Source organism: Providencia sp. (assembly GCF_003533305.1).
Taxonomy (GTDB): Bacteria; Pseudomonadota; Gammaproteobacteria; order Enterobacterales; family Enterobacteriaceae; genus Providencia.
Map to the genome: position 1 here is coordinate 226804 of NZ_DOEH01000010.1, position 57671 is coordinate 284474.

Genomic DNA, 57671 nt, shown 5'->3' on the forward strand with positions numbered 1-57671 from the left:
ACCAACTGAGCTATTCCCGCAAACAATTTTTTGTTTTATCGCCCCAACAAAGTAATAAAAACTTCATTGGTACGGGGTGCGCATTATACGAAATATTAAGATACTAGCAAGCCCCACAGCGCAAATTTTTCATTTTTTTGTTTGTTTGCTGACAAATTAAACATAATGATGATTTTATCATCGCTGATTGTAATCTTTTGATTTCAATCAATTAACATTGTTTACTTTTATGAACTCAATAAAAATTAGGGCCTAAAAATACACTTAAAGTAAATAATCGCTATTTTTCTTGAACCCAATCTTCAATTCTTAACCCCTCAACACGTTCAAACTCTCGAGTATTATTAGTCACAACAATAAGTCCTTTACTCCTTGCATGAGCTGCAATGTGTAAATCATTTTCCCCAATTCTTTTCCCTTGTTTCTCGAGGCTTGCTCTTATGTCACCATAATGGAAAGCAGCCAGCTCATCGTAAGGCAAGACCGTCAATCTAGAAACAAAATCATTAACAGTGGCAAGATTCTTCGTTGGATTCATGCTTTTCTCTGCCCCAAAAACTAATTCTGCAAGTGTAATAGCTGAAATAGCTAATTGACTAGCATGCTGATTAAATTTAGGGAGCAGTGACGAAGGACGACGTTTTATTGTAAAAATAATGATGTTTGTATCAAGTAAAAACTTAATCATCAAAAGATTCTCTGTGAGTTGGAACCTGCTCAACCCGTGATGATAAAAAATCATCGGTTATATCGGATTCAAATAAAAAGAAGCTATCCCAAGTATTTTGAACGGGAGTAATAATTCGCTCTTTACCCTTAGCCCTCACGATGACCTCTTTCACATCATCAGGAAAGCGTAATTCCGCAGGCAAGCGAACATTTTGAGTACGATTATTCATAAAAACTTTACTATGTAGAATCATCATATCTCTCCTAAACCAATGCTATATAGCTTAAGTATATAGCATCTATTTTATTGTTTCAACATTGTACAAATAGATTAATTATTCGCCATACTAATAACCAGTTTTATCCAAACAAAATTGGCTACCCGACGGCAGCCAATATTATTGTCATTCTGTGATTTAATGATGACTTAACACCCTAATAACCAGGCATTTTAAGTGAAAAACAGATCACTTATTTGATGAAGGTCTCACGGTAATAAGCCAACTCCGCAACCGACTCACGAATATCATCCAGCGCTTGATGCGTATTCTTTTTGGAAAATCCCGCTAAGATTTCGGGCTTCCAGCGACGTGCTAGCTCTTTCAATGTACTGACATCAAGGTATCGATAGTGGAAATAACTTTCTAACTCCGGCATGTAGTTGAACAGGAAACGACGATCTTGCCCTACACTGTTACCACAAATCGGTGATGCACCTTTAGGTACCCATTTTTCGAGAAATTCAATCGTCGCCAGTTCTGCTTCACGGTCGTGGATAATACTCTTACGAACACGCTCAACTAAGCCGCTCCCCGTATGGGTATTCACATTCCATTCATCCATTAAAGCTAGCTGTTCATCGGTTTGATGAACAGCAATCACAGGGCCTTCAGCTAAGATATTAAGTTGGCTATCGGTGACTATAGTGGCAATTTCAATAATACGATCGCGGATAGGATCAAGGCCGGTCATTTCTAAATCGATCCAAATTAAATTATTCTCATTCTTTTGCATGATATACCCTAACTGCATTCTATGAAGTTAAGGTATGATACCACCGTTCACACTTCGAGTTACAGGTGTGTTGCCTTCTCGTTATTCACCGAATTTTAGCGGGCAACCTATTAATATGTGCTGAATTACAAGTGTGTTACCTTAGTTTAAGGCGCCAGATTTAATTTAACGCGTCAAATTATTTACCCAATATATTCAAATCAGCGAACCACAGCCAAGAGTACAAGAGAGGTCAGGTGGCTAAACAAAAACTTTCGAAAGGCCAGCAACGCCGCGTTCAAGAAAATCATCAAAAAAGACTCAGAAAACCAAAAACGATTGAAATTGATGATAACCAACTCGGTGAAGCTCAAGAAGGCTTAGTGATTAGCCGTTTTGGGCAACATGCGGACATCGAAGCCAGTGATGGCACAATTCAACGCTGTAACTTGCGTAGAACTATTTCATCGCTAGTGACTGGTGATAAAGTCGTTTGGCGCCCAGCGCTAAACACACAAAGTGATATTAAAGTTAATGGTGTTGTGGAAGCTGTTCACGAACGGCATTCAGTACTAACTCGCCCTGATTATTATGATGGTTTGAAACCTATTGCAGCAAATATTGACCATATTGTCGTTGTTTCGGCGATTTTACCTGAACTTTCACTAAACATTATCGACCGTTATCTTGTCGCTTGTGAAACCACCGGTATCAAAGCCATTATTGTGCTCAATAAAATAGACTTGTTAGATGAAGAGAATCGCGGATGGGTGAGTGATCTCATGACGATTTATAGCGATATTGGCTATCAAGTTATCGAGGTATCCAGTCACACCAATGAAGGAATGGAAGTACTTACTAACGCCTTAGAAGGTAAAGTTTCAGTATTTGTGGGTCAATCCGGGGTAGGGAAATCCAGTTTACTCAATACGTTGTTGCCTCATAATGAAACCATACTCGTCAATGATGTTTCCGGCAATTCAGGGCTGGGGCAGCATACAACAACCGCCTCGAGACTGTATCACTTCCCACAAGGTGGCGATGTAATTGACTCACCCGGCGTACGTGAATTCGGTCTTTGGCACCTAACAACGGAACAAGTGACCAAAGGATTTGTCGAATTTAAAGACTATCTCGGTGGCTGTAAATTCCGTGACTGTAAACATTTAGATGACCCAGGCTGCTTATTACGCCAAGCCACCGATGAAGGCAAAATTGCTGAATCACGCTTTGAGAACTACCATCGCATATTAGAAAGTATGGAACAGGTTAAGCCACGTGGCAATTTCACGGGTAAAGAGAAATAACCCAAGTCAGCCTTACTTTAAGTTAGTGTGCACTTACATTCATTTATCAATTGATAAATAAAAAAACACTCTAAATCATCTGAGTGATTAAAATAAACAGCTCTTAATAGTTTGAATTATAAATAAGTAAGCAAATGTCCTAAATAATTCGAATTATAGGTAGCCGGCAAACGAAGATATCCTGAGGAGCATACATTAGTATGTGACTTAGGGAGCTGAGCGTAGCCAACACCCCTATAATTCGAAGTATGACGGACATGATGTATGTGACTCAGGGAGCTGAGCATAGCCAACACCCCTATAATTTGAAGTATGACGGACATGAAAAAAGTAAAGATTCTTCAGGTTATTGAAACAAACTATATCAAAGGTACAATAGCCGCTTTTCGCTAACTTGCCTTTAAAAATCAGAGGTTAACGTGCTAGATAATATTAAAATCCGTTTGCAATATATACTTCCTAAACAAGGACTTACTAAATTCGCAGGCTGGTTTGCTGATAAAAATGCCGGTTTTGTTACTCAGTGGGCAATCAAACTGTTTGCTAAAGCCTATAAAGTTAACATGAACGAAGCACAAAAAAGTGAGTTAACCGCTTATGCCACTTTTAATGATTTTTTTGTACGCGCTTTAAGAGATGATGCTCGTCCTATTGTGGCGCTAGACAATCAACTCGCACAGCCTGCTGATGGTGCTGTTAGCCAATTAGGTCCAATCAATGATGACCTAATTTTTCAAGCAAAAGGCCATAATTACACTATTGAAGCTTTACTGGCAGGTCAGTATCAATTAGCGGAAAAATTCCGTGGTGGCGACTTTATCACAACTTATCTTTCACCGAGTGACTATCACCGCGTACATATGCCTTGTGATGGTTTATTAACAGAGATGATTTATGTGCCTGGGGATTTATTTTCAGTTAACCCATTAACTGCCGCCAATGTTCCTAACTTATTTGCCCGTAACGAACGCCTCATCTGTGTGTTTGAAACACCAATAGGTTCAATGATTCAAATATTAGTCGGTGCGACTATTGTAGGCAGTATTGAGACTGTTTGGAGCGGCTGTGTTAATACGCAACGCGAAGGCGTAATCAAACGTTGGACATATCCAACCGCGCATTCAGAAGGTGCAGTTTTTCTGAAAAAAGGTGACGAAATGGGACGCTTTAAATTAGGCTCAACCGTTATTAACTTATTTGAACCTAATACCATCAGTTTCAATTCATCACTGATCCCAGGCTATGCAACCCGAATGGGTGAGTTACTTGCAGTGTCTGTGAATGATGAAAAACAAACTGACGAGTCCACCGGATCATAATCATTTATTCTGTTACTTGAAGGAGCTCCTCACTGTGCGTTTGATTTTCAGTTTTTTTCTTAGTCTGTTAATCGTATTCTCATCCGTTGCGGCGCCAATTGCCTCGCAGGATGAGACACAGATAAAGCAGGAGCTCAAACAGCTTGAATCAAGTAAAAATCCAAAAGATGCAGAAATTGCACAAGCATTACAAGGTGCGCTAAATTGGATTGGTGAAGCTAATGAGGCTGATGCTAAAGCTAAATCCTATCAGGATGCGATTGATAATTTCCCTAAAATTATTAAAACGCTCAGACAAAATTTGCTCAACGAAAGTGATGTACCCGCCTCTATTCCTGCCGGTATTACGCTAAGTGAGCTCGAACAACGTATTATACAGCTTAGTAGCCAGCTTCTTGACCAAGGACGCCTCACTCAACAAGAGCAGGATAAAGGACGAGAAATCAGTGAATCACTCAATTTGTTGCCACAGCAGCTTTCAGAGTCGAGGCGCCAATTAACAGATGCAACAACGCGTTTTCAATCCCTCAATACTCCCTCGACTCCGCTAGCAGAGGCACAGTATACTTTAGCTCAAGCCGAAGTAAGTGCTCGCAAATCCATCGTCAATGAATTAGAAATGGCGCAGTTATCAGCCAATAATCGTCAAGAAATTTCACGAATGACGTTGGAGCTGTATAAAAAGCGTTATCAGCGACTTGAGCTTGAATTACAAAATTTACGTGACTATCAGAATTCACAGCGTCAACAAAAAGCGGTATTAGCCTTAGAACATACCGAAATGCTCGCTGAGCAAGGCGAATTAACGCCGTATTTAAAAGAACAAATCGACATTAACCGTAAAATGTCGCAAGAATTGACTGATCAAGCGCAGCGCATGAGCGCCATCACCACCAGCCAATCTGAAATATCCAATAGCATCCGAGATGCACGCCAAGCACTCACCACTATCCGAGAACAAGCTCAGTGGATAAGTAGCTCAAGTACCTTGGGTGAAGCCTTGCGCTCACAGCTTTCCCGTTTACCTGATATGCCAAAAAGTCAGCAGCTTGACCGTGAGATGGCGGATTTACGGGTGCAGCGTTTAAATTATGAAGATATGCTTGAGCGCTTAACTAAGTTGGATGTCTCTGCGCTAGAAAGTGAAAACGCGCTTAGTCAGGCACAGATTCAGGTCTTTAAATCACTCATAAAAACACGCAAAGAATTATTGTCATCACTTATCTCAGGCTTTGATACTGAGATGCTTGAACTAACTAAACTCAATGTCGCAACGGGTCAATTAACCGATGCATTAAAAGAAGTTAAAGATGCGTCAAATCGCTATCTTTTCTGGGTAGCTGATGTCCCACCGGTTAGTATTCAATACCCTGTATTATTAGTCACAGATATTACCCAACTACTTTCATTAGACACTTTGTCTCAGTTAGTTGGTGCACTTAAAGTCATGGTAACAACCCAAGATTCGTTTCTATATCTGTTAGGGTCGATTATTTTAGTGATTTTTAGTGTCAGTACCCGTAAACATTATCAAGCGTTTCTAGACCGTTCTAGCCTACGTATTGGTAAAGTCACGCAAGATCGTTTTTATCTCACAATCCGCACCATTTTTTGGTCAATCATAGTGGCATTGCCGTTACCGATGATGTGGTCTGCCATCGGTTATGGGCTACAAAGTGCTTGGCAATTCCCTATGGCAGCCGCGATTGGTTATGGTGTTAGTGCCACCACTCCAGTATTGTGGCTATTTATGATCAGTGAGACTTTCTCTCGCCCGACAGGTTTATTTATTGCTCACTTTGGTTGGGACAAAGACGCGGTCAAACGCGCTATGCGTCACTACCGTTTAGCTATTTTTGTTATCGTCCCATTAGTGATGGCACTGATTACCTTTGAACACTATAGCGAAAGAGAATTTGCCGCAACAATTGGCCGCTTCTGCTTTTTACTACTGTGTGTCGCGTTAAGCTTAATCACCAACAATCTACGACGCTCACAAATTCCGCTTTACCTTGATAGGCACGGATCAGGGGAAAATATCGTTAATAAAGCGCTATGGTTAATGATATTTCTTGCGCCAGTCGTAGCTGCATTTTTCTCAGTATTGGGCTATTTCTCAACCTCTCAAGCCCTGCTTGCTCGACTAGAAACCTCTGTCGCTATCTGGTTTGTAATACTGATTATTTATCATACTATTCGTCGCTGGATGTCAATGCAGCGCCGTAAACTTGCTTTCGAGCGTGCAAAACAGCGTCGTGCCGAAATGTTAGCCCAACGAGCAAAAGGGGAAGATGACAGCCAACACCCTAATGCTAGTAACGAAAGTAATATTGATATCGAAGAACAACTCATTGACCTTGATGCGATTAGCACTCAGTCAGTAGGTCTAGTTCGCTCAATTTTGACGATGATTGCATTGGTTTCGCTGATTTGGCTGTGGTCTGAACTGCATACCGCATTCTCATTCCTTGAAAACATTCGTCTGTGGGATGTAACCTCCACAATCAATGGTGTAGACACCATCCAAGCAATCACCATGGGATCAATTTTCATTGCCATATTGGCGATTATCGTAACAGCTCAACTGGTACGAAATCTCCCTGCGCTACTTGAGCTCGCGGTGTTACAACATTTAGATTTAACGCCAGGTACGGGCTACGCCATCAGTACCTTGACCAAATATACTATTACCATCATTGGTACTATTGTTGGCTTTTCAATGCTCGGGATTGATTGGTCAAAATTACAATGGTTAGTCGCCGCAATGGGGGTTGGGTTAGGTTTCGGGTTACAAGAAATCTTTGCTAATATTATCTCAGGTTTAATGATTTTGTTTGAAAAGCCTATTCGTATTGGCGACACCGTTACCATTCGTAATTTAACCGGTAATATCACTAAGATTAATACTCGTGCGACAACGCTAACAGACTGGGATAGAAAAGAAATTATCGTTCCAAATAAAGCGTTTATTACTGAGCAGTTTATTAACTGGTCACTATCAGACACTATCACTCGTATCGTCATGACAATTCCAGCACCTGCCGACACCAATAGTGAGCTCGTCACCAATACTATATTAAGAGCCGCAGAGCGCTCGACAATGATTTTAGAAACACCAAACCCCGAGGTTTATCTTGTTGATTTACAACAAGGTATTCAGATTTTCGAATTACGTATCTATGCCGCTGAAATGGGACATCGTATGCCTGCACGTCATGAAGTGCACCAAAATATCTTGGCAGCCTTCGCAGAACAAGGCATCCCGTTACCATTCCCACCGTTCCAAGCTCGAGTGGATGTCCGCGATAATACGCTACAAAGTGCGACTGGACGTAACCCAGCACGTAAATCTGGAGAACTCTAATACTTGTAGGGACTAAGTACCTTTAGTCCCTCGTTTTTCTTTCAAGGCCATGGCATGACCCAAACTTCAAGTTCGCAAGATGAGTCAATTAAGCTTAAAGTAGCGCAAATAGAGCGCATTGGCTCTATTCTCTTTTTTTTGATCCCATTAGTTATCTTATTAATTGTTGGAAAAACATTTGCGTTTAATACCTTGTATCTATGGCAAGGTTTTAGCTTATTGTATCTTGTCGTGTATCGCTTATTGTTGAGAAAGCTTTCGTCTAAAGAAATGCAGTTAAAGGTACGTCGAGGATGGGGATATAATCGTTTCTACCGATTTTGCTGGGGCTATTTGGTGTTATCAATCATTATTATGGTGGGATACCAAACGATATCCCACTAACGAGTTACTTAGCTTTGTGTGAAACCATAGGTTTTAATATAATTATCCGCTAATTGCTTCGCTTGCTGTAATTCTTCTTCATCGAGCTGTGCGGCGATTTTGTCTTGCAGCTTATGACTTTCTTTATTACCACTATAAACCGCCGTCGCGAGCCATGCATACGCCTGGCGAAGGCTTTTACTCACACCTTTACCTTCTGAATACATAACACCAAGCCTGTCTTGTGATTTAGCATCACGCTGCTTGGCGGCTTTTCTAAACCAAAATACCGCTTTTTCGTGGTCAACATCCACGCCACTACCCACAGAATACATTTGTCCAATGTTAAACTGGGCGATAACATTTCCACCTTGAGCCGCTTTTCTGAACCAAAAAGCCGCTTTTTTTACATCTTGAGCCACACCCAGACCTTGGGCATACATCATCGCCATATTAGTTTCTGCGCGAGTATCCCCCTTTTGGGCCGCTTGTTCATACCACAGCATGGCTTTATCATAATCACGGCGCACACCGAAACCATTCACATACATTGTACCTAACCTGAACTGAGCATCTGAATTCCCCTGATCCCCAGCTTTAATAAACCATTGTGCTGCCATACTAGAGTCTTGAGAAACACCACTACCTTTAAAATAAAGTTCACCAAGCAAGAATTGCGCTGCAGAATCACCATTTTCGGCTGACTGCTTAATTTGTTCTATTGTCGGTTGTTTCGCTGATCCAGAGGTTGCTGGTATTGCGGCAGGTGTAGCAAGTAATACAGAACTAAAACAAACAGATCCCAACAAAAGCGCTAACGCAATTTTCTTCATCCTAAAAAACCCTCAACAGTACAATATACCCACGAACAACTCCCTAATATTCAGTATTATCGGCCAATCCTGAATATCATCTAGCTTAAACTTGCTTTGCAATATAAAGAATAGGAAAAATGACTTTATTACTGTTAATTGCACTTTATTTGCATAAACTGAATTTTATTTTCATTAACCAGACTTTCATTGCCGACATTGATTTGTTGAACCAACAAAAAAGCCAGATAGTTATTTAAATTCTATCTGGCTCTGTCAGAAAAGCATTCAAATAACGATTATGATTTAATCAAATATTCATTTCTTAAATAACGAGCGACCGCATCATCCTCATTTGAACCAATAATTTCCATCTGAGGTAACGAATCTTTTAGTAATTGATGCGCATTTTGCATAATGCAGCCTTTACCTGCCATTGCTAGCATCTCTTTATCATTCATGCCATCACCAAAAGCGATACAATCATTGGTCATATAACCATGAAGCTCAGCAACTTGTTTTAAGGCTTCACCTTTAGAAACCGCCCCCGCCATCACTTCAAGACAATTACGTAAAGAGAAAGTCACATTGACTTTATCTTGCCAACGTTTCTGGATACGTTGCTGCAAATCAACCAGCATCTCATGATCTTCACTGGTGTAGTAAACTTTGCACACTTCAGCGGTTGGAAAGTTATGTCTATCAAATAACTGATAATTAAACACTGACTCTTTAAAAAACTCTTTTTGTTCAGGGCTTTCTCGATTGATAAACCAAACATCCCCATGATAGTAATTGGTAATAAGCTCAGGATTATCAAACTCCATCAAGCAAAGTTCATGGGCAATTTGTGGCTCAACATTATGTTCAAAAACTAAATTTCCGTTGGCATCATGAATTCGAGCACCATTCGAGGTGATCATGTAAGCATCTATGCCTAATCCGTCTCGGATCTGGCCAACATCAATATGATGACGTCCAGTCGCAAACACAAAACGGACACCTTGGGTTGTCACTAATTGTTTTAGCGTTTCTTTCGTATAAGGCGTTAAATCGTGATTGGGGGATAAAAGGGTACCGTCCAAATCGGAAGCAACAACAGGATATTTCATACTTTTTCCTAGCTAATACTGTTCAAAAAAATCACAAATTGCATTCAAAGCCATCGCTCTCAATGCATCGACTTCAAACAGGATTTCATGGTGAGCCCCTTCAATTATGAGGGGTAATTTTTCTTCTCTTCCTGTTTGCGCTTTTTGCCGACTTTGACAAAAAGCCTGTAGCTCTCGATTACTAACCACTTTTTCTTCACTGGCTTCTAACACCATCAGTGGTACATCTATCTCTCCCGCTTTCGCAATAAGCTCATCGCTAATCACAAAACTTTCTCGTAACCAGTGGTATGTAGGGCCACCGAGACGTAATTCGGGGTAATCTGCATAATAACGCAGGTAACGACGATAACGCTCTTGACTATGTGTAAGCACGTTAATCAAATAAGGTAAAGGCTGCCATTTACCTGTCGAAGCCGCATAGTCATTGCGTACACTTTGGCGAGATTCTGCTCTATCAACGATAAAACTGGCTAACCAACGTGGCATTGGTAAATTAATGCCGATCATCGGCGCACACAGTGCTGCCGCATCAAAAGTCACGCTATCGCGCAATAAATATCCAGCAAGGATCGCGCTGCCCATCGAATGGCCAAGGGCATAACATTTAGGATAATGCCTACATTTTACTTCTAATTCAATAAACTGAGCAAAGTCATCAATATAATCGGTAAATTTTTCAACATGACCTTTTTGAGGATCTGAAAGCATACGCCCTGAGCGCCCTTGACCACGATGGTCGAGGATAAAAACATCAAAACCCAAATGGTAAAAATCATAGGCTATTTCAGGATATTTAACATAACTTTCACTACGGCCGGGAGAAATTACAATGGCTTTATTGTGTTTAGAACGAATAAAACGAACATAGTGAATAGGGATATCATCGACACCGAGGAATGTCGCTTCTTCACGAAGCTGCCAAAAATCTAAAAGCGGGCCGTTGGTAAAGGCAGAAAATTGAGATTCTCGGTTTAACCAACTTGCTTTTAGGCTTTTTGGGGTCATCAAGTCTATCCTTTATTTATTCATCATAGCCTTCAAGATGATCTCGGATAAGAGCCATAAAAGCCTCACCGAAACGCTCTAATTTTCGTTCACCCACTCCATTAATTAGTAACAATTCAACGGATGTTGTTGGGCAATGCTCAGACATCTCAATTAATGTTGCATCATTAAAAACAACAAATGGCGGCATATTACTTTCATCAGCAATCGATTTACGCAATTTACGTAGCTTAGCAAAAAGTTTCTTATCATAATTGCCACGGTAAACTTTGCTCTGTTGATTACGACTTTTCGTCACAAGCACACGAGGAACAGCAAGTTGCAACGGTAGCTCGCCTCGTAATATTGGCCTTGCCGCTTCAGTAAGCTGTAAGGCAGAAAAATGGGTAATATTTTGGGAAATCATTCCCATATGGATAAGCTGACGGATCACACTCACCCAATGCTCATTACTTTGCTCTTTCCCAATACCATAGACAGGGAGCTTATCGTGAGCAAAATCACGGATACGCTGATTATTTGCGCCTCGTAAGATTTCGACAATATAACCAATACCAAAGCGCTGGCCGACACGATAAATACAAGAAAGTGCCTTTTGAGCATCAACTAACCCATCATACTGTTTCGGTGGGTCTAAACAAATATCGCAGTTACCACATGGTTGCTGTCGATTTTCACCAAAATAGTTCAGTAATACCAGACGGCGGCAAGTTTGTGCTTCCGCAAATGCGGCGATAGCATTGAGTTTATGACGTTCAATATCTTGCTGCATTCCAGCAGGTTTTTCTTCTAAACAGCGACGAAGCCATGCCATATCCGCAGGGTCATAGAACAAAATAGCTTCTGCTTCCACACCATCACGCCCTGCTCGCCCCGTTTCTTGATAATACGCTTCGATATTACGAGGAATATCAAAATGCGCCACAAAACGTACATTAGACTTGTTAATGCCCATACCAAAAGCAACAGTTGCGACGACAATTTGCAGATTATCTTTTAAAAAAGCATCTTGTACCCACTCGCGCTGCTGACTATCTAATCCTGCATGATAAGCCCCAACACTTAAACCGCGTTTTTGTAGTCGCTCTGCGGTTTCTTCAACCTTGCTCCGGCTATTGCAATAAACAATACCAGATTTACCTTTCTGGGCTTTAATAAAAAACCACAATTGGTCTAATGGCTTATATTTCTCAACGAGAGTGTAACGAATATTTGGCCGATCAAAACTACTGACGTGCACTAACGGGTCTTGCAATGCTAATAGACGAATAATATCGGCACGAGTGGTTTCATCTGCTGTCGCGGTTAGCGCCATCACAGGTACGTTAGGTAAAGATTGTCGCAATTGACCTAATGAACGATATTCAGGACGAAAATCATGTCCCCACTGAGAGATGCAGTGCGCCTCATCAACCGCCAATAAAGTGATATTCCAATTAGTTAACTGACTTAAAAAATAGTCCGTCAATAATCGTTCAGGAGCAACATACAGAAGCTTTATCTCCCCTTGCCCACACAACTCCATAATTTGGCGCTGTTCTTGTGAAGTTTGCGAGGAATTCAAACACGCAGCATTCACACCATGCAATCGTAATTGATCGACTTGATCTTTCATTAATGAAATAAGTGGCGAAACAACTAAAGTTACACCATCTTTGACCAACGCAGGCACTTGGTAACAGAGGGATTTTCCTCCACCGGTTGGCATTAAAACCAAACAATCACGGTTATCAATAATCGCTCCAATGACAGCATCTTGCCCTGGACGAAACGACTGGTAGCCGAAAGTACTATTAAGCACATTTTCAGCCAATGATAATTGGTCAATGATACAAGCGGTGGACACAAGCTTCCTTAATATCTAAAGCAAATAGCTGCCTATTTAGAGCAGCTAAGTCTTGGCTAGCAAACCTTACAACCTATCAAGATACTATCTTGAAACGCAGGAGATGTCTGCTAGCAAATAAAATTTGCGGCGGGTTACAGCATGTCGTTTAACATGACTCCAATACCGAAACGTGTCTGACGGTAGTTATAGTCTATCATCGACTCGCCATATCCACTAAATAGCTGAGTATATAATCTGACGTGTTGACTAATTGGATAGCTCCAGCCTAATTCAGCGCCACCATAACCACTATTCCAATTATAACGTCCGGTAGCAGTTACCACACTGTCACCCAGTGCATAACCCACTTTTAAACGGTAATACCCCATATACTTGGTGATATCGCGATTATCATCGCTACCTTCACTTTCATGAATCCGATACCAAGGTTTAAGGTCGACTTGCCAATTACCATTTTGCGCCATAGCGCGTGCATACACACGGTTCCAACTGCGTGACGTCGGATCAGAGCGTCCGTTCGATTCATGGTTGAAACCTGTTTCAAATTCACGCACTGTCCAGCCACCTAACTGATAGTCGGTTAGCCAGCCAACAAAAATCTGAGGTTCGTAGTTGGTTTCACGAAAAGGTGAAGACTCTTTCTTATTACTGAGTTGCCACCAAGAGCGTTGAGTATAAGATACGGCTAAAATAGAATCATCCCCTGCAATCCCAGCCCAAAGCGGGAAAGCAAGACTCAATTGAAATTTCACTTCATCATTTAGCGCGTCATGAGCCCAGTCATAGCTTGAGATAGCCTTTTTATTCATTGAAGAAGTGTAGGTATAAATAATGTAATTTGACTCATAAGGATATAGCACAAAAGGATTATCATAATTTTGAAGTAGCCCAGAAATAATACTACCTCGAATCGGCGAATTATCCGTTACATCCTGTTTTGGTTGCACATCCGTATTTTCAGTAGCAAACAGTGATACAGACCAAAAACTGAGCACAGCACTCAATAACATCGGTAAAGCACGCATCAGTCATTCCTATATTTAACAATGTCAAAAAAACTTTGTCTTATTTTACACACAAAACTCAATAGCTGTTGAAAGATTATTCATTTGTTTGTTAGAGACACCGATCAAACATAATGATAACTTATAATTCACATATTTTTAAAAGGATGAAGATGATGAATGATCGTACTTACACTTTTGAAGAAGCCAGTGAGCTCATGAGTAATGCTTTTATCTATAAAATGCCTTTCAATCAATTATTAGGGATAAAACTGGCTAATATGAGTGACGATTTTGTGCAATTAACCGTTGAAAATCGCCCTGAATTAATCGGTAATTTTACTCAAAATATTCTTCATGGTGGTGTCATTGCCTCAATACTTGATGTCGCCGGTGGCATGGTATGCATCAACCGTATGCTTCAACGTATTAACCCATTAGTTCATCAAGAAATTGTCGATAAAATGTCTCGTATGGGCACCATTGACCTACGTGTTGATTACTTACGCCCCGGGCGCGGTGAAATATTTACCGCCAGTGCCAGTCTTTTGCGTGATGGCAATAAAATCGCCGTAACCCGATGTGAATTACATAACGAGCGCAACCAACACATTGCAACTGCCACCGCGACCTACCTTATTGGATAATATATATCTGTAAAAAATTAGTTACCTAGTAAACTAATAACTTGTAAAAAAACCTGAGCAATGTCACATTAGAGCAAGTCCAGATCGAGCCAATAAATGAGTCGGCTCGATATCTAAAATTCGATTTTCCTTAGTCATTAATTCAATTTCAGAGCCAACAATGAGCCAGCAAAATACTACCAAAGGCGTATTATGTGCCTTGGGCGCCTATTTTATTTGGGGTGTCGCGCCTATTTATTTTAAAACGATTAAAGAAGTCCCCGCAGAAGAGATCCTGACTCACCGTATTATCTGGTCATTTTTCTTTATGCTCATTCTATTAACTGCAACTCGGCATTGGAGCTATATGCGCCAAGTGCTAAAACACCCTAAAAAAATATTAATATTAGGCGTAACGGCGGTCACGATTGCATCAAATTGGCTCATTTATATTTGGGCCGTTAATAACGGCCATATGCTACAAGCCAGTCTTGGTTATTTTATTAACCCGCTCATTAACGTGTTATTCGGTATGCTATTTTTGCAAGAACGCTTTCGCCGAATGCAATGGATAGCGGTTGGACTTGCATTGACAGGCGTTTTAATCCAATTATGGCAGTTTGGCTCAGTGCCTGTCATTGGTTTAAGCCTTGCGGTTACCTTCGCAACTTATGGTCTCTTACGTAAAAAATTAGGTGTTGATGCACAAATAGGGATGACATTTGAAACCCTATGGTTGTTGCCTGTTGGCGTTATTTTCTTACTCTTTTTTGCTGATAGCCCGACAAGTAATATGGCCATGAATGATTGGCATCTAAATGTACTCCTTATTGCGGCAGGTGTTATCACCACCATTCCTTTATTACTATTTACTGAGGCTGCAAACCATTTACGCTTATCCACGCTTGGCTTTTTCCAATATATGGGCCCCAGTATTATGTTCTTACTTGCGGTCTTTATGTATGATGAAGTCATGACACCAGAACTACTTATCACCTTTGGTTTTATTTGGGTTGCATTAATTTTATTTACATTAGATGCATTATATACTCAACAAAAACTTAGAAAAAAAACAAATACTATCGCTTAATATCAGAATTAACACCTGATTAAGTGGCTTTAACCAAAACACTGATTATTATTGCCAATTGACAATATAGTCAGTGTTCCATTTTATGAGACCAAATTAATAAATTTATTTTATATAAATAATATAAATGACTTAATATTTAATTTCTGTTTAGTTTTATTTAAACAAAACTCATCAAGAAAATAGCTTAATTAAATTGAATATTTCTTACTATATTCACTAACAACTTATTTCACCATTCACCTCAAACAAAAAAATCGTTTAAAATACAATAAAATCAATATGTTACATTAAATTAAAATACTTGATTTTCTTTGTAAAATCATTATGATTAAACTTATCTTAAATCCTCATCAATTATCTCACACCTGTATAAATCAACTCTTTGAAATAAAAGAGGATATTTATTTTCTTTAATTAATGATTGCTTAATCGGGAGTTGATAACTATATTGTACGCCGCTTGTATTCACCCCAGCGGATAGTGATGGTCCGATTCATTACTGACGTTTCATTAAAGTGCGCACGATGACATTTTTATTATGTCCTGGTGCGAGGTTTTCTGAAATTGAATACAGCCGGTTCTAAAATTTAATACAATCATGTAGCGTTAAGACTCAAATAATTCGAAAATACAACTAGGCGGCGAGCAAGAGAGTCGCTAGGAGCATACAAAAGTATGTGACTAGTGCGAGCGAGCAAAGCCAACAACGTTGTAGTTCGAAGTATGACGAGTATGGCTGCATTTTAGGTTCATTTTTTCTGTATCTTCAGAAAGAGTGACGTTGTGAAGGGCTTTTGGGAAGGGCTTCAAAATGCAACAGAATACCGTTCATATGAAACGTGTACTGACCACACCTGCGTTAGTATTTTTCGGGCTCGCTTATATGGTGCCGCTCGGAATTTTTACCACCTATGGCCAAGTCACAGTATTAAGTGAAGGGCACCTGCCTATCGCTTATTTAATTACACTTGCTGCCGTCTTTTTTACTGCCATGAGCTATTGCCGCATGACCAGCGCACTCCCTCTTTCAGGGTCTGCTTACTCATATGTGCAAAAAACATTTGGCGGCACACTCGGATTTTTAGTGGGTTGGGCACAACTGCTCGATTACTTATTCCTGCCTATTATCAACTACATCGCTATCGGAATCTTCGTTCACGAAGCCTTTCCTGATATTCCCATGTATGTGATTATTTGCAGCACCATTACACTTGTCAGCATTATGAATATTTTGGGTATTAAATTAGTATCCTCAATGAATATGTTGATCATAATGATGCAATTTGTGTTTATTGCTGTCTTTTTATATCTGAGCTTTAAAACCTCATTTGTATTAGACACCCAGGCGCTACTCGCCCCAGTTACCGTGATGGCAGACCAAGTACCCGGCTTATTTGCTGGTGCTGCTGTATTATGTTTAGCTTTCTTAGGCTTTGATGCCATTTCAACCATGGCAGAAGAAACTAAAGATGCACGCCGTGCTCTGCCAAAAGCAATTTTATATACTGTCTTTATTGCTGGAACTTTGTTTGTGACCATTTCTTATGGCGCACACCTCATTTATCCGGTGTGGCAAGATTTCATTCCAAATACAGATGTAGCCAGCCTTGCCGTAATGAAGCAAGTTGGTGGCGCGATGATGGCATCTAGCTTTATTACCGCCTATGTAATTGGTGTATTTGCCTCTGCCATGACATCACAAGCTAGTATTGTACGTATTTTCTATGCAATGGGCCGCGAAGGTGTATTACCACGTTCAGTGTTTGCATATTTGCATCCGAAATTAAATACCCCAGTGTATTCAATCATTTTTGTAGCAATTGCTTCACTACTTTCGCTCGTTTTATCTCTGAGCATGGTGGCATCAATGATAAGTTTCGGGGCGCTAATCGCGTTTACTTTCGTAAACTTATCGGTGATTAAACATTTTTATATTGATCGTAAAGCACCTCTCGATAATACAAAAATTTTAACCTGCCTTATCATGCCATCCATTGGTGTTATTTTAACCCTTTGGCTGTGGACAAGCCTTGATGCAGAAGCCTTCAAAGTTGGATTATGGTGGCTAGCAGCAGGTGCAGTTTATCTCACTCTGTTAACCCATGGCTTTACTCGTCGTCCTCCTGCTATTTCTGACGATGAAACCGATATGATTATTAATTAATCATACTTGAGACAAAATATAATAGACAATAACGGGGGAGCTTAGCCTTCCCCGTTGTTTTTTTTAGAACAGGCTCCTCCCAAAGAGCCCCCTGATACAGACGGTTTACCATGAATAACAAAATTGCTGATGTCATTTATTTCAACGGTTATATCTATACCGCAGACAATCAAAATAGCGTTGTTGACGCAATCGCCTTGCAAGATGGCTATATCCTTGCAACAGGGACTTCTGGTGAATTACACCAATATGTAGGACCAGAAACAGAAAGTATCGATTTAGATGGCAAAATGATGATGCCTGGCATTATTGATGGCCACATGCACCCATTTTGGGGCGGCGTTCAACTATTCGGTTGTCATCTAAATTATGAGTCATTATCGATTGAACAAATCCTACAACGTGTGCAAGATCACCTCGATAAAGACCCTCGTACCAGCGAAAATGATTGGTTAAAAGTTACCGCATGGTTACGTCAAGGCATGTTACCTGCGGGTATTGATATGTATCGTGAAGACATGGATACCTTGAAAACCGATCGCCCTGTGGTCCTCTTTTCAAATGACTGCCACACTTTATTAGCTAATAGCCGCGCATTAGCACTTTTAGGTATCACTAAAGAAACACCTGAACCGCCCGATGGTAAAATAGGTAAATACGAAAATGGCGAACTTAACGGTATTTTAGAAGATGCACCTGCGATGCGTGCTGCTGATAGTATTGCAACTATTCGTGATGATCAAACTGTTGAAGTCGCAGAGTTAGTTCAAAAGGTATTAAACCAACAAGGTGTCACTATGGTGATGGATGCTCGAGTTTCTGAGCAGCAACTTGATGCGTTTGCACAGCTACAGCAGCGTGGAGACCTCACTATCCGTTTCCAAGCTGCCCGTGAAATTACCCCCGATGAAACACCCGATGTCGCCTCAGTTGCAGCAGCTGTCGATAACGCCGTTGCTTTCGCTAAAAAATGGCATCAAGCAGACTGGACACCGGAACCTGGCATTGGCTTGCGTAATATCAAAATGTTTGTCGATGGCGTGATGCAATATCCAACAATGACAGCCTCTTTATTACAGCCTTATCGCATTAATAAAGGCACAGATATTGCTCCAAATTGGGTCGAAACAGATAATTACGGCGACTTATATTTCACTGCTGAAATTCTTGATGAACTGATGGAAAAAATTGCAGCCGCAGGCTATGACCCTCACTTACATACTGTAGGTGAAGGCGCAGTATCTATCGTTTTAGATGCAATTGAAAAAATGCGCATCGCACATCCAGAAAAAGATATTCGCCCTGGACTCGCTCACAACGAACTGGTTGATGCTAAAGATTATGCACGATTTGCACGTCTGAAAACCATTGCATGCCTTTCGTTCCAATGGGCTGCACCTACGCCAGAACTCGCCGCTTTTGAGCGCAATATGTTAGGTGAAGAACGCTTTGAGCAATTAGAACCAATTGCTAAATTTGTCGATGCGGGAGCTGTAGTCGCTTTTGGTAGCGACTGGCCTATTGATGACTTTGATGAATGGTATGATTTAAAAGTCGCAGCAACACGTCGTGGACGTGACATTGATGGTCAAAAAGCACCAAGGTTAGATAACGATCGTGATTTAACAGTGACGGAAGTTTTACGCTCGGCTACTATTGATTCTGCTTTTGCACAGCATCGTGAAGAAGTACTTGGATCATTAGAAGTAGGTAAATTTGCCGATATGATAGTACTTGATCGCAATGTATTTGAAATTCCTGCTGACGACATCGAAAATGTAAAAGTCTTGCGCACTATTATTGGTGGAAAAACGGTTCATATCGCATAATTTTATATAATTACTATTTAATTTGATGAAGGCATAGCCAAAATGCCTTCATCATTCATTATCAGCTACATCCTTATTCTAGCTAACTCCCCACCTGTATTTCCAATCCCCATCAACAAAAACTGAAATAAAGTCCCCATAAGTTTCTGATAACGATTCACTGTTATTCATGACAATATCCATATTGATTTAAATAATTATTTTTTGAATTAACAGACCATAAAATAATATTATAATTACCCTCTTATAACTAATTTAATTTTGATATGTTAGTGTCATTATTATTCATACTAAAATAATATTTTTTAAACTAACTTAATTGCATTCATAAAGTCACTAAAATACCATCTAGCATTTTTTATTTAAAATACCGCTTGCAAAGCAAAAAACATCTCGCTATCATCCGCTGCGTTTTCAATTCAAACATTAACTGCAAGGAGGTACATCATGACAACAACTAATCAAACTCTTTGCGGGCACACCCAGAAATAGTCACTCTCGTTAGTTATACTATCTCCCTATTTTTGCCCGCTCTACCCTCAATAGTTTAATTTGCTATCGATGGCAAGCTCTAGCATCTCTATCAACATAGATTCACTATGTGACTCGAGGCTATTGCGTAACCAATCTCTGTGCAATTTAAAATATGGCGAGGTATTCATCTTATTTTTTAATTAGATATGAGCAAATTAATATGGGCAATAGCCTTCATTATGTGAGCGAACACATCAGTTATATCGCAACAGAATCAACATGGATTGAAAGTAAAGCAATCCAACAATTACAAACAACCGCAAATCTACCCGATATGGTTTCAGTGGTTGGAATGCCAGATCTTCACCCAGGACGTGGCTACCCAATCGGGGCAGCATTTTTCTCTAGCTCGCGCTTTTATCCCGCGTTAGTCGGTAATGACATTGGCTGTGGCATGAGTTTATTTCAAACGGATATTAAAAAATCTAAATTAAATTTAGATAAATTAGAGAAGCAACTCACTGAAATGGCTGACCATGCGCCATTGTCTTGGCTAAATGAATATGTTCCTGAGCACATGAAATATCACGATTTTATGGCATCACTCAGCTCTATCGGTGGAGGGAATCATTTTGCAGAATTTCAGGTTATTGATGAAATAGTCGACTCTGAATTATTTGCACAAAGTGGTTTAAATAAGCAGCAGCTATTACTGTTGGTGCACAGTGGCTCCCGAGGTTTGGGGCAATCAATTTTGCGTCAACATGTTGAGCAACATAACCATAGTGGCCTTGATGAGCAATCTAATGAGGCAAAACACTATCTTCAAGCGCATCAAGATGCGTTATATTTTGCAGAATTAAACAGACAGCTAATTGGTTTACGTATGTTACAACAAGTAAAAGCAACAGGTGAACTAAGTTTAGATATCAATCATAACTCGGTAGAATCTTGCTGCATTAATGGTATCAATGGCTGGCTTCATCGCAAAGGCGCAACACCATCAGATCGTGGATTTGTCATTATCCCAGGTTCTCGAGGTGACTACAGTTACCTAGTCTCGCCAAAAACCAGTGAAGTTAGTCTCAATTCATTGGCTCATGGTGCAGGACGCAAGTGGATGCGAACCGAATGTAAAGGCCGACTTTCTCATCGTTATACGCCTTTGCAATTGTCACGAACTACACTAGGTAGCCGTGTTATTTGTGCCAACAAGCAATTAATTTATGAAGAAGCCCCTCAATCTTATAAATCAATAGTAACAGTGATTGATAGCATGATTGATATTGGCATTATTCAAGTAATTGCACGCCTCAAGCCTATTGTAACCTATAAAACCAGTGGAGATTGCTAATGACATTATTACAATTTTCATCCGCGCAAGGGCCTGAAGAATGCTGTATTGCGGTAGAGAAAGCACTTGCTTGCTTTTTGCATGATGCAAAGCTTAGCCAAGTAAATGTAGATATCCTTGAATCATTTCCATCAAAGCACGGTTTAAAATCCGCTTTGGTTTCATTAAATGGCTCTCAAGCCGAAGCACTAACACAATTATGGTGCGGTACAGTTCAATGGCAATGCCAAAGCCCATTGCGCCCGCGCCATAAACGTAAAAATTGGTTCATGACAGTCATGCGCTTTTCGCCAGTTATAGGCATTGAGGAAAGTGAAATTGAATTTGAGTTTATTAAGGCGCAAGGCCCCGGAGGACAGCATGTGAATAAAACCTGTTCAGCCGTAAGAGCAAAACATATCGCAACAGGTGTTAGCGTCAAAGTACAATCCGAACGCAGTCAACATGCCAATAAAAAATTAGCTCGTCAGCTGATTCAGTGGAAATTAAATGAGCATCAATCTCAACAGCTGAGTACATTAGATAAAGAACGTCACAGTTCTCATTATCAGATTGAAAGAGGAAATGCAGTGATTGTGTTTTCAGGTAGTCAATTTAAGCGGTTAATCTAATTATAACGCCACCTTCGCTAAGAGGGTGGCCTATTTATATTTAGAGGTTGATATATTTAAAGATTAATATGATTTAAATGATGTCATACAAACTGCTGGCGAATAGTTTGATATTGGCGTTTTGAAACTATAATCGACATCCATAACTGAATTATTTCTATCTAATACAAATGCATTCATATTTTGTATTAAGTTAGCATCATTAGAACCTATTGATACGCTTTCACCAACTTCCTTCTTACTCAACTTATTAAGTGCATCCATAATTTCATTACTACGTTCAGTAACATTAACATAATTCTGCATTGGGTCACGTCTAATAAAATCAAATCCCTTCACTGTATAACTCCTTTTATTAAAAAATTACATGCAGATGAAAATAAACATTAAAATAAATATATTAAAATATCAATTTCAAATAGATAAATTAACTTTAATTTAAGATTGACTACATTTTATAATAAATTGTAGTTATATAAAAAATATAATTGATATATAAATATTAAAACTTTCATCTTGGCCTGCCTCTTTACAGAGGCGGCTTACATTGATAAGCGTTAGAGCAAACTTTCAGTTAAAAACCAACCAGCTATACTTTCACGCTTTTTTTGGGTAGGTAAGACTTCATGAGGAAAATCTTCTGACATGAAAAAAATCATTCGTCCACAAAATGGCTCAAGTTTTAGTAACTCATTATCGGCAGAATCATACATCACCAATTCGCCACCATCTCCGCTCTGCCATGACTCATTCATATACAGCACAGTTGTGATTTTACGTCGTCCTTTTCCTTTATAATTATCAATATGCTTTTTATAAAATGCACCATTAGGATAACAACAAAAATGCGTTTCAAAATCACGTAACCCTAAATAAAGCTCACAATTTAGTGCCTGTCTAATGCTATCCATTTGAGCCATATAACTTGCGATAGGATCGCCCATCTCAGGCTCTAACCAAACAGTTAAGTCACCTCGAATACTTTTATTGTCCTGTAGTGAATCAAGATGACCAATACGGGCATCCTGTAATTTATTTGGAATACAGTTTTTGATAACTTGAATTTGTGAAGGGTTCAAGAAATCATCCCACACATACCAACCAGATGTGGAAAGTGAATCAATGAGACTATTAATTGACATGATAAATACAAGGAAGGTGGTTCGGTGTAATTTTATACTTTAAAATAGCAAAAAGTTAAAATTAAAAACTTGAATCTTGATGATTCATCCGTCGTATCAAAGTCAATCACTAAAAAGATAGTCAGGTTAATCATAGGGTAAGCAATCAATAATTATTTATCATCACCGAAAATCACGATTAACAAATAAAAATAGTGCTGATTTTACGACCATGAAGGTACTCAAAAAATTGAGCACCTCATTTTTAGCCATTAATTGAGATTGAATGATGTTAGCAAAATGCTGTTCTTCCTAAACCACCACATCCACATTTCCCCATACCATGAGACTTAATGGGTATCTCAACTAAATTTTCAATAACGGAGCTGCCTTCTCGCTCAAGTTGGAAAGCTGCCATTTGCTCACTAAGTGTTTGCGAACTCGCTATCTGAGATACTGGCTGGAGCTTAGCTTCTTTGTGCTCTTTATCTATCTGGCTTGTTAATTCTACTATTCTTATTAAATTTTGCTTGATCCAATGGTTTTGGTTATTAATATTAATAATATTATCTTTTACTGAATCAGGCATTTCATTTTTTGTTTCATGCGAAATCTTTGAGATTGAATTTATTATTTTTAAATTTTCATTTATTTTAAAATCATACTCAGAATTTAGCTCTATATTTTCAATAACATTGCTTTCTTTAATTCCAACTATTTTACTCATGGAATCGAATACTCTTTGGAATTTTACTTTATGACTCAAAACATCCCTTAACTTACCCTTTAGTTCTTTAACTAATTCTTTTGAAGATGAACCATCATTTACATACCCTTTTCCTTTCAATAGCTTAATTTCATTCCTTATTGAATCCTCCGCACTTTTTACTTTTTTCAGCCTCTTTTCTATTGAAAGGCGCAGTTTTTTTATTTCATTATATTTTGAATCAATTTTAATATTCATATATTATATTCCTTAGTGTATTTATTATAAAAAACATTTTACAACTAACGAAAATGGTACATGAGTTAACAAGCAATAACTAATTTAGTATTCATATATTACAATGAATATAAATTCAATCTCATTATTATAAATAAAATACATTAATTAAAAAATAACTATTTCTCGGGTGATTTATAATAAATATCACTATAATAATTATTAGTGATATTTATTATTGATGGTATAAAATTTATATACTCTCTAATCTCGCATATGAAGCCACCAGCCACTTAATACCTTGCCCTTGAAAAGCAATTTGTAGACGGCAATGCTCTCCACTACCTTCAAGGTTCACAATAGTGCCTTCACCAAATTTAGGGTGCATAACACGTTGACCTAATGCATACCCTGAATCATTTTGGCTTATTGCGGTGCCAAGACGCTGATGATTCACCGGACGCGAAACCGTTGCTCGTAAACGTACCTCTTCGACACACTCAACAGGCAATTCACCAATAAAACGTGATGGACGGTGATAAACCTCTTTGCCATATAAACGACGGCTTTCTGCATAGGTAATGGTTAATTTTACCATAGCACGAGTAATACCCACGTAAGCTAAGCGGCGCTCTTCTTCAAGTCGTCCACTTTCATCCATCGACATTTGGCTTGGAAACATGCCCTCTTCCATGCCCACAATGAACACAACCGGAAACTCCAAACCTTTTGCTGAGTGCAACGTCATCAATTGTACTGCATCTTGGTTAACATCTGCTTGGCTTTCACCGGACTCTAAAGCTGCATGAGATAAAAAGGCCTGCAATGGCATTAAATCTAAATCTTCATCTTGATAGCTAAAGTCGCGAGTTGCGTTAACGAGTTCTTCCAAGTTTTCAATACGCGCCTGCGCTTTTTCACCTTTTTCTTGTTCGTACATCGCACGCAGACCTGAGTCGTTAATCACTCTATCGGCTTGCACATGCAACGGCATATCTTGAGTTTCCTTGGCTAATGCATCGATAAGCTCTAAAAAACGCTCAATGGCGGCGGCGGCACGCCCACCAAAGACTTGTTCCCGTAGTAAGTACTCACAACTTTCCCATAAAGTCAGTTGCTGGCTACGGGCGGTTTGGCGAACAGTGTCTAATGTACGATCGCCAATACCCCGGGTCGGAGTATTAACCACTCGTTCAAAAGAGGCATCATCATTGCGATTTGCAATAAGCCGTAAATAAGAGAGCGCATCTTTAATTTCTTGTCGTTCAAAGAAACGTTGACCACCATAAATACGATAAGGCATCGCACTTTGTATTAAGGCTTCTTCTAATACACGAGATTGAGCATTACTACGATACAACATGGCGCAATCTTTTAAGGCACCACCATTTTCATGCCATTGTTTGATGCGACCCACGACATAGCGGGCTTCATCTAATTCATTAAATGCACAATAAAGAGAGATTGGCTCGCCATCACTGCCGTCGGTCCATAAGTTTTTACCCAAGCGGTCGCTGTTATTAGCAATCAACGCATTGGCAGCTTTGAGGATATTATTAGTTGAGCGATAATTTTGCTCAAGGCGAATAGTTTCAGCCCCCGGAAAATCATTTAAAAAGCGCTGAATATTTTCTACCTGAGCCCCGCGCCAACCATAAATTGACTGATCATCATCACCAACAATAATCACTTTGCCGGTATCACCCGCAAGTACACGGATCCACGCATATTGAATACTGTTAGTATCTTGAAACTCATCCACTAAGATATTGGTAAAGCGTTCACGATAATGCTGCAAAACATGAGGTTTATTTAGCCATAATTCGTGGGCTCGCAATAATAACTCTGCGAAATCCACCAGCCCAGCGCGGTCACAAGCTTCTTGATAGGCTTGATAAACTTTCTGCCAAGTCGCCTCTATAGGATTACCGTAACTTTCAATATGTTGAGGACGTAATCCTTCATCTTTTTTACCGTTGATGTACCACATACCTTGACGTGGCGGCCATTGTTTCTCATCGAGATTTAACGCTTTTAATAAACGGCGAATTAAACGGTATTGGTCATCACTGTCTAAAATTTGGAAATCTTGTGGCAGGCCGGCATCCATATAATGTTGACGCAATAAACGGTGCGCCAAGCCATGGAATGTACCAATCCACATACCGCCTTCACTGGTACCAATCAATTGCGTTATACGATGGCGCATTTCTGCCGCCGCTTTATTGGTAAAGGTCACTGCCATAATGGAATATGGAGACGCATTCTCAACCGACATTAGCCAAGCAATTCGATGTACCAGCACGCGCGTTTTACCGCTACCCGCCCCTGCGAGTACCAGTAAATTGGTGCGCGGTGCGGCAACCGCTTCGCGCTGTTTGTCATTAAGACCTTCGAGCAAATAAGAGACGTCCATAGTTACCATCAGAGCTGAAATACAAGAAATAAAACAGTGGCAATTACCACTGTGTTTTTATACAGAGAATTGATTATACCAGTGACAAGAGAGAAGCCAACTGCGAAATTTCAATATGGGGTAATAAACGAACATCTTTCTCTTTCATCAGTGTTTTATTACCGGTATTAATCCAACAAGCCTGCATCCCACTTTTAATCGCGCCTTCAACATCCGTTATCAAGTTATCACCTACATGCAAAATAGCCTGCGGTTCGATATCGAGGCGTTGAGCTGCAAGTCGATACATATCACAAAAAGGTTTTGAACGGCCATCAGGACCCGCTTTTAGTACGAATTGGAAGTAATCGCCAAGTCCGCACGCTTCTGGCTGTGCATTACCGTTAGTTATTGCCACTAACGGCACTTTTTTTGCCAATAATGCCAAGGTTTCATGGGTAGATTCAGGGATCGTGATTTGGTTACGCCAGTAAGTGAAATGCGCCATGATGTCATCGGCACCTTTTAGCGCCTCATCTTTGTTATAACCATAATGGCAAAACATCATTTTGGCTGATAACCAACGCCAGCGAGTGATATCGTGACACACTTCAGGATCTTGCTCTGCAACAATATGACGAAATGTATACAAGTCGCTGTTATCAAAATGATTAAACCGAGCGTCGTATTCACGAACAAAACGTAATACTTCCTCTTCCGTTTTATCGATAACAGGATGGTTGTCGTAAAGCGTGTCATCCAAATCAAACGTAATCGCCTTAATTGGCGACAGTGGTCGGTAAAAATGCATTAAGATTTCTCCCTTTTTGCTCTTGGATGAGCCACATCATAAACGCTTGCTAGGTGCTGAAAATCAAGATGCGTATAGATTTGCGTTGTTGAAAGGTTTGCATGGCCTAAAAGCTCTTGCACCCCACGCAAATTACCACTTGATTCAAGGATATGTGTCGCAAAAGAGTGGCGTAATTTATGTGGGTTAATATGGCTGTTGATGCCTTGCTTGATCCCCCACTGCTCAAAACGTTTTTGTACATTTCGATTTGAAATTCGTTTACCACTTTGTGTTGAAATAAAAACAGCCCCATCTTCAGGTTCATACAGCTCACGCATTTCTAGCCAACGCTTAAGCCAACTAACAGCTGTTTTTCCAACTGGAATTTTTCGCTCTTTACTGCCTTTTCCCATCACCCATATCTCACCTAAATCAAGGTCAAGGTGACGAACATCAAGGCCAACAAGTTCAGATAAACGTAAACCTGCGCCATACATCACTTCCAACATCGTTCTATCACGCACAACTAGCGGATCGCCACTGTCTATATTAAGTAGTTGAGAAACCTCATCAACATCTAAGTTTTTAGGCAGTCGTTTTTTACCTTTCGGTGCTTGAATACTTTTAATTGGATTCGCGGGCAATTCACCTTGCTGCACCATCCAATCACAAAAACTTCTCAATGCAGATAAGCGTAAAGCCATACTCGCCGCTTGCAATCCCATTCGGCGGCTTTTTACCACGATATTACGCCCAATCGCCGTATCCAATTGCTGCCACTGGGTAATTTTTAATTCTGTCAGGATCTGCTCAACGACACTGAGCTGGCGACGATAATTAGTTATCGTCACGGGACTGAGTCTACGCTCAACTCGTAAATAACGAAGGAATGCGTCAACATGAAGAGTCAGCCCTTCTGGCTGAGGAGCTAGAGGCGTTCTATCCATCGGCATAATAACCTCGGTAGAATTTGGGCAACTTTTTCCAGCATGACGGTTCCCATACCATGCTGATAATGTTCACGATCACGGCTCGTAAAGATCACCATGCCAGATTCGCCATGATGACCAAATAAAGAAATGGCGACTGAGCCAATGTTGAGACCATCAGGGAGAAGTAATCGAAGTTCAGACCCATTTAAGCCACCAAGATAATTCATCCGATCGCCAAATCGTTGAATTCGGACGGGCTCAAAGGCGCGACGAGCAATCACTAATTGATGTGCATCTAAAGGAGCAGATAAACGCCAGCAGTCACTAAACAACCGAACAGATGCACCTGAAAGGCCTAATTTTTTTGCCCAGCGATTTAAAGATAATAACATCCCTTGCAGGCTATTAGCGGATGATAGCTCAATTACTAAAAACAACAGTTCATCAAAGAGTTGTACGTTCTCATGAGCCTGCTCAACCATAAAGCGGATATCTTGTTCAAGTGCTTTGATTTTCAAACGCTGACGACTCATGACCAGCTCAGGAAGCGAAATCGCATCTTGTACTACATGTGGAACCTTGATGTGCTCAACAATTTGAGCATTACGGATAAAAAAATACGGATTTTCCTTTAAATATTGCACCACATCATGCTCATCTAGTTGATGAACACTCTCAGGTACTATCTCAGTCTTATCCATTATTACCCTCTTTATTTCACCAAGATTAAATTTGGATCACTCCATCATAAACATGTGTTGCAGGCCCCGTCATATATAACGGAGTTCCTGGGCCATCCCAACTAATATTCAAGGAGCCACCGGGTAAATCGACGCGAACACGGCTTGATAACAGACCTTGGGTTATTCCGACAGCAACAGCTGCACAGGCACCACTACCACAGGCTTGAGTTTCAGCAGCGCCACGTTCATAAACACGCAAGCGAATATGTTCAGCGCTAACAATTTCCATAAAACCAATATTAGCACGCTCAGGAAACCGTTCATGACTTTCTAATGCAGGACCTAAAATATCAACTTCAGCAGTGTGAATACTTTCAACTTGTATGACGCAGTGAGGGTTACCCATCGAGACCACACCGCACAACACTGTACGTTCTTGGGCTCTAATAATATAGGTTTTTTCCGCTTTTACCGCGCGAAATGGGACTTTCTGTGGTTCAAAATCAGGCTCTCCCATATTCACACAGACATCATCATTTTCATTAACCGTTAACGTCATTCGGCCTGATTGAGTACTGACTTTAATTTTTTGCTTATTAGTCAGTCCCTTTAGGCGAACAAAACGCGCAAAACAGCGAGCCCCATTTCCACATTGAGAGACTTCACTCCCATCGGAATTAAAAATACGATAATGAAAATCTAAGTCTGGATCATAAGGGGCTTCCACCAACAGGAGTTGATCGAATCCGATCCCGGTATGTCTATTTGCAAGACGGCAGATAAGCTCAGGAGAAAAGTATACGTTTTGAGTAACGCCATCCACCACCATGAAGTCATTACCTAGACCATGCATTTTAGAAAACTGCATTTCGCGTTCCATAATCGTAACTTATGGTTTAGTTGCAGCTTGAGCAGGCTCATCAATTGAGCTGCTTTTGGCTTTAGGTTGTACGTCTGGGGTCTGCGCAGGAGCAGCTTGTTCTTCCGGAGGAAAATAAAGAGGCCCTTTTAGGCCACAACCAGAAAGCGTGAACAAAATAATAAACGCACCGAGCCCAAATAAACTTTTTTTCATTATATTTCGCCTGTCATACTGACTTTTAATAACTCATATTTTTACACATTAGCAGGTGTGACGGTTCAAATCACGCCCGTTTATCAAACATATCCAAATTATATACGCATCACACACTAAATTGCATAAAAGTCATCAATAAGCGGCCCTAGAAATCAGAGTAAAGACGCCATTTAAGTCATTTATTCCTATCAATATACATATTGCTTAAAGTATGATCCATTTTATACGTTAACTCATTCAAGTTAGAAGTATTTTTCGCTTCATTAGGCTAAATTTAATCTGACAATAGTGATTAATTACTCTAAATTAACCCCATGGCGTATTCGACTCTATAATTTCTAATACTAGAGTTTTAACCAAAATTGGCGAGCAAATAGGAATTTAACCGTGAATGACAGTGAATTTCATCAACGAGCAGAACAACTGCTGAGCACTATAGAAGAACACTTAGATAATTATGATGGCGACGCTGATATTGACTGCGAGCTTAATGGTGGAGTGATGACCTTGAGTTTTGAAGATGGCACTAAAATCATCATCAACAAACAAGAAGCTTTTCATCAAATTTGGCTTGCGACGAAACAAGGCGGTTATCATTATAGTTATCAAGATGGGGAATGGCTTTGTGACCGTTCAGGCAAGAAATTTACCGAGATGCTAGCCGATGCGATTGCATTTCAAAGTAAAGAACCGTTTTCGTTCTAGCAAACAAGACAGCGGTTATTAGCCTTCATCGCTGTCTCTCTTTTTTAAATTAATAATAATTAGCTTGAGGATGTCTGGGTTGGTCTACATAAGGCTCACGGTTTAACACATCATCTTCAGCCGAAAATGGCCAAGTTACCCCAGTAAAAGCAACAACTTGATTTTTACCATCCTGCTGCACAATTTGGTAAAACTGAGGCAAGTTAAAATTAATAAAGTTTGCACCGTAAGTAAAGCGGTCATGGGATGAGGAATAGAACTTACTGACATCACGAACTAAATCTTCTTTAGACCCTTCACAATGTGAATAGATCTCAACGCGATTGGCTTCATCTAATACATAGATATTAAAACCACTGTTATCTGCGGTATTTTCAAAGAAAAACTGCACAATTCCTTCGCTCGCATAACCATCGACTACCGCAGGTAAATGATTTTCACTTTTGGCTTTAAGCTTCACAGGCCAACCATGCAGCTTGTTATGGGAAATCGCGCCATAAAACTCAACCGCATTTTCTAGTTTCTGAACGGATACATTGAGGCGCTCAAAAAATAATCCCCACGTTTGACCTGCAATACGTAAAGCTTTAAAACGGCCGGGATCATGACTATTACTCGATAAACGTAGCTCAACACACTCTGAGATAAGCTGTTGAACCCGTGTACGGATCAATCCGCGTAAGTGTTCACTATAACAAAAAACCTCAACCGCTTCAGGAGGCGACGCATCTTGGTGCATCTTACCTAGAATAGTTTTTAATGCCTCTAACATACACTGCTCGCCACTAAAATGCAGTGTTCTTACCTCATTCCACGAGTTGCGATAAAGTAAGTCGATACTACCAATAAGGCACTGTTGAGATTCACCAAAACTAAAAATATCTAACTTTCTAAAGTCAACATGAACCACTTGTTCTGAATATACTTGAGTGGGATCTTTTTCTAAGTTAACAATAATCGCTAAATGGCGAATTTCACATGGGCTATACAATGCTTTAGGCGTCGGAGCTGGCAGCCTGATAGGAAAGTGGCTAGAAACATCATGCATAAGCTCAAGCAATTTAAGCTCATCACACTGAGATTGCCCATTATGCATATAAACATGAGTTGTTTCGGTTAGTAAGCCATTAAAATATGCCCATGCCACTAATTTATTCAAATAGCGGTTATATTCAAGCGGTTGATGACCAATAATAGTGTCAATATTTGGCGCTTGATTATAAAGGTACCAACCACTGCGATTCGCACGGCCTGCTGGCACATAAATAAATGTCAGATGACTTTCACTCAGATCAGGCGAAATTTGTGGATTCACCAAAGTGACTTTACCCGGCAAAGCTTCAAAGGCAGCATATAACTTACGAGTTAATACGCCAATATCTTGAGGGCTCGCACTAACACTTAAATTATTACGACGAGCAAAGCGAATTAAATTTCGGTAACTCTGCATCATCGTATCAAGTAATTCATTGTGGGCTTCGCGAACTCGCTCAATTTTCCATTGATTTCGCTCATCGAGTACCGCCAAACGTTCTGCTCCCCAGCCCCATGAACCCACGAGTTGAGAAAGTACATCACGGCGCCAACCAGAACATTGGTTGTCATCATCTTCAGAGAGTTTTTCACAGACTTTCAGGTAAAAACAGCGGCGTATCAAGTCAAGGCGGGTAAGATCATTGATTTCAGTGAGGTAACGAGTCACACGTTCAAGCATTAAACAGTAAGAATCTAATCCGTAACAGACAATTTCGCCAGCATGGAGATGACGTTTAAATTCCATCGCTAATAATTTACCGTGCGGATAATCCCACGAATAAGACTCAAGTAAGATACTTTTCAAAACGGCTTTATAGGGTGAATCAACGCTTTTATACAGTTGCCACAAACTTGCACCAAAATATTCGGCCGCAGACAACTCACCCAAACCACCTAAATCTAACCACTCATTTGGTGTTAATACACCTTGAGCGTAAAGCCCCATCACGTATTCATCGTAATGTGGCTCTTCTTCAACAGGCACCATGGTCCATAATAGTCTTTTACCAGCCATACGCACGGCAGTACGGTAAAATTCATCTAACAAGAGAATATGCTGTGTTGAACCGCAATTTTCACCACCAATATGCCCACTAGCATTATGGCGAAATCGATTTTCATCGATTAAAAAGACGGTAACATCGATGCCTAAAGAAGCTGCCCATTGTTCTATCAGCACACATTTCTTTTGCAGAAAACGTTTTTCTTCGTTATCTAACCATGATGGATGGCAAACCCAAACGTCAATATCCGAACACTGGCTCTGGCCAATAGAAGATGTACTGCCCATAGAATAGATACCAGTAATCGGCAACTCACCATTAGCAGGTGCTTCTAGCGGGAGGAATCTTTCAAACTGTTCTAACCATTTGTTTTGTTCTACATCAGGTGAAAAAAAACATACCCCGTGGGGAACATTACCTTCAATAAAACCAGGCATCATTGGGTGATGATAATGAAATAAAATCGGCAGCAGGCTATATACCTTCGAGAAGGCTTCATTCATAGACGACGTTGCACGCTCCAACCTCAGTTGGTTTATTGCATCGAGTCTTTGCTTTAAGGTTTCAATATAGAGATACAAATGATTGCGCCTGGCTGAATGAGATAACAAATCTGGGATTTCCCAGCACCCAACAGATAGAGATAAATTTAAAGTAATTTTCAAATGGATTGTCGGAAACGTGATCAATTTAACACCTTGCATCAAAAGGGTAAAGTAGATCACATAATTTTATTCGTTTATTTTTGATACAAAATGCTTTTCAACATATTGTATAAAAAGACTTTTTATTTTTTAACACCCCAAAATATCCCTTGTTTTTCAATGGAATAATATCATTGAACTCTATTGTTGAATAAAACAACAATACAAAAAAACATATGAACAATACGCATGGCGCCTATGCTTGAACGCTTCAACATAAATTAATGCAAAATAGGGCTTTCTTCACGAAAAAAAAGCACAATTAGCTAAAAAAAATAATAATTAAATACTTTTTATTATCCTCAGGAGTAAAACCATGCCTCTCAATATTAATTGCTATTTTGCACCCAACTGGAAAAAGTATCGCTAACATGTTAAAACTAATGCCAAATGTATGGTTAATCTGCGGCAATATTCGTCTGAGAAAACAGTAAAATGACATCAATAAATATCGTGCGTATTGCGACACGTAAAAGCCCTCTAGCCCTGTGGCAGGCGCATTTTGTGAAACAAAAATTAGAACAACTTTATCCTGATTTACAGGTTGAACTGGTTCCAATGGTGACAAAAGGTGACATTATTCTTGATACCCCATTAGCCAAAGTTGGTGGTAAAGGGTTATTCGTTAAAGAATTAGAGCTCGCTTTATTAGAAGGACGCGCTGATATTGCCGTTCATTCTATGAAGGATGTACCTGTTGAGTTTCCTGAAGGCTTAGGGTTAGTCACCATTTGTGAACGTGAAGACCCTCGTGATGCATTTGTCTCCAATCATTACGCCAATATTGATGCCTTACCTATCGGTAGTATTGTGGGTACATCAAGTTTACGTCGCCAATGCCAATTAAGAGAGCAACGCCCAGACCTCATTATTCGCGATCTACGCGGAAATGTAGGCACTCGCTTATCTAAACTAGATAATGGTGAGTACGATGCAATTATTTTAGCTGTAGCAGGCCTCAAGCGCTTAGGCCTTGGCGATCGGGTACGTGCTGCGATGGAACCAGAGCAATCATTACCCGCTGTAGGACAAGGTGCTGTCGGTATCGAATGTCGCTTAAATGATACAAATACCCGAGCACTTTTGGCTAAGCTTAATGATGATACAACGTCAATATGTGTCCTCGCAGAGCGCGCAATGAATATGCGATTAGAAGGCGGATGCCAAGTTCCTATCGGTAGCTATGCCATTTGGCAAGATGATAAAATTTGGCTTCGAGCCCTTGTAGGTGCTCCCGATGGCAGTATTATTATTCGAGGCGAATGTGTTTCGACGCCAGAACAAGCAAATCAAGCAGGTATTGCGCTCGCGGAAGATCTTCTTGCTCGTGGCGCGAGAGAAATTCTTGCAGAAGTCTATAAAGGAAACCCGCCCGCATGAGAGTCCTTGTCACTCGCCCTGAACCAACAGGCTCAGAGCTGATAGCGGCAATAAACTCAACTGGCAGCCAGGCATATGCCTCCGCCCTTATCAGTATTGGTGCGGGCGCAGAACTAGATAAGCTCACCGGCTATCTCGACCATTTAAATAATAATGATTTAGTATTTCTTTTGTCCAAAAATGCAGTCTGGTATGCAAATTTAACCCTTGAACAAGCAGGACGAAGCTGGTCAGATAAGTTATCCTACTATGGTATCGGCCGCTCAACAGGACAGTATTTCCAACAAATAACAGGCCTTCCTGTTCAATGGGCCGAGCACGGGGAAACCAGTGAAATACTACTGACACTCCCTGAGCTCCAGTTTTTAGAGGGTAAGAGCACACTTTTATTGCGTGGTAATGGCGGCAGAGAACTCCTTGCATCGACATTAAAATCGAGAGGAGCACAGGTCGAATACTGTGAATGTTACGCAAGACACCCTGTTCCTTATAATAGAACAGCGTTTAACCAGAAATGGTTAGAGACCAATATTACTGACATTGTCATTACCAGTGGTCAAATGTTAGCTTTATTAAATGAATTAATCGCTGAAGACATCAAGCCATGGTGGTTTACTCGCCGCCTAATTGTCGTCAGTGAACGGATTGCAGATCAAGCTCGCCAAAGCGGCTGGCAGAAGGTCTGTGTAGCTAATAGCGCAGATAATAATGCTTTATTAAAAGCACTATATTCAACCGATATGGGATGTTAATTTATGACGGAACACAATAAAACTACCGAGACGGTTAATGAACAAACAGTAACGGAGCAGCCCAAAAGCCGCCAAACAAAACCAACTTCGGAACAAAAACGTTCTGGTCTGGTCGGTAGCGTCATTGCTATTGCTATTATTATTGCTATTGGTGGGGGGCTTTACTACTTCACTCAACAAAGTAACGCGCTACTAGTCAATGAAAATAATGAACTTAAACAACAATTAAGTGATCTAGCAGAACAACAAAATACCGATAGGCAACGTCTAGATGCCCTTATTGCAGCTAACGTAGAGATAAAAAATCAATCTCGTGAATACGAAGAACAATTAAACCGCCGCATGCAAGAATTGCAAGCCCATGTTACCGCCCTTTCTAGTGCAGACGTAAAAAATTGGTTAGTTGCTCAAGCTGATTTTATGGTAAAAATGGCTGGCAGAAAATTGTGGAATGACCACGACCCTGTCACCGCGGCTGTACTTTTAAAAAGCGCAGATACTAGCCTAGCGGAAATGAATGACCCTAGTCTGATTGATATTCGTAAATCCATCAATAATGACATTGCTCGCCTAGCGGCAATTAACCAAGTTGACTACGATGGTATTATTTTACGCCTGAATCAATTGAGTAATGAAGTGGATAATTTGCGTTTAGCAGACCTCAATAGTGGTGATGCAAAACAAGATGATAACAACGGCGAAGTCAGTGAAGATATATCTGACTGGAAACAAAACTTATCTCGTAGCTGGAAAAGTTTCACCAGTGACTTTATTACAGTGCGCGCCCGCGATGGTTCAGAAGCCCCATTACTTGCTCCAAACCAAGATATCTATTTACGCGAGAACATTCGCTCTCAGCTTCTTATTGCCGCCCAAGCAGTGCCTCGTTATCAAGAAGCGACTTACAAACAGTCACTTGAACAAGCCTCTACATGGGTAAGAGCCTATTTTGATGTGGATGCACCGGCAACAAAAGCATTTTTGACTGAAATAGATGACTTAATCAATCAACCGATTGCAACTGAAATGCCTGATGCACTTGAAAGCCAAGCGAAACTCGAAAAAGTCATGCAAACTCGAGTGCGTAACCTACTTTCTCAACCAAATGACAGTGCGATAAACGACAGAGCGATAGAAACAACACAGCCTGCTGATGCCGCAAAAGAGGCTACCGATGCAGCCATCCCTCAAGATGCACAATCTCAAGCTACGGAGCCGCAACAGGAAGCTGAAATACCCGCTTTCGAAGCACCAAAGCCGACTGAGAATAAGGGGTAACTATGATTAAGGTATTAATCCTCTTTATTGTTCTTATTGCTGGCGTGATATTGGGACCGCTACTTGCGGGCCACCAAGGCTACGTATTTATCCGTACCGATGATTACGATATCACGACTAGTGTCACCAGCTTGGTACTGTGCTTTATTTTACTGCAATTCATTTTGTTATTTCTCGGTTGGTGCTATCGCCGTTTTATCAGCACCACCTCGCGAACTAAAGGTTGGGTAAGTGGACGTAAGTATCATAAAGCCCACACACAAACTCAAAAAGCCTTACTGAAATTAGCTGAAGGTGACTTTGAGCAAGTTGAAAAATTGATGAGTAAACATGCTGATTTCTCTCAGCAGCCTGTCATCAATTATCTACTTGCAGCAGAAGCTGCCCAGCAAAGAGGTGATGAGCATCGTACTCACCAATATTTAGACAGAGCTGCGGAAGCTGCGGGAAATGATCAACTCCCTGTTGATATAAGCCGTGTACGTATCCAATTAGCAGAAGGTGAAGTTCACGCTGCGCGTAATGGTATTGATAAACTTATCGATCAAGCGCCAAGACATCCTGAAATTCTGCGTCTTGCGGAACAGGCTTACTTACGTTCCGGTGCTTATCAAGCTTTGATAGAACTATTACCCATTATGGCTAAAGTACAATTACATAATGAAGATGAACTCGATGCGCTAAAATTACAAGCATACAAAGGCTTAATGAATCAGTGCATGGCAGAAGGTGGCAGTGATGGATTAAAATCCTGGTGGAAAGCTCAGGCACGTAAAGTTCGCAATGAATCCGCTTTACAAGCTTTCTTAGCAGAACATTTAATTGAATGTGGTGACACCGTCAGCGCAGAAAAAATTATTGTTGATGGATTAAAACAACAATATGACGAGCGTTTACTCTTACTCATCCCTAAACTCAACAGTGAACAGCCTGAAGTTATTGAGAAAATATTACTCAATTTACTTAAACAAACGGGCGCAACTCCATTACTTAACAGTATATTAGGGGTACTTTCACTACAAAATGCGCGATGGGAAAAAGCTGAAACCTACTTTAAAGCCGCTCTCGCACAACGCTTTGATGCGCAAGACGCAGCTTGGTTAGCAGATGCATTTGATAAACTTCATAAGCCCCATGAAGCCGCAAAAATTCGTCAAGAAGCCTTAATGCACTCTTTAAAACAAGAGCGTTGATCATATTTAGTTTAGTAGCTTAAATATGACAATAATGTAATCTCGACCCAAAGCGCTATCGAATAGGTAGCGCTTTTTATTTACCTTATTTTCCATTCTATTTACATTCAGACTGAATATTTAGCTTTATAACGAATAGAAAATCATTCTATTTAAAAAAGATATATTAAATATTTTAAATATAAGTGAACAATATTTACTTCTTTCTTATCGAGCACCTTTTTAAATCATCATAAAACGATAAATCTTCATTTGTTTTTATACATAATTAGATGAAAAATAAGATTTTTTGTATAGTTAAAAACAAAATCGACTTGGCTATGTTATAAACCATTCACATAGTGTATAAATAATTGTATGCAATTTTGCTTTAAATGAACTCAGGATATCAACATGAATGTAATTAAAACTATCTGGCGCTGGACTATTGCTACCCCAAATCGTTTACAGATCTTTTTTGATCTTCTTCTATTGATTCTATCCCCATTTATTTTTATCACCATAATTGGTTTTAATACTGAAGATCTAAATAAAGACATCTTTCTCATTACATTCTTTATTCTTTGCTATACCTATATCACCCGTTGGTTTAGCAAATGGTTTAGTAAAAGAAAAATTTAGTCTCCAATGATAGTTCTTTTCCATGGCTAATCTTTATCGATTGCCACTGGAAGAGATCTCGAATTTTAAGCAAAAAAAAACACCTGCAAAAGCAGGTGTATAAATATAATCAGGTCTACAGACTGATGGTGCCTCACTCAACGTTTCGCCCGTTAGTTGATGGTAAGAGGATTAGCTCTTGGTCATCTAAAGTGGACAATAGGCACCGATAATGGCTTGCGTCATCCCTGGGTTTATGAAGCATCGCTATCATAATAAGTGGGATGAGCATCTACATAATAAATAATGCACAATGCGTGCCAACTTTTTATATTTCTCGACCATTCTCTTGTTCACCCCATATTCCAAGGTGTTAGCTAAATTTTAACGCCGTCACATTTTCTGCATTTAACAGTCAGCACATTTTTCTAATGGCCATCAGTAATTACCACCAATTTATTGTCTCTGATCAGAGACATGATAACCACATTATAAATTTTCTCATATAAATCATGATGTAATATGTCTCTTTTTGGAGACATGGAAATAGGCGTTTGTATCTAATTTACGACAACTTAATTTTACTATAAAAAACAAATCGTTATACTCACTAAAAGCAAAGTGTGATTACGCTCTAAATCTTAATTTAAAATGAATTATGGCAAATAATAAAAAATTTTTAAAATCGATAAAATAGATAAAATAGATAAGTAGAAAATAAATTTTCGGAAGAAAATCTGAAAAAAATACTGACAAAGAGAGATGGTGGAGTACTAATACTGAATAAGTAAATGTGGGATGCTATTAATAATGACAAGCTATAAATGCAAAAACCCCGCTTAATTAAGCGGGGTTCTTTAAATTGGTCGGCGAGAGAGGATTCGAACCTCCGACCCACTGGTCCCAAACCAGTTGCGCTACCAAGCTGCGCTACTCGCCGAAATACTACTTATTTCTTACATTTACTTCTTGTTCACATACTTTTTTCGTGGTGCGAAAGGGGGGACTTGAACCCCCACGTCCATAGGACACTAACACCTGAAGCTAGCGCGTCTACCAATTCCGCCACCCTCGCAAAGGCACAAAAAAAATGGGGTGGCTAATGGGGCTCGAACCCACGACAACTGGAATCACAATCCAGGGCTCTACCAACTGAGCTATAGCCACCATAACTATACTTTTTTCAAAGTGTTGTTATATTACTACATACAACTTTATTTTGCCACCGTAGCATGTCACCAAAAGATGGTGCGCCCGACAGGATTTGAACCTGAGACCTCTGCCTCCGGAGGGCAGCGCTCTATCCAGCTGAGCTACGGGCGCTTAACGCCGTTGCGGAACAGGATACTACGGATTTAATCACTCTATGTCTAGTCCTTTTTTAAATAAAAATATCGATTGCTTGCCTTTTATTCGTTTCGTCGATAAAGAGAGCATTTTTGCCCTCTTTATCCCCTTTTTTTCAAACCAAGAATACCCTTAACGATATTATTACGCTTTTTGCTTTTGGCGATTGATAGCTTTTACTAGAAAATAAAATGCCGAAACAGCCAATAAAAATATTATCCCAACAATTAGCGATAACCGCGTATCCGGGTTAATTGCCATTCCTACCAATACGCAGCCTAAAAAAATCAAAGTCGCATAGTTGACCCAAGGAAATAAAATAGATTTGAAAGGATGACCAACTAATTTTTCTTTATTTTGTTGACGAAAACGTATCTGACTCGTCAGTAGCACCAACCAAGGCACCATTCCTGGTAATACGCTCGCGCTATAAACATACACAAATACTTTTTCAGGATTAGGCACAAGATAGTTCAAGCTCGACCCAGCAATTAAACATAAAATAGTAAAACCAACACAGCGAGCAGGCACGCCATTGCGCGTAAGCTTTAATAACGAGCGAGGCAACTGCTTATTTTGCGCCAAGGTATATAACATGCGTCCACCGCTATACATTCCACTGTTACAGCCAGATAACGCCGCAGTCAGTACCACAAAGTTGATTACCGCTGCTGCGGAAATAATACCAACTTTAGCGAAAGTCATAACAAACGGACTGCCTTGATGTCCTACATCTGTCCATGGGAACAGCGTCACCACTATAAAAATAGCACCCACATAAAAAATTAAGATGCGCCATAATATATTGTTAATCGCTTTTCTTAATGTGACCTGTGGATTTTTAGCTTCTCCAGCAGTAATACCCACTAGCTCAACCCCTTGATAAGAAGCAACAACAATACACAGCGCAAACAAAAAGCCTTTCCAGCCCCCAGCAAAAAATCCACCGTGTTGCGTCAAATTGCCTAAACCAATAGGTTCAAAATTGTTACCAATTCCAAAAAATATCAAGCCAATGCCTATCAAAATCATCACGACAATTGTGGTCACTTTAATCATCGCAAACCAAAACTCTAACTCACCATACAACCTAACTGCGGCAAGGTTAGCTAGCGCGACAAGTGCTACAGCAATGGATGCAAATATCCATTGAGGAACCCCAGGGAACCAATACTCCGCATAGGCGCCGATTGCCGTAATTTCTGAAATACCCACCGCCACCCACATAAACCAGTAGCCCCAAGCAGTTAAACATCCCCAAAATGGGCTTAGATATTTATAACCAAAAGAAGCAAAAGATCCGGTTACCGGCTCAAGAAACAGCATTTCCCCCATTGAGCGCATAATGAAGAAAACAAAAATACCCGCAATAATATAAGCCAATAGAACTGAGGGGCCAGCCCATTTTAACGTGCTGGCTGACCCCATAAATAGACCAACACCTATCGTTCCACCTAATGCAATCAGCTCAATATGACGAGCCTCAAGCCCTCGCTGAAGTCCCTGTTGTGGATTTTCCATAAATACCCCTGTCATGAATTGTGATAATAAGTTACAGCTTTAATTGAAACTAAGTGAGTAATAATCGCTGTAAAATAAGAGAAATAGCCATTCAAGCAATAGAAAAAAGCAAAAAAACTTCAAGATATAGTTGAATATCTAAAGTTTGCGCTTATTTTTGAGGGATTATAGAAATATTTGAGGAAAGAGACCAGCAGTTACACCAGTCTCTGTAAATCAATCTAACTTTAGAGCTTACCACCGTAATAGTAACCTAAGAATTTAAGTAACTTAAATTGTCTTTTCACGCGAGTTGGTTGAGCCAATAAGCGATATAGCCACTCTAGCCCTAAGTTTTGCCACACTTTCGGGGCACGTTTCACATGACCCGTGAATACGTCATAAGTCCCGCCAACACCCATATACAGCGCATCAGGATGCACTTCACGGCAATCACGCATAAAAAGCTCTTGCTTAGGTGACCCCATTGCAACAGTGACAATTTTAGCGCCACTGGCACGAATACGTTCAAATAAAGCACTTCTATCTTCAGGTGTAAAATATCCATTTTGTGAGCCAACAATATTCACATTCCATGCAGAGCGGAGCTTCGCTTCTGTTTGCTCTAGGATTTCAGGTTTACCACCAATCAAAAATACTGGAGTACCTTCTTTGCCCGCCCTTTCCATCAAACCTTCCCACAAATCAGCACCTGCAACACGAGAGACCTCAGCTTGTGGATATTTACGGCGAATGGCGCGCACAATACTAATACCATCAGCATAGAGGTATTCAGCTTGTCCAAGTAAAGTATTTAATGCCACATCTTTTTCAGCAATCATCACTTTCTCAGCATTGATAGCAACCAATGTTCCGGTTTTCGTTTCGCCGCCATCAAATAAATAATCTAAAAAATGAGCCATATTTTTGAAGCCCCAAATGTTGTGGCCTCGAATACTATACTGCGGTACTGATGGTTGCGAAATTGGTGACTGTTCCATAATACTCCTTTAGCGGCTTTCACGCTGTTGGCTTCTTAAGTAAGAAGTCGTTTTAGCCCGAATAAGACCCGCACTCTCAAATAACCAGTACAATAATTTTGCTAAAATCAGACACAGTCCGAAAATTAAGCAGAAAAAGACCACCCGCGAGACAAATGAATCGACGCCTTCGCGCGCTAATACAATGATATTAAAAATGGCACCAAAACAGAATGCTTGCATAATTGCCGCTTTATAGCGATTCGATTCTTTTAAGCTCATGCCATAAATCCAATCAAACCACTTAATAATCAGCCCAACCACGATTGCACCTAAAGGAATAAATATAACGCCACCCATAACCACCAGTGAACCGATTAACGTTGGCGATATCGCTAACCCAGAATGGTTATTTAGCACTTCCCACGTAAAATAGTTAGCGGAGTTAAGCACAGTATCCGGTCGTTCTGGCCAAACCCAAGAGGGAATAAATACATAGAAGTCACGTACAATTGGCGCAAGACCTTGAAAATCCATTTCATCATAATGGCTAAGTAGTAAGGCTAAATTTTCCCACGGTGAAAATGTATCGCGGGTTAAATATAAAAATGTGTAATAGGCCTCTGAACCACTCACATCCAAACCATAACGTTTTAATGCAAGCCAGAACATACCCACAATACTCGCAACACCTGCTGCTCCTAGCATCCACAGAGTAATCCAACCTCTAACGATACCAATAAACAAAAAGAGCGCGAAAGCAATAATGATATTAGCGCGCGTACCACCCACAATCACATAAGTTAAAAAACCAAATGCGACGGTGCTAATCAAAAAGAAAATCCACCGTTGCTGGGTTGGGCGCAAGAAGTAGACGATCAACATCGCAGGGATGAAGAAGTAAAAAAAGCGTTTTAATGCAACGCCAGTCACCTGACTAGAGAAAATTTGGCTGTATGATTTTAATTTGAAAAGTAAAAACCCATTTTCCAAAAAGAAAATGCCTACCGTCACCACGGCAATAGCAATCAGCAATAGACAGGTCAGATTGGTTTCCACTTTATTCATGCTAAACAACGGACGTCTTTGTTTATCGACATTTTTTGATAACCGCGTTTTATATGCAACATAGTAAATAGCATAAAAACTGGTCGCCGCAAGTTGTGCATATAATAAGTAATCCGCCGATACCACAGCGACGTCAAACTGAAACACTAATGCACAAGTGAGCGGAAATCCAAAATAAAACGTCAATAAATACAACATAGAAAAAAAGATATTGAAATTAAAACGCACACGTAAAAACTCTTTATAGAGTAATGTGCCGATAAAAATAATCGATATTAAATAGACCAGCGCCAAGCCACCTAACTCCGAAAGAGTCATGCTCACTCCTTTGCAATAGTTAGAATTTCTTTCCAACCATCAGTAAAATTAGGGGCAAAAAAATCGATATTATGTCTATCAAGTATCGACATTTGACGTTGAGCTTCATCAACCAGTGGAAGTGTCAGTTTATCCCCATAAAAAAAGACGGGCACATTTTGCGCAGTTAAATCCTGCCAGAATGTATTTTGACGACTTATCACAAAAGGAATGCAAAATTGAATAAGTAAACAAATCGTTCCCACCCCTTGCTGACGATTAAAAATGAAATAGCCAAGATCGCAAGATTTAAGCAAATTAAGATATTCCGCAAACTCCATTCGCTCTTTCAGAATTTCAACTTGCCCTTTCGCAAAGTGATTGTTTGCCGCTTGCTCAACTTGTTGGATGTAGGTTTGATTGTTTGCCGGATATCCCATTGGTACAACTATCTTAACATTGTCACCAAACTCTTGTTTAATCGCCCCCAAAGCCTCTACATGACGATTTGAGCGGTCACCTGAATTACCGAGTAAGATGGTGAGTTGATCGCCTTTACGAGGCTCACGTTCAATGATAGTTAACGCAGGGTCCATACGAGTCGGAAAATATAAAACTGACGCTGGCACCCTTGGATTAGATTGGTGAAAATAGCAAAGATCACCCCGAGTAGCACACACATGCCCCACTCGCTTTTGCGCCAAACGGCGTAAAATATAAAATAATTTAAACTTGAGCGATGCTGACTCTTCATACAAATCAGCACCCCAAATATGCCACCAAAACTGATGCGGTTTTATTTGACCAAACAGCAAAGCCAGCCATATAGGCGCATTAAACTGCCCATGAAAGAAAAATCGCGTATGTCGCTCCGCTTTAGCTCGACGGATAACACTATCTGCAATTGCTTTTTTACTGTCAAAAATTTCGATTTTCAACTCAGGATAAGCGTCAGAAAGCTGCGCATCATGGCTTACGACCATAAAATGCGGTTTTTGCGACGGCGCCATTTCTTGGCTGATAACGTTATTAAAAAACGTCAATACCGTCTGATTATGGTGAGGAAGTAAAGATCCCAGTACATGTATTAAGGTTGTCATGCTCGCCTACGGTAGATCAAAAATACGCAACAACAAACAATAAAGTATACGATATAAGTGGCCATATAAGCCTGTGTAGCACCTACTGCACCGTGTTCAGGAATGAACCAATGAGCAAAGCTCATTAACAAAACAAATTGGCTCACTTCAGTGAGGATATAAAAACGTAATGCGGCTTTAGCAATCACTAGATAACCAAAGACATACGACCCCACTTTCAACACATCACCGACCAGTTGCCACGCAAACAGGTCTCTCATACCTGTAAATTGTTCGGAAAATAGTAACCAAATCGCAAAATCACGCAATAGCCAAACCATAAAGCTCGCCACTGCTACTGCGGGTAACACAAATTTAAGTGCTTTAATTATTTCAGCTGATATTTCGCTTTTTAGCTGCAACCGAGAAAGCGTGGGTAATAAATAAACGGAAAAAGAGGCGGTAATAAACTGCAAGTAAGCATCTGATATCGTGCTCACCCCTGCCCACAATCCAACATCATCCCAGCTATATCGTTCAGCTAATAAGTTACGCATCATGATATAAGCAACAGGCAACGTCACTGACGTCAAAATTGCCATCACCGTAAACTTACCCAAACTTGTTGCAATCGCCTTATCCCACGCAGGTTTAAGCATAGAAAATGCAAATTGCTTACGTCTAACGATCATCAAACCAGCGGGTAATACAACTAATGCAGGAACAAGAGCCAACCCGGCTAATGCACCTTCATAGCCACCCAATATATAGCATAAATAATAAGCAACCACACCGAGTAAGCTACCTAATATGATAGCTTGAGCATTACCCGAGGCATCACGGTAGCCTTTAAGGATGGCTAAAAAATAATTCGAATACGCAATCCCCATTTGGACAAAAGCAACGGCTTTAATCACTGATTCATAGTCTGCGTTATCAAACAAAGCAGCGCTAATGGGGCCACTAAAGAGCAAAAAAATAGCCGCAAGTAGTGTTGATGATCCTAATATTAATGTTGAAGAGGTACCAAGAACGGCGCGTAATTTTACGGGGTCTTGATGGTGCTCCGCCACATATTTTGTGACACCATTAAAAATCCCTGCACCGGATAACACCCCTAACACAGTGATTAATTGGCGAAAATTCCCCGCTAACCCAACACCACTAGGACCAAAAGAGACTGCTAATAATTTAACGATTAATAGGCCTGCCCCGATTTTAATCAGGGTAGACCCGGCAGTCCAAATCGATGCTCTCGCTAACGACATTAAGCAAAAAACGCGTTAATGCGCTCAATGACAGTTTGCTGTTCAGCATCCGTCATATTGTAGAACATCGGTAAACGTACTAAACGATCGCTTTCAACTGTTGTATAACGGTCTTCTCCATGGAAGCGCCCGAACTCAATACCTGCTGGGCTTGTATGTAACGCAACATAATGGAATACCGTCAAAATACCATGAGATTTCATGTAGTCATTAAACGCGGTGCGCTCTTCTACATCCTTCAATTTAATGTAGAACATATGAGCATTGTGCTGTAGACCTTCAGGAACAGTCGCTAAAACGAGATGTCCTGCATCAACTAAAGGTAATAATGCATCATGATAACGCTGCCACAATAGTAAGCGGCGATCATTAATTTTTTTCGCTTCTTCTAGCTGTGCCCATAAATAAGCGGCTTGTAAATCAGACATTAAATAACTTGAACCAATATCACGCCAAGTGTATTTGTCTACTTGTCCACGGAAAAATTGGCTACGATTAGTCCCTTTTTCACGAATGACTTCTGCTCGGCTAATCAGTGTTTTATCATTAATTAGTGTCGCGCCACCTTCACCACCAGAAGAGTAGTTTTTAGTTTCATGGAAGCTATAGCAACCAATGTGACCGATAGTCCCAAGCGCTTTGCCTTTATAAGTCGACATCACACCTTGAGCAGCATCTTCAATCACAAATAAATTATGTTTTTTAGCAATTGCCATAATGACATCCATTTCACAGGCAACCCCTGCGTAATGAACAGGCACTATCGCACGCGTACGCGCTGTAATTGCATCTTCAATTTTAGTTTCATCAATATTCATCGTGTCTGGACGAATATCAACAAAGACAATTTTAGCACCACGTAATACGAAAGCATTAGAAGTGGATACAAAGGTAAAACTCGGCATGATAACTTCATCACCCGGTTTAATATCAATCAAAATTGCCGCCATTTCTAACGAAGCAGTACAAGATGGCGTTAATTGAACTTTCGGGCAATCAAAGTGTTTTTCCATCCACTCTTCACAACGTTTTGTGAAGCCACCATCACCACACAGCTTGCCGCTTTCCATGGCCTGTCTCATATACTCTAATTCAGTACCTACAACGGGTGGTTTATTAAATGGAATCATGTTGTCCCCTGTATAGCCAATATGCAGTGCTTGCAATTGAAGCACCACTATGTGAATAAAGATTTAATGCTGCAACATTACTGATTTGAGTGGCAACATTTAACTGTCTTTTTTGGTGTTGCACACACCAATTGAATGCCGCTAACATCAACTGACGACCTATGCCCTGCCCTTTGGCTTTAGGCATTTTCGCTAATAGCCCTATCCGTGCTGTATCAGCATCTAAATTACGTAGGCTAACAAAACCTAAAATCTCACCTGACGCATCTTTCACTAACAAACACGTATGATCAAAAGTGCCGATAACCGCTTTTTCTATCCATAACGCATAAAACCGTCCGCTATCACCTTCTTGATACCAAGGGGCTCTAAAACGGCTATTACTAAAAACAGCCTCTGCGGCGTTGCGTAATGGCACTATGTCATCTATTTGTGCCACTTCTACACGATTTGTTGCAGAAGCACCTGCGGTTAAGTAAGCATTTTCTGTGCCAATAGTTAATGCAAAATCGATTTCACCTTCAACCAAAGAAAACCCCATACTAGCTAAATCATCGATCATTGTACTCTCAGATGCTGAGACTTTAGCTTGTACGATATCGTACTTATCCATTTGATAAGCAAGAATGATTTCAGACCCAACATCTGTAAAGTTTAATTTAGCTGTTGAGTGCCCAAAAAAATCAGACTCCCATTGCAGGGGCTCAATACTGGCGCGGACGGACACGGAGAAGATCCTCTAAATATTGCCCATAACCGGTTTTTTTCAATTGCACAGCAGATGCGTGAACTTGCTCATCAGTGAGCCAGCCATTACGCCACGCAATCTCTTCTAAACATGCAACTTTGAAACCTTGACGTTTTTCAACAGTTTGTACAAATGTACCCGCTTCAATCAAACTGTCATGTGTTCCCGTATCTAACCACGCAAAACCACGACCTAATAGCTCAACGCTCAATTCACCGCGTTCCAAATACATTTGATTGATCGACGTAATTTCTAATTCACCACGCTCAGAAGGCTTCACTTGCTTAGCAAATTCAACTACTTGAGAGTCATAGAAATATAACCCTGTTACCGCCCAATTCGATTTCGGCTTTAGTGGTTTTTCTTCAATGGATAACGCTTTAAAATCATCATCAAATTCAACAACACCGAAACGTTCAGGGTCCATCACTTGATAACCAAATACGGTTGCCCCTTTGGTGCGAGCAGCAACAGAGGTCAATTTTGGACTGAATGAGTGACCAAAGAAGATATTATCCCCAAGCACTAAGCAGCAAGAATCACCATTGATGAATTCTTCACCAATAATAAAGGCTTGTGCAAGCCCATCAGGAGAAGGTTGCTCCGCATAACTAAGCTCAATACCAAATTCATGACCATCACCTAATAACCGCTTAAACATCGGTAAATCTTCAGGTGTAGAAATAATCAAAATTTCACGAATACCCGCTAACATCAATACAGAAAGCGGGTAATAAATCATTGGCTTATCATAGATAGGCAATAGTTGTTTAGAGATACCTCGAGTGATGGGATGCAAACGCGTGCCCGAACCACCAGCAAGTATAATGCCTTTCATATATCCTCCTAACTACCTAAACCTAGGCGTTCACCCGCGTAGGAGCCATCTTGTACTCGACGCCACCAAGTTTCATTATTCAAGTACCATTGCACCGTTTTACGGATGCCTGACTCGAAAGTTTCTTGTGGTGTCCAGCCCAATTCACGTTCAATCTTAGCCGCATCAATGGCATATCGCATATCATGACCCGGCCGATCTTTCACATAAGTGATCAAATCACGATAATGAACCACACCCTGAGGCTTTTGCGGGCAAAACTCTTCTAGTAGCGCACAAATCGTTTCCACGACATCAATATTGCGGCGCTCATTGTGCCCACCGATATTATAGGTCGTACCCGGATCAGCCTTAGTTGCCACTAAATGTAGAGCACGCGCATGGTCCTCTACGAACAACCAATCACGAATTTGCTCCCCTTTACCATAAACAGGTAACGGTTTACCTGATATAGCATTAAGAATAATCAATGGGATCAATTTCTCAGGAAAATGATAAGGACCATAATTATTCGAGCAATTGGTGATCATCGTTGGTAAACCATAAGTTCGCTGCCAAGCACGGACTAAATGATCGCTTGATGCTTTGGATGCTGAATATGGACTACTTGGTGCATAAGGTGTTGTTTCAGTAAAGAACCCATCTGGGCCATCCAAATCGCCATACACTTCATCCGTTGAAATATGGTGAAAACGAAATGCATTTTTTCTGCTTTCGTCCAGCGACGACCAATAATGACGCGCCGCTTCCAACAACGTATAAGTACCGACAATATTGGTTTCGATAAACTCTGCCGGACCATCAATTGAGCGGTCAACATGGCTCTCTGCCGCTAAATGCATGACAGCATCAGGCTGATATTGAACGAAAACTTTATCCAATGCCGCGCGGTCACAAATATTCACTTGCTCAAAAGCATAACGTTCGTTGCTCGCGACATCAGCGAGTGATTCCAAATTACCCGCGTAGGTCAAACAATCGACAACAATAGCGCTATCGCGAGTGTTCTCAATAATATGACGTACAACTGCGGAGCCGATAAAACCAGCTCCACCTGTGATTAGAATGCGTTTCAACGCCATACTCCTTTGGTATCAACAACCCATTTTTGCTTGATTGATGAGCCTTGGATAGCTTTAAATACATTGTGATCAACTAACATCAAAATCACATCAGCGTCAGCCACAGCCTGTTCCACTGAAACTAGCTCAGCCACACCTTTAAGCGAAGTTGGTAATTCATGAATATGTGGTTCAACTGCAAAGGTTTTACCTGGATTCCAATTAGCAATCATCTTAGTGATGTGCATCGCTGGGCTTTCACGCAAGTCATCAATGTTCGGTTTGAAAGACAAACCAAAACAAGCAATGGTGATTTCGCTAGCTTTCTTACCGGTTTCAACCAAACAATCCGCAACTGCGGCTTTAACTTGATCAACAACCCAAATTGGCTTGCCATCGTTAACTAAACGCGCAGTATGGATAAGGCGTGATTGCTGTGGGTTTTGAGCCACGATAAACCAAGGGTCAACGGCAATACAGTGTCCACCGACACCTGGACCTGGTTGTAAAATATTAACGCGTGGATGACGATTAGCTAAGCTAATCAATTCCCATACATTGATATTTTGCTGCGCGCAGATGAGTGATAATTCGTTAGCAAATGCAATATTCACGTCACGGAAGCTATTTTCCGTTAATTTACACATTTCTGCGGTTCTTGAATTGGTGATAACACATTCACCTTCAAGGAAAATATTATATAACTCACTTGCACGTTGTGATGATTTTGGTGTCATTCCGCCAATAACACGGTCATTTTTAATCAATTCAACCATCACTTGGCCTGGCAATACACGCTCAGGACAATATGCCACATCGATATCGGCATCTTCACCAGCTTGTTGTGGGAATGTTAAGTCAGGACGCGCTTGCGCCATCCACTCAGCCATTTGCTCTGTGGTACCTACTGGTGAAGTCGATTCCAGAATAACTAAGTCACCTTTTTTCAATACAGGTGCAATAGATTCCGCCGCAGCTTTTACATAAACCAAGTCTGGTTCATGTTCACCTTTGAACGGTGTTGGTACGGCAATTAAATAAGCATCAGCTGGCTGAGGTTTAGTAAAGGCTTTCAAATAACCCGCTTCAACGGCAGTTTTCACCACCACATCGAGTTCGGGTTCTACGATATGGATTTTACCCTGATTAATGGTATCCACCGCATGTTGGTTGACATCTACGCCAACAACCTGTTTTTTGCGAGAAGCGAAGGCTGCTGCTGTTGGTAAACCAATATAACCAAGGCCGATAACAGAAATAGTTTCAAAACTCATAATTTCACCTGATTGCTTTTTAATGCGTCAAGAATACGCTGACAAGAATGACCATCCCCATAAGGGTTATGGGCGCGGCTCATTTCATGATATTCCGCTTCATCTGTCAGTAACCGATTAACTTCTTCCACAATTTTTTGTGTATTTGTACCAACAAGGCGAACTGTGCCTGCATCTACTGCTTCTGGACGCTCTGTTGTATCTCTCATCACCAAAACAGGTTTACCCAGAGACGGGGCTTCCTCTTGAATACCGCCCGAATCTGTTAGGATCAAATAAGCATGATTCATCAGATAAACAAAAGGCAGATACTCTTGCGGACTAATTAATATAATATTATCAATATCATGCAGTATTCTTTTAACCGGTTCACCAACATTTGGATTTAAATGTACCGGATAAACAATTTGAACATCCGGATGGGCTTGTGCTATTTCAGCTAGCGCATGACAGATACGTTCAAAACCGCCACCAAAGCTTTCACGACGATGCCCAGTGACTAAAATCATTTTCTTATTTGGGTCAATAAATGGATAATTAGCCCCTAATTTTTCCATCATGTGCTGGTCGCTCATGACCTTATCACGCACCCATAACAATGCATCAATGACAGTGTTACCTGTGACAAAGATATGACTATCAGGTATCGACTCTTTTAATAAATTCTGGCGTGAATTTTCTGTTGGTGCAAAATGATACATTGCAAGATGGCCTGCAATTTTACGATTAGCTTCTTCAGGCCATGGAGAATAAAGATCGCCTGTTCGCAATCCTGCTTCAACGTGACCGACAGGAATACGATGATAGAACGCTGCAAGACTAGTTGCCATGGTTGTTGCTGTGTCACCATGAACTAATACGACGTCCGGTTGAAAATCTGCAAATACCGCTTTTAATCCTTCAAGGATACGGCATGTGATATCGGTTAAATCTTGCCCTGGTTTCATAATATTGAGATCGTAATCTGGAGTGATCTCGAACAGTTTCAGTACTTGATCTAGCATTTCACGATGCTGGGCTGTTACACAAACTTTTGCTTCAAAGTCTGCATCATCAGCGAGTGCATGAACCAACGGTGCCATTTTAATGGCCTCCGGTCGTGTGCCGAATACAGTCAATACTTTCACAGTGACTCTCTTATATTTATCGTTCGCAGTTTGCTGCTTTTTAAATTTTAATGACTTCATGAAGCCACTGACTCAAAGAGCCAGTAGCTTATTTAAAATCATGATGGGCGACGGCGAGACAGTACCACTCCGGCACCAACTAACATACCGATTGCTCCCCACAGAATCATCATAAAGGCTCTGCGTGGGCTATCGCGTTTGACTGGATCTTCAGGGGTACGTAGATAACGGTATGCCTGAAAATTATCTTGGAGAGTCGGCCCTACACTCAATGTTGATAACATTGCAATGTTCTGATCATAGTCAGAGTCATGATCAGGGCCTGTAGCTTTTAATGTTTCAATCTGCGCCTGTAATAATGGCACACCTAACATAAACATCTTAGAGTCAGGAATTTCATCAACGGGCGTTGAACTTTGGTTACGTACAATTCCTTGCTTTTCAGCCACTTTCAGTGCCTGTTCAAGTGAATTCAAACGTCTTTCATATGCAGCTTGAGCAACCATATCTTCACGTTTTACTAACGCTTTCATCGATTGCATTTTTGTCGCCCAAGTGCCTTTTATTTCATCATTCAGATTCGTAGTTGCACGCTGATTTGCAAATTGCGTGTACTCACGTAAAAGCTGATTTGCATCAGTTGATGTTTCAGCAACGAGCTTAATGCTATCAGTTAGATTTTTAACTTCATCAGCTGGCGTAAACTCAATGTCATTAATCAATTCATCTAATAATGCAGCATCAGCTTTAGGATCATTTTCCAAACGTTGCTTATAGTAATCGGTATTCAACCAAAATTGACGGCGAGTATCGTAAGCTCCCAATTGTTTAGTAAACTCTTGGTAAGCTTCTTTCGCTATCGTTGGTAATTGTCCTTCTTGCCCAACATTATTAATACGTGAATCAAGGTTACGCAGGAATTGTTGCTGAGAATAATAGCTTCCCAGATTATTAACTGTTGGTAGGTCCGTGATTGCAGTTGAGCTCCATTTTTGCTGCATGAAATAGGAAGCACCCAATGCAATTGCAGCAAACACCACTGCAAATGCAACGATCCAGATTTTGCCTTGCCATAATGAGCGGCATAAACCACGGATATCCAATTCCGGTTCTACAGGAGCTTGATACTGACTAGGTTGCGTTTCTGAGTTATTCACTGCACAGAACCTCTATTTACGTTTTTCGTTACCGTATTGCACCTCGACGTGCTCTACGCCTAACTCGCTTAATAAAGCGAGCGACTTTCCAAGCGCGTTTAATGCAATAACCATACATCATAAATACAAGCAAGAATAATGCCAACATTAACCATTCAGGTACAAAAGATAAACGTTCGCCAAGAATACCAATACATGCCAATACCGCTGCTGACAATGTAATAAGTACAAATGCGCCTTTCGGTGTAAAGCCTGAACGCATAATCAAATGATGAATATGCTGACGGTCAGGTGAAAAAGGACTCATTCCCTTGCGAATACGACGATACATAATGGCAACCATATCCATTAAAGGAATAGCAATAATCCACAATGCAGTCACCGGATTTATCGGATGAACTTGCTCTTGTGTCGAAGCAACAAGGATCCAAATAATTGTAAAGCCAATTAATGTACTTCCCGCATCTCCCATAAAGACTTTAAATCGGCGACCTAGGATGCCTAAATTAAGAAGGATATAAGGAAGGATAGCGGCTATAAACGCAAAACACCAAAATGCTAACGCATAATTACCACTTTGATACAATAAAAAGCCCAAAGCACCAAAGGAAACGGAAGATAATCCCCCTAAAAGCCCATCGATACCATCAACCATATTAAATGCATTAATCGCAGCCCATACTGCAAATAAGGTTACAATATAGCCAAATGGACCGAGAATAAGCTCCCATGGACCAAATGCATGCCCTAAAGATTCAAGTTTTAACCCTGCAGCCGTCATCATCACTACGGCAACAATCGCTTGAACACCTGCTCTTAATTTCACACTGATATCAAACCTGTCATCTAGTGCGCCAATAAAAACAAGTAATCCTGCACAGGCGATATATAACCATTTATGAGGTATATATTCCTCTGTAATGATAAATGCAAAACAGATCCCAAAAAAAACCGATATTCCCCCAACAAGGGGAACTAATCCTACGTGTTTTTTCCTGAAGTTAGGTTTATCTACCAAGCCGATTTTTGTTGCAACAACTCGGGCGATAAAAATAAAGACCAACGAAAACAAGAAAACGTAGAAGAGGCTGGTTATAAAGTGTGTGATATCCACAGTTCGACTCTCTCATCATTCTATTTAACTAAAAAAACTAAATTTTTTTGGACTAATGCCGATACACAAACAATAGCTACAGCATTATCATCTCAACAAAAAAATCTACTATAAGACGAATCTTTATTAGTTATGCTATTTATCCAGTATAACTAATAAATGAAACCTCACTTCCATACTTTATTTCGACAAGGTTACCTCGCCGATTTTATACTTAATAGCTGCAAGATGCATGCCATAAAAACAATACACTTTAATAGAGTTAAATATATTCCTTACCTTATTAGTCAATATATTTATATTGACTCACAAAATGTATAAATAAAATTCACATAAAATACAGTAAGTTGACAGCGTTTATTTCGTTCTGTTTACGAAAAAAATAAACCTATGATACCCAACTACATTTTATAAAATATCATTTTTTGATATCTAATAAATATAAACTGTCCTATTTATTGATTAAAAACCAAGCGCTAGATCTATTTTTAGAAAAATAATAAATCAAGAATAATTCTGACAGCCCCCAGCATAAAAATATATTAAGCAATCAATACAAAGACCAGATAGATAAAAAATAAAAAAAAGGCGCTCCCCTGAGGTTGCGCCTATTTTTATCAGTCGACTAATAAACCTTAACCGTTAAGCTCTCTTCATAAAATCAAAGAACTCTTCGTTAGTTTTGGTCATTGCAAGTTTACTGATGAGGAATTCCATCGCATCAATTTCACCCATTGGATGAATAATTTTACGTAAGATCCACATTTTTTGTAATTCATCTTGCGTCGTCAGAAGTTCTTCTTTACGTGTGCCTGAACGATTATAATCAATTGCAGGGAAAACACGCTTTTCAGCTATCTTACGGGACAGGTGTAATTCCATATTACCTGTACCTTTAAATTCTTCGTAGATAACTTCATCCATTTTAGAACCAGTATCAACTAGCGCAGTTGCTATAATTGTTAAGCTACCGCCTTCTTCGACGTTACGAGCAGCACCGAAGAAGCGTTTTGGACGATGTAATGCATTCGCATCCACACCACCTGTCAATACTTTACCGGAAGAAGGTACAACTGTGTTATATGCACGAGCAAGACGTGTAATTGAATCAAGTAAAATAATAACGTCTTTTTTGTGCTCGACGAGACGTTTTGCTTTTTCAATAACCATCTCTGCAACTTGAACGTGACGTGCTGCTGGTTCATCAAAGGTCGAAGCAATAACTTCACCTTTAACTAAACGCTGCATTTCAGTTACTTCTTCAGGACGCTCATCAATAAGCAATACCATCAATACACAATCAGGATGGTTTTGGGCAATGTTAGTTGCAATATTTTGCAGTAACATTGTTTTACCCGCTTTTGGTGGTGCAACAATTAAACCACGTTGACCACGGCCAATTGGTGCAGCTAAATCAAGTACTCGTGCAGTTAAATCTTCAGTTGAACCATTACCACGTTCCATACGAAGACGACGATTTGCATGTAATGGGGTTAAGTTTTCAAAAAGGATTTTACTGCGGGCGTTTTCAGGTTTGTCGTAGTTAACTTCGTTAACTTTCAAGAGGGCAAAATAACGTTCGCCTTCTTTAGGTGGACGAATTTTTCCTGAAATGGTATCGCCGGTGCGTAGGTTAAAACGACGAATTTGACTAGGGGAAACATAGATATCATCAGGGCCTGCAAGGTAGGAACTATCAGCTGAACGGAGGAAACCAAATCCGTCTTGCAATATTTCCAATACTCCATCGCCGAAAATATCTTCTCCACTTTTAGCGTGCTGCTTCAAGATTGAGAAGATAATATCTTGTTTTCTCATACGGGCTAAATTCTCTAGCCCCATGTTTTCGCCTAACGTAATCAGATCTGATACTGGCGTATTCTTTAATTCGGTAAGATTCATAATGGTGGGTTCTTTAACTCGGGGTAATTCTCGAACTATGAACGTAAATTGAAAGCAACTTATAATATAAGGCCATAATATAAGTGCCAGTTTAACTTTATAGCGCCCTGTTGATAGTGACTCATAAGAAACCAACAACAATGCGTAAAATTTTGTGTTTGCTGCTATCGTTGCATTAACATGATAGTGCACATTCAGCTATTACTCATCTGGATGATGTTTGTATATTATTAGAAACGTACACAATATTAGCAATAGTTTTTTGTACATTTAAGACAACATTTATTCCAATATCACAAATTTAAGTTCAATCAACGCACTAAAACATAAATGATCAATATTAAATTTTACTCAATTCACTACTTGTATCCTATGGCTCAGTCGACTGAAGTTGATAGCTGACAGGCAACAGATTACCTTTAATCTATACGTTCTAAAATTGCATAACCACAGAGATGGAATATAGCAACAATATCACTAAGTTATTACTACACTGATAAACTAGATATATAAGGTAAGAGCAATGGAATACAAGATAATTCTTACGAGTGATACACGAGGAATGTAGTTAACTTATCATGCTTGAAAGAGGACGTCTAGCGGCTCTCTACATAAAATAGATTTACCGCTAAACGTTTTAACTTACATATAACTATAACTTACAGATTTTCGTCTAGAAATTCCTTCAGTTGCGTTTTAGATAGTGCGCCAACTTTTGTTGCTGCTACACTACCATTCTTAAATAATAGAAGCGTAGGGATACCACGAATACCATATTTGGGAGCGGTAGCCGGATTTTCATCAATATTCAGTTTTGCGATGGTCAGTTTGCCTGTATATTCTTGAGCTACTTCATCAAGAATAGGCGCGATCATTTTACAAGGACCGCACCATGCTGCCCAGAAATCGACGAGAACAGGTGAACTTGCTTGTAGAACTGCAGTTTCAAAACTTGCATCAGTTATATGTATAATTTTGTCGCTCATGTTGTACTCCAAAGGATCATCTTTTACAGATTTAGTGTAACATTATTGGCAGCAGGATGCTTTATTTCAAAAGATACGCTTTCGTAAATCAACCGTTAACTGATATTCTAACACACTATGAGTAAAGCACACTTGACAGAAAAGAAGTTTTCCGACTTCGCATTGCACCCTAAAGTCATTGAAGCCCTTAGTAAAAAAGGCTTCGACTATTGCACGCCAATACAGGCGTTCACGTTGCCTTTCACTGT

The 57671-nt window shown here is 40.1% G+C and carries 50 protein-coding genes and 4 tRNA genes (1 of these 54 running past the window's edge); 17 read left to right on the forward strand and 37 right to left on the reverse strand.

Annotation, left to right across the window (positions count from 1 at the left end):
• Nucleotides 1-280 precede the first annotated feature (280 nt).
• From DD649_RS05115 to orn, 3 genes are all read right to left on the reverse strand, one after another.
• Nucleotides 281-688 (reverse strand): type II toxin-antitoxin system VapC family toxin, encoded by a 408-nt coding sequence (locus DD649_RS05115; protein ID WP_294104290.1) that lies wholly within the window; start codon nt 686-688, stop codon nt 281-283.
• The gene (gene vapB, locus DD649_RS05120; RefSeq protein WP_294104433.1) at nt 681-923 is read right to left on the reverse strand and encodes a type II toxin-antitoxin system VapB family antitoxin; all 243 of its coding nucleotides are present in this window, start codon (nt 921-923) and stop codon (nt 681-683) included. The genes DD649_RS05115 and vapB overlap by 8 nt, the downstream gene beginning before the upstream one ends.
• 217 nt (nt 924-1140) lie before the next feature.
• Nucleotides 1141-1683: an oligoribonuclease gene (gene orn / locus DD649_RS05125; RefSeq protein ID WP_294104292.1), complete on the reverse strand. Its 543-nt coding sequence runs from the start codon at nt 1681-1683 to the stop codon at nt 1141-1143.
• Between the two features lie 236 nt (nt 1684-1919).
• Here orn and rsgA point away from each other — a divergent pair, with 236 nt between their 5' ends.
• The 4 genes from rsgA to DD649_RS05145 all read left to right on the forward strand — a co-directional run bounded on the left by rsgA (nt 1920) and on the right by DD649_RS05145 (nt 8036).
• Nucleotides 1920-2969, forward strand: coding sequence for a small ribosomal subunit biogenesis GTPase RsgA (gene rsgA, locus DD649_RS05130; protein WP_294104294.1), 1050 nt, complete (start codon nt 1920-1922; stop codon nt 2967-2969).
• A 419-nt stretch (nt 2970-3388) separates the two neighbouring features.
• Nucleotides 3389-4288 carry an archaetidylserine decarboxylase gene (asd, locus tag DD649_RS05135; RefSeq protein ID WP_294104296.1) on the forward strand — a complete coding sequence of 300 codons (900 nt, stop codon included), beginning with the start codon at nt 3389-3391 and terminating at the stop codon, nt 4286-4288.
• A gap of 34 nt (nt 4289-4322) precedes the next feature.
• The gene (gene mscM / locus DD649_RS05140) at nt 4323-7652 is read left to right on the forward strand and encodes a miniconductance mechanosensitive channel MscM (RefSeq protein ID WP_294104298.1); all 3330 of its coding nucleotides are present in this window, start codon (nt 4323-4325) and stop codon (nt 7650-7652) included.
• A 54-nt stretch (nt 7653-7706) separates the two neighbouring features.
• Nucleotides 7707-8036 carry a hypothetical protein gene (locus DD649_RS05145; RefSeq protein WP_294104300.1) on the forward strand — a complete coding sequence of 110 codons (330 nt, stop codon included), beginning with the start codon at nt 7707-7709 and terminating at the stop codon, nt 8034-8036.
• Nucleotides 8037-8044: 8 nt separating this feature from the next.
• Here DD649_RS05145 and DD649_RS05150 read toward each other — a convergent pair whose 3' ends face one another.
• The 5 genes from DD649_RS05150 to pldA form a co-directional block, all read right to left on the reverse strand.
• Nucleotides 8045-8848, reverse strand: coding sequence for a tetratricopeptide repeat protein (locus tag DD649_RS05150; protein WP_294104302.1), 804 nt, complete (start codon nt 8846-8848; stop codon nt 8045-8047).
• A gap of 278 nt (nt 8849-9126) precedes the next feature.
• Nucleotides 9127-9939: a sugar/pyridoxal phosphate phosphatase YigL gene (gene yigL, locus DD649_RS05155; protein ID WP_294104304.1), complete on the reverse strand. Its 813-nt coding sequence runs from the start codon at nt 9937-9939 to the stop codon at nt 9127-9129.
• 12 nt (nt 9940-9951) lie between these two features.
• Nucleotides 9952-10947, reverse strand: coding sequence for a lysophospholipase L2 (pldB, locus tag DD649_RS05160; RefSeq protein WP_294104306.1), 996 nt, complete (start codon nt 10945-10947; stop codon nt 9952-9954).
• Nucleotides 10948-10963: 16 nt separating this feature from the next.
• Complete coding sequence (gene recQ, locus DD649_RS05165) at nt 10964-12793, reverse strand: ATP-dependent DNA helicase RecQ (RefSeq protein WP_294104308.1); 1830 nt, start codon at nt 12791-12793, stop codon at nt 10964-10966.
• A 134-nt stretch (nt 12794-12927) separates the two neighbouring features.
• On the reverse strand, nt 12928-13821 hold the full coding sequence (gene pldA / locus DD649_RS05170) for a phospholipase A (RefSeq protein WP_294104309.1): 894 nt from the start codon (nt 13819-13821) through the stop codon (nt 12928-12930).
• 155 nt (nt 13822-13976) lie between these two features.
• Here pldA and DD649_RS05175 point away from each other — a divergent pair, with 155 nt between their 5' ends.
• From DD649_RS05175 to prfH, 6 genes are all read left to right on the forward strand, one after another.
• Nucleotides 13977-14447 (forward strand): thioesterase family protein, encoded by a 471-nt coding sequence (locus DD649_RS05175; protein WP_294104310.1) that lies wholly within the window; start codon nt 13977-13979, stop codon nt 14445-14447.
• Between the two features lie 160 nt (nt 14448-14607).
• A complete protein-coding gene (rarD, locus tag DD649_RS05180) occupies nt 14608-15516 on the forward strand; it encodes an EamA family transporter RarD (protein WP_294104311.1) in 909 nt (302 codons plus the stop codon).
• Nucleotides 15517-16330: 814 nt separating this feature from the next.
• Nucleotides 16331-17683 (forward strand): APC family permease, encoded by a 1353-nt coding sequence (locus DD649_RS05185; protein WP_294104312.1) that lies wholly within the window; start codon nt 16331-16333, stop codon nt 17681-17683.
• 110 nt (nt 17684-17793) lie between these two features.
• Nucleotides 17794-19512, forward strand: coding sequence for an amidohydrolase (locus DD649_RS05190; RefSeq protein WP_294104313.1), 1719 nt, complete (start codon nt 17794-17796; stop codon nt 19510-19512).
• 694 nt (nt 19513-20206) lie between these two features.
• A complete protein-coding gene (locus tag DD649_RS05195; protein WP_294104326.1) occupies nt 20207-21340 on the forward strand; it encodes an RNA ligase RtcB family protein in 1134 nt (377 codons plus the stop codon).
• Nucleotides 21340-21951: a peptide chain release factor H gene (gene prfH / locus DD649_RS05200; protein WP_294104328.1), complete on the forward strand. Its 612-nt coding sequence runs from the start codon at nt 21340-21342 to the stop codon at nt 21949-21951. The genes DD649_RS05195 and prfH overlap by 1 nt, the downstream gene beginning before the upstream one ends.
• A gap of 63 nt (nt 21952-22014) precedes the next feature.
• Here the strand turns inward: prfH and DD649_RS05205 are convergent, their stop codons facing one another.
• The 9 genes from DD649_RS05205 to DD649_RS05245 form a co-directional block, all read right to left on the reverse strand.
• Nucleotides 22015-22290, reverse strand: coding sequence for a hypothetical protein (locus tag DD649_RS05205; RefSeq protein WP_294104330.1), 276 nt, complete (start codon nt 22288-22290; stop codon nt 22015-22017).
• 218 nt (nt 22291-22508) lie between these two features.
• The gene (locus DD649_RS05210) at nt 22509-23093 is read right to left on the reverse strand and encodes a 2OG-Fe(II) oxygenase (RefSeq protein ID WP_294104332.1); all 585 of its coding nucleotides are present in this window, start codon (nt 23091-23093) and stop codon (nt 22509-22511) included.
• A gap of 271 nt (nt 23094-23364) precedes the next feature.
• On the reverse strand, nt 23365-24036 hold the full coding sequence (locus tag DD649_RS05215) for a hypothetical protein (RefSeq protein ID WP_294104333.1): 672 nt from the start codon (nt 24034-24036) through the stop codon (nt 23365-23367).
• Between the two features lie 232 nt (nt 24037-24268).
• Nucleotides 24269-26431, reverse strand: coding sequence for a DNA helicase II (uvrD, locus tag DD649_RS05220; RefSeq protein ID WP_294104335.1), 2163 nt, complete (start codon nt 26429-26431; stop codon nt 24269-24271).
• Nucleotides 26432-26504: 73 nt separating this feature from the next.
• Complete coding sequence (gene yigB / locus DD649_RS05225) at nt 26505-27221, reverse strand: 5-amino-6-(5-phospho-D-ribitylamino)uracil phosphatase YigB (RefSeq protein ID WP_294104337.1); 717 nt, start codon at nt 27219-27221, stop codon at nt 26505-26507.
• A complete protein-coding gene (gene xerC, locus DD649_RS05230; RefSeq protein WP_294104339.1) occupies nt 27221-28150 on the reverse strand; it encodes a tyrosine recombinase XerC in 930 nt (309 codons plus the stop codon). The genes yigB and xerC overlap by 1 nt, the downstream gene beginning before the upstream one ends.
• Nucleotides 28132-28836, reverse strand: coding sequence for a DUF484 domain-containing protein (locus tag DD649_RS05235; protein WP_294104341.1), 705 nt, complete (start codon nt 28834-28836; stop codon nt 28132-28134). Before DD649_RS05235 ends, xerC begins: the two co-directional genes overlap by 19 nt.
• Nucleotides 28837-28861: 25 nt before the next feature.
• A complete protein-coding gene (dapF, locus tag DD649_RS05240; protein ID WP_294104343.1) occupies nt 28862-29686 on the reverse strand; it encodes a diaminopimelate epimerase in 825 nt (274 codons plus the stop codon).
• A 21-nt stretch (nt 29687-29707) separates the two neighbouring features.
• Nucleotides 29708-29893, reverse strand: coding sequence for a lipoprotein (locus DD649_RS05245; protein ID WP_294104345.1), 186 nt, complete (start codon nt 29891-29893; stop codon nt 29708-29710).
• A 390-nt stretch (nt 29894-30283) separates the two neighbouring features.
• Between DD649_RS05245 and cyaY the strand changes: the two genes are divergently transcribed.
• On the forward strand, nt 30284-30601 hold the full coding sequence (gene cyaY, locus DD649_RS05250) for an iron donor protein CyaY (RefSeq protein ID WP_294104347.1): 318 nt from the start codon (nt 30284-30286) through the stop codon (nt 30599-30601).
• A 49-nt stretch (nt 30602-30650) separates the two neighbouring features.
• Here cyaY and DD649_RS05255 read toward each other — a convergent pair whose 3' ends face one another.
• Nucleotides 30651-33221 carry a class I adenylate cyclase gene (locus DD649_RS05255; protein WP_294104350.1) on the reverse strand — a complete coding sequence of 857 codons (2571 nt, stop codon included), beginning with the start codon at nt 33219-33221 and terminating at the stop codon, nt 30651-30653.
• 558 nt (nt 33222-33779) lie between these two features.
• Here DD649_RS05255 and hemC point away from each other — a divergent pair.
• From hemC to DD649_RS05280, 5 genes are all read left to right on the forward strand, one after another.
• Nucleotides 33780-34724: a hydroxymethylbilane synthase gene (gene hemC / locus DD649_RS05260; protein WP_336429393.1), complete on the forward strand. Its 945-nt coding sequence runs from the start codon at nt 33780-33782 to the stop codon at nt 34722-34724.
• Nucleotides 34721-35476 carry a uroporphyrinogen-III synthase gene (locus DD649_RS05265; RefSeq protein WP_294104354.1) on the forward strand — a complete coding sequence of 252 codons (756 nt, stop codon included), beginning with the start codon at nt 34721-34723 and terminating at the stop codon, nt 35474-35476. The genes hemC and DD649_RS05265 overlap by 4 nt, the downstream gene beginning before the upstream one ends.
• Before the next feature lie 3 nt (nt 35477-35479).
• Nucleotides 35480-36754, forward strand: coding sequence for a uroporphyrinogen-III C-methyltransferase (hemX, locus tag DD649_RS05270; protein WP_294104356.1), 1275 nt, complete (start codon nt 35480-35482; stop codon nt 36752-36754).
• A 2-nt stretch (nt 36755-36756) separates the two neighbouring features.
• Nucleotides 36757-37947: a protoheme IX biogenesis protein HemY gene (hemY, locus tag DD649_RS05275; protein WP_336429396.1), complete on the forward strand. Its 1191-nt coding sequence runs from the start codon at nt 36757-36759 to the stop codon at nt 37945-37947.
• Nucleotides 37948-38340: 393 nt separating this feature from the next.
• Entirely contained in the window at nt 38341-38568 is a 228-nt protein-coding gene (locus DD649_RS05280; protein ID WP_294104360.1) for a hypothetical protein, read from the forward strand.
• Nucleotides 38569-39410: 842 nt separating this feature from the next.
• Here DD649_RS05280 and DD649_RS05285 read toward each other — a convergent pair.
• From DD649_RS05285 to trxA, 19 genes are all read right to left on the reverse strand, one after another.
• Nucleotides 39411-39487 (reverse strand) — tRNA-Pro (locus DD649_RS05285).
• A 49-nt stretch (nt 39488-39536) separates the two neighbouring features.
• Nucleotides 39537-39622: transfer RNA gene (locus DD649_RS05290), tRNA-Leu, on the reverse strand.
• A 16-nt stretch (nt 39623-39638) separates the two neighbouring features.
• A tRNA-His gene (locus DD649_RS05295) sits at nt 39639-39714 on the reverse strand.
• Nucleotides 39715-39793: 79 nt separating this feature from the next.
• Nucleotides 39794-39870, reverse strand: a tRNA-Arg gene (locus DD649_RS05300).
• A gap of 168 nt (nt 39871-40038) precedes the next feature.
• A complete protein-coding gene (locus DD649_RS05305; protein WP_294104363.1) occupies nt 40039-41415 on the reverse strand; it encodes an amino acid permease in 1377 nt (458 codons plus the stop codon).
• Between the two features lie 227 nt (nt 41416-41642).
• Nucleotides 41643-42380, reverse strand: coding sequence for a lipopolysaccharide N-acetylmannosaminouronosyltransferase (gene wecG, locus DD649_RS05310; protein ID WP_294104435.1), 738 nt, complete (start codon nt 42378-42380; stop codon nt 41643-41645).
• Between the two features lie 24 nt (nt 42381-42404).
• Nucleotides 42405-43760: an ECA oligosaccharide polymerase gene (gene wzyE / locus DD649_RS05315; protein ID WP_294104365.1), complete on the reverse strand. Its 1356-nt coding sequence runs from the start codon at nt 43758-43760 to the stop codon at nt 42405-42407.
• 2 nt (nt 43761-43762) lie between these two features.
• Nucleotides 43763-44839 (reverse strand): TDP-N-acetylfucosamine:lipid II N-acetylfucosaminyltransferase, encoded by a 1077-nt coding sequence (locus tag DD649_RS05320; RefSeq protein WP_336429400.1) that lies wholly within the window; start codon nt 44837-44839, stop codon nt 43763-43765.
• Entirely contained in the window at nt 44836-46086 is a 1251-nt protein-coding gene (gene wzxE / locus DD649_RS05325) for a lipid III flippase WzxE (protein WP_336429402.1), read from the reverse strand. The genes DD649_RS05320 and wzxE overlap by 4 nt, the downstream gene beginning before the upstream one ends.
• On the reverse strand, nt 46086-47216 hold the full coding sequence (gene rffA, locus DD649_RS05330; RefSeq protein ID WP_294104370.1) for a dTDP-4-amino-4,6-dideoxygalactose transaminase: 1131 nt from the start codon (nt 47214-47216) through the stop codon (nt 46086-46088). The genes wzxE and rffA overlap by 1 nt, the downstream gene beginning before the upstream one ends.
• Complete coding sequence (rffC, locus tag DD649_RS05335; protein WP_294104372.1) at nt 47203-47943, reverse strand: dTDP-4-amino-4,6-dideoxy-D-galactose acyltransferase; 741 nt, start codon at nt 47941-47943, stop codon at nt 47203-47205. The genes rffA and rffC overlap by 14 nt, the downstream gene beginning before the upstream one ends.
• The gene (gene rfbA, locus DD649_RS05340; RefSeq protein ID WP_336429404.1) at nt 47921-48802 is read right to left on the reverse strand and encodes a glucose-1-phosphate thymidylyltransferase RfbA; all 882 of its coding nucleotides are present in this window, start codon (nt 48800-48802) and stop codon (nt 47921-47923) included. Before rfbA ends, rffC begins: the two co-directional genes overlap by 23 nt.
• 8 nt (nt 48803-48810) lie before the next feature.
• Entirely contained in the window at nt 48811-49884 is a 1074-nt protein-coding gene (gene rffG, locus DD649_RS05345; protein WP_294104376.1) for a dTDP-glucose 4,6-dehydratase, read from the reverse strand.
• A complete protein-coding gene (gene wecC / locus DD649_RS05350) occupies nt 49875-51137 on the reverse strand; it encodes a UDP-N-acetyl-D-mannosamine dehydrogenase (protein WP_336429407.1) in 1263 nt (420 codons plus the stop codon). The genes rffG and wecC overlap by 10 nt, the downstream gene beginning before the upstream one ends.
• Nucleotides 51134-52264, reverse strand: coding sequence for a UDP-N-acetylglucosamine 2-epimerase (non-hydrolyzing) (gene wecB, locus DD649_RS05355; protein ID WP_336429436.1), 1131 nt, complete (start codon nt 52262-52264; stop codon nt 51134-51136). The genes wecC and wecB overlap by 4 nt, the downstream gene beginning before the upstream one ends.
• A 98-nt stretch (nt 52265-52362) precedes the next feature.
• A complete protein-coding gene (gene wzzE / locus DD649_RS05360) occupies nt 52363-53421 on the reverse strand; it encodes an ECA polysaccharide chain length modulation protein (protein ID WP_336429410.1) in 1059 nt (352 codons plus the stop codon).
• A 28-nt stretch (nt 53422-53449) separates the two neighbouring features.
• A complete protein-coding gene (wecA, locus tag DD649_RS05365; protein ID WP_294104383.1) occupies nt 53450-54535 on the reverse strand; it encodes a UDP-N-acetylglucosamine--undecaprenyl-phosphate N-acetylglucosaminephosphotransferase in 1086 nt (361 codons plus the stop codon).
• 642 nt (nt 54536-55177) lie between these two features.
• Nucleotides 55178-56437, reverse strand: coding sequence for a transcription termination factor Rho (gene rho / locus DD649_RS05370; protein WP_294104385.1), 1260 nt, complete (start codon nt 56435-56437; stop codon nt 55178-55180).
• 659 nt (nt 56438-57096) lie between these two features.
• A complete protein-coding gene (gene trxA, locus DD649_RS05375; protein ID WP_294104387.1) occupies nt 57097-57423 on the reverse strand; it encodes a thioredoxin TrxA in 327 nt (108 codons plus the stop codon).
• Nucleotides 57424-57540: 117 nt separating this feature from the next.
• On the opposite strand from trxA, the gene rhlB reads away from it, so the two are divergent.
• On the forward strand, nt 57541-57671 hold the 5' portion of the coding sequence (gene rhlB, locus DD649_RS05380) for an ATP-dependent RNA helicase RhlB (protein ID WP_294104389.1). The gene runs 1156 nt beyond the window's last position; the window shows 131 of its 1287 coding nt (coding positions 1-131); its start codon is at nt 57541-57543; its stop codon lies off the right edge, out of view.

Bases quoted from the DNA above. Each gene is read 5' to 3' on its own strand.
- rho (WP_294104385.1), bottom strand. From the start codon at position 56,437: ATGAATCTTACCGAATTAAAGAATACGCCAGTATCAGATCTGATTACG.
- rfbA (WP_336429404.1), bottom strand. From the start codon at position 48,802: ATGAAAGGCATTATACTTGCTGGTGGTTCGGGCACGCGTTTGCATCCC.
- orn (WP_294104292.1), bottom strand. From the start codon at position 1,683: ATGCAAAAGAATGAGAATAATTTAATTTGGATCGATTTAGAAATGACC.
- dapF (WP_294104343.1), bottom strand. From the start codon at position 29,686: ATGCAGTTTTCTAAAATGCATGGTCTAGGTAATGACTTCATGGTGGTG.
- hemY (WP_336429396.1), top strand. From the start codon at position 36,757: ATGATTAAGGTATTAATCCTCTTTATTGTTCTTATTGCTGGCGTGATA.
- rffG (WP_294104376.1), bottom strand. From the start codon at position 49,884: ATGGCGTTGAAACGCATTCTAATCACAGGTGGAGCTGGTTTTATCGGC.
- DD649_RS05145 (WP_294104300.1), top strand. From the start codon at position 7,707: ATGACCCAAACTTCAAGTTCGCAAGATGAGTCAATTAAGCTTAAAGTA.
- DD649_RS05320 (WP_336429400.1), bottom strand. From the start codon at position 44,839: ATGACAACCTTAATACATGTACTGGGATCTTTACTTCCTCACCATAAT.
- DD649_RS05190 (WP_294104313.1), top strand. From the start codon at position 17,794: ATGAATAACAAAATTGCTGATGTCATTTATTTCAACGGTTATATCTAT.
- DD649_RS05280 (WP_294104360.1), top strand. From the start codon at position 38,341: ATGAATGTAATTAAAACTATCTGGCGCTGGACTATTGCTACCCCAAAT.
- DD649_RS05185 (WP_294104312.1), top strand. From the start codon at position 16,331: ATGCAACAGAATACCGTTCATATGAAACGTGTACTGACCACACCTGCG.
- yigL (WP_294104304.1), bottom strand. From the start codon at position 9,939: ATGAAATATCCTGTTGTTGCTTCCGATTTGGACGGTACCCTTTTATCC.
- DD649_RS05235 (WP_294104341.1), bottom strand. From the start codon at position 28,836: ATGGATAAGACTGAGATAGTACCTGAGAGTGTTCATCAACTAGATGAG.
- DD649_RS05215 (WP_294104333.1), bottom strand. From the start codon at position 24,036: ATGAATATTAAAATTGATTCAAAATATAATGAAATAAAAAAACTGCGC.
- hemC (WP_336429393.1), top strand. From the start codon at position 33,780: ATGACATCAATAAATATCGTGCGTATTGCGACACGTAAAAGCCCTCTA.
- rarD (WP_294104311.1), top strand. From the start codon at position 14,608: ATGAGCCAGCAAAATACTACCAAAGGCGTATTATGTGCCTTGGGCGCC.
- DD649_RS05175 (WP_294104310.1), top strand. From the start codon at position 13,977: ATGAATGATCGTACTTACACTTTTGAAGAAGCCAGTGAGCTCATGAGT.
- rffA (WP_294104370.1), bottom strand. From the start codon at position 47,216: ATGATTCCATTTAATAAACCACCCGTTGTAGGTACTGAATTAGAGTAT.
- prfH (WP_294104328.1), top strand. From the start codon at position 21,340: ATGACATTATTACAATTTTCATCCGCGCAAGGGCCTGAAGAATGCTGT.
- vapB (WP_294104433.1), bottom strand. From the start codon at position 923: ATGATTCTACATAGTAAAGTTTTTATGAATAATCGTACTCAAAATGTT.
- DD649_RS05245 (WP_294104345.1), bottom strand. From the start codon at position 29,893: ATGAAAAAAAGTTTATTTGGGCTCGGTGCGTTTATTATTTTGTTCACG.
- pldA (WP_294104309.1), bottom strand. From the start codon at position 13,821: ATGCGTGCTTTACCGATGTTATTGAGTGCTGTGCTCAGTTTTTGGTCT.
- DD649_RS05265 (WP_294104354.1), top strand. From the start codon at position 34,721: ATGAGAGTCCTTGTCACTCGCCCTGAACCAACAGGCTCAGAGCTGATA.
- wecC (WP_336429407.1), bottom strand. From the start codon at position 51,137: ATGAGTTTTGAAACTATTTCTGTTATCGGCCTTGGTTATATTGGTTTA.
- uvrD (WP_294104335.1), bottom strand. From the start codon at position 26,431: ATGGACGTCTCTTATTTGCTCGAAGGTCTTAATGACAAACAGCGCGAA.
- yigB (WP_294104337.1), bottom strand. From the start codon at position 27,221: ATGCATTTTTACCGACCACTGTCGCCAATTAAGGCGATTACGTTTGAT.
- DD649_RS05210 (WP_294104332.1), bottom strand. From the start codon at position 23,093: ATGTCAATTAATAGTCTCATTGATTCACTTTCCACATCTGGTTGGTAT.
- xerC (WP_294104339.1), bottom strand. From the start codon at position 28,150: ATGGATAGAACGCCTCTAGCTCCTCAGCCAGAAGGGCTGACTCTTCAT.
- wzyE (WP_294104365.1), bottom strand. From the start codon at position 43,760: ATGACTCTTTCGGAGTTAGGTGGCTTGGCGCTGGTCTATTTAATATCG.
- DD649_RS05150 (WP_294104302.1), bottom strand. From the start codon at position 8,848: ATGAAGAAAATTGCGTTAGCGCTTTTGTTGGGATCTGTTTGTTTTAGT.
- DD649_RS05195 (WP_294104326.1), top strand. From the start codon at position 20,207: ATGGGCAATAGCCTTCATTATGTGAGCGAACACATCAGTTATATCGCA.
- hemX (WP_294104356.1), top strand. From the start codon at position 35,480: ATGACGGAACACAATAAAACTACCGAGACGGTTAATGAACAAACAGTA.
- trxA (WP_294104387.1), bottom strand. From the start codon at position 57,423: ATGAGCGACAAAATTATACATATAACTGATGCAAGTTTTGAAACTGCA.
- DD649_RS05305 (WP_294104363.1), bottom strand. From the start codon at position 41,415: ATGGAAAATCCACAACAGGGACTTCAGCGAGGGCTTGAGGCTCGTCAT.
- DD649_RS05115 (WP_294104290.1), bottom strand. From the start codon at position 688: ATGATTAAGTTTTTACTTGATACAAACATCATTATTTTTACAATAAAA.
- wzxE (WP_336429402.1), bottom strand. From the start codon at position 46,086: ATGTCGTTAGCGAGAGCATCGATTTGGACTGCCGGGTCTACCCTGATT.
- pldB (WP_294104306.1), bottom strand. From the start codon at position 10,947: ATGACCCCAAAAAGCCTAAAAGCAAGTTGGTTAAACCGAGAATCTCAA.